Here is a 57,671-nt window from a genome sequence, read left to right as displayed (position 1 = left end):
ATGGTGTTTATTCTAATTTCAGGAAAAGGACGATAGGGAACAGTCCCAAAGAGCTTCCTTCTTCAAAATTTGTGGTCTGTATTCAAAATCATGATCAGGTGGGGAACAGGATGCTTGGTGATCGCCTGTCACAGCTCGTTTCTTTTGAAAAATTGAAGCTTGCAGCAGGGGTAATGCTCACTTCTTCCTTTGTTCCCATGCTTTTTATGGGTGAAGAGTTTGCTGAAGATCAGGTTTTTCAGTATTTCGTGAGTCATGGTGATCCCGATTTGGTAAAAGCTGTTCAGGAAGGAAGAAAACGGGAATTCGAGTACTTTAATCAGCATGGCGGAGAATTTCCAGACCCACAATCTGAAGAAACCTTTAACAATTCAAAGCTTAATTGGGCTTTTAAAGGAGAGGCCTCAAAAATGGCAATTTTCGACTATTATAAGGAGCTGATAAGGTTGCGGAAAGAAGGTGCTTTTCAGGCTTTTTATGATGAGGAAAAGAGTAGTGAAGTTGATGAAGAAAAACGAACTATAAAACTCTCTGCTGGTGGCCTCACGGCGCTTTATAATTTTAGTAGTGAAAACCAAAAATTGGACCTGCCTGGAGGTGAACAACAAGTAGTTTTTGCTTCCGCAGATAAGAAATGGAAGGGACCGGAAGATTTACCTAAGACCGTTTCAGGTGCTGTTAATATTCCGTCGGAATCATTAATTATTTGCAAAAGTTAGTAAAGCACGCTACACCTCAAAAATTATAATTATCTTTTTGAACTTCTCTGAAGCAAATTTTCAATGTCTGAAAATGAGTGGATGTAGAATATAACTGTACACTTATTTAGAAAAATAATATGAAAGAAAAATATATTTGTATTCACGGACATTTTTATCAGCCGCCAAGAGAGAATCCATGGCTAAACAAAGTTGAAATTCAGGATTCCGCTTATCCTTACCACGACTGGAATCACAGAATTAATGCTGAATGTTACATAAGGAATGCTTCTTCCAGGATTCTTAATTCCGAAGGGAAAATTGTGGACATAATGAATAATTATGCCTGGATGAGTTTTAATATAGGGCCCACTTTGCTGGCCTGGATGGAAAATGAAGCTCCCGAAACTTACGAAGGAATTTTACGGGCAGATAAGGAAAGCCAGGAGCGCTTTTCGGGGCACGGTGCAGCACTGGCACAGGCTTATAATCACCTGATAATGCCTTTGGCAAATAAAAAGGATAAAGAAACGCAGGTAATCTGGGGAATTCAGGATTTTAAATCCAGATTCGGCAGGCATCCCGAGGGAATGTGGCTAGGGGAAACCGCAGCGAATACAGAGACGCTGGAAGTCCTGGCAGATCACGATATAAAATTCACCATTCTGTCACCTTACCAGGCTAAGAGAATGAGAAAAATTGGCGGTAAAGAATGGCAGGATGCTACAGATGCAAAAGTAGATCCTCGTAGGGCTTATGTTTGCAATCTGCCTTCCGGAAGAAAAATAAATCTCTTCTTTTATGATGGTCCTGCTTCACAAGGTGTGGCTTTTGAAGGACTTTTAAATGATGGAGAGCGTTTCGCCAGCCGATTGCAGGGACAGTTTACAGAGACAGATGATGTACAACTGGTAAACATTGCAACAGATGGAGAGAGTTATGGTCACCACCACAAACTTGGTGAAATGGCACTTTCTTATTGCCTTGAGTATATAGAAGAAAATGAAGATGCCAACCTTACCATTTATGGTGAGTTTCTTGAAAAATTTCCTCCCCAGCACGAAGTGGAAATTATAGAGGATACTTCCTGGAGCTGTTATCATGGAGTGGAAAGATGGCGAAGTGACTGCGGTTGTAATACCGGGGGAAACGGAGACTGGAACCAGAAATGGCGTGGTCCTTTGCGTGATAGTTTCGACTGGGTTCGTGAAGAGCTTATTACTTTGTATGAAAAGGAAATGGCAGCTTACACTCAAGAGCCGTGGACAGTAAGAAATAAATATATACAAGTTGTTTTAGACAGAAGCAATGGAAATGTAGGTGCATTCTTGCAGGAACAATTTGGTGCGGAATTAAAAGAGGAAGAAAAGATAAAATTGCTGAAGCTACTGGAAATGCAATATCACACCATGTTGATGTACACCAGTTGCGGATGGTTTTTTGATGAAGTCACCGGAATAGAGTCTATGCAGGATATCTTCTATGCCAGCCGTGCAATTCAGCTTGCTGAAGAAATCAGCGGAAAAAATTACGAAGAGAACTTTGAAGGTTATCTTGCTAAAATTCCGAGTAACATGCCGGAATTTGATTCAGCCCTTGGAGCTTACACTAAGTATGTGAAGCCGATGGCCCTTGATATGATTCGTATTGGAGCGCATTACGCGGTTTCTTCCTTATTCGAGGAATTTCCGGAAGAAGTTAGCCTCTATAACTTTAGTGCTACAACAAAAGCCAACTATTTCTATGAGGCCGGTAAACAGAAATTGGTGATTGGCCGTACCGAGTTCCGTTCTGATATTACCTGGGAAAAAGTAGATATTTCCTATGCCGTACTACACATGGGAGATCACCATTTATTTGGCGGTGTTCGTGAGTATATAGGAGCAGAGGCTCTGGAAGATTTACATAAAAATGTTGCGGACTTTTTCCAAAAAGGGAATGTGTATGAAATTTTCAACATGATGGACACCTACTTTGGAAATCACAATTATTCGTTCTGGCACCTTTTCCGGGACGAGCAGCAGAGCATCATGGAGCTTGTGATGGAAAATACGCTTAGAAGTGCTGAAGGTGCAATGCAGCAGGTATACGAAAACAGTTATCCGTTGCTGCAAACCTTTAAGGAAATCCATATGAAGGTTCCAAACAGGCTTAAACTTCCGGCAGAACTGGCGGTAAACACAAAGCTTGTAACCGAACTTAAAAATGATAATTTTAATCTCAAAAACTTTAAAAGCCTGCTCCATTCAGCTAAACAAATTGGTGTTAACCTGGACGTAGTAACGTTGAGTTTCCTCGGCGATATTCAGCTGAATTCTTTAATGAAAAAATTAAAGAAAAATCCGGATGATCTGAAACTTCTTAATTGTATTAACGATTTTGTAGAAACTTTGGATAAGAGTACGTTAGAACCTGAAAAATGGGAAGCGCAGAATGTGATTTTTGCAATGCGTGAAGAAGAAATTGCACGTATAGAAAAAAATGCTGAAGAATCTCACGATGGAGACGGGGATAAATGGCTGGAAGCGCTAAACAGGCTCACCCGTAATCTGAACCTTATAAATTAATGGGAGTACCATCAACTACATACAGGCTGCAAATGTCGCCAGATTTTACTTTTGTAGATCTGGAGAGAATCACAGATTACCTGGAAAAACTTGGAGTTTCTACTGTTTATTCTGCACCTTTTTTTAAAGCGAGAACGGGCAGCACCCATGGATATGATGTTACAGATCCTTTTACGCTCAATCCTGCCATTGGAAATCTTAAACAGTTTAAAAAGCTAAGTGAGGATCTAAAGCAGCGGAAAATGGACTGGCTTCAGGATATCGTTCCAAACCACATGGCTTACGATAGCAGTAATCAGTGGTTGCGGGATATTGTTGAAATTGGTCCGGAATCCCGATATTATAATTTTTTCGACATAGACTGGAATTACAAAGGATGGGGAAAAGTAATGACTCCTTTTTTAGGTTATTCCTTTGAAGAGGTAATAAAGAATGGAGAACTAAAACTGAAATATGATGAAACGGGTTTTTCTGTTAATTACTACGAGCACAGTTATCCTGCTTCAGTTAGATCGTACAAATATATTTTAGCTGAAATAAATTCTGAAAAAGCAGATAGGCTGAAGAATTTTTCTGGGAATGCTGAAGAATGGGCAGACGTAAAAATCTCCTTCTTTAGGGAAGTTCAGGAAGATGCCGTTTTAGAGAAAAATATTGCTGAAGCTGTTGAAAACATCAACAATTCTGAAGAGAAAATGCACCAGGTTATGGAGTTGCAATACTTTAAACCTGTGCACTGGAAAACTACAGAAAGTGAAATAAACTACCGTCGTTTTTTCACCATTAACGACCTGATTTGCCTTAGTATGGAAGATGATGAGGTTTTCAATACCTATCATCATTTTATAAAGGAATTGTGCGATAATGGAATGATCACTGGTTTGAGAATCGACCACATTGACGGACTTTTTGATCCTGAAGGTTACACAGAAAAGCTTCGGAAACTTGTTGGAAAAGATTTCTATATAGTAGTCGAAAAAATCCTCGAAGCTCATGAAGAACTTCCGGCTCACTGGCCGGTACAGGGAACGAGCGGCTATGAATTTCTGGCACAGATAAACCACCTTTTTACAAATTCTGAAAGTAAAACAGTTTTTACAGAAAAGTATAAAGAACTGGTGCCAGATCTTCCGGAATATGAGGAAATGGTTTACCAGAAAAAGCTCTTTATCCTGCAAGAAAGAATGGGAGGGGAGCTTCACAACTTACTGGAGTATCTCAGGACCAAAAATCTTCTGCCGGAAGGAAAACAGCAGGACGATAATTGGCAAAAATCGCTCTGCGCTCTTTTGGCTGCTTTTCCTGTTTACAGAATTTATCCTGAAGGTTTTCCGCTGAAGAATTCTGAGGTAGAAACTATAAATACTGCCTATAAATGGGCTTTAGAGCACGCAAAAGAGGCTAAAAATGAGCTGGATTATCTAAAATCACTGTTTTTAGGCGAAATTGAAGAGAAAAAAGAGGAATCTTTCTATTTCCTTCAGCGGTGTCAGCAATTTAGCGGTCCGCTTGCTGCAAAAGGAGTGGAAGATACCAGCTTTTATATCTATAACAGGCTTATTTTGCACAATGAAGTAGGGGATTCCCCTGAAAACTTCGGAATTTCAATAAAGGATTTCCACAACAAAATGCTTCAGAAGCAAAAGACATTCCCTCACACCCTTAATGCAACTGCCACGCATGATACGAAAAGGGGGGAAGACGCGCGGATGCGACTGAGTGTTTTAAGTGAGTTTCCGGAGGAATGGTTTCAGAAAGTGGAGGAATGGAGAAGAATAAACGGAAATATCAGGAAAAGCGACAAGGCACCAGATAAAAACGAGGAGTATTTTATTTACCAGGCTTTAATCGGGTCGCTTCCTTTTGATGATTTTGATAAAGAGGAATTTTTGCAGCGTACCGAAGATTATTTGCAAAAAGTAATGCGCGAGGCAAAAGTAAATTCTAACTGGTCACAGCCGGATGAGGAACATGAAAACGCTGTTTTTGAATTTATTGAAGCCATTTTCAATAATAAAGAATTCCGGAAGTCATTTGATCCTTTCTGGGAGAAAATTGCGCAACTGGGAGCGGTAAAATCATACTCGCAGGTGCTTATTAAAAATACTGTTCCGGGAATTCCCGATACTTACCAGGGAACAGAACTCTGGGATTTAAGTTATGTAGATCCAGATAACCGAAGACCGGTGGATTATAATCTAAGAAAAGAAATCTTATCTGAATTTACTTCTCTTAAAGAAGAAAACCGCAATGACTTTCTTAAAAGTCTGAAGGACGACTTCAGTAGTGGAAAATTGAAATTCTATTGTCTGCACAAAGTACTTTCAGCAAGAAAGGAATATAGAGAAGTCTTTGAAAAAGGAGAATATCAGCCTCTGGAGATTTCCGGTCCTTTAGAAAATAAAATTATCGCTTTTGCACGGAATTTTGAAGACACTACAATTATTACCATCGCCCCGGTTCAGGTGAAAAATCTTTTGAAAGAGGAACTAATGGACTTTGACGAAACGGCGCTACGTGATTCTTTTCTCAAACTTCCAAAAAATGAAAACTGGAAAAATCTATTTTCAGAAAAAGTGATGGAAAACCAGGAGAAGATCGAGTTAAAAGAACTTTTTCAGGATCTTCCGGTGGCACTTTTAATCAATAAAAAGTAACTATGGAATTAACCAGAAGTAGCGGAATTCTGCTGCATATAACTTCTTTACCTTCAAAATACTGTATTGGGGATTTAGGAACTTCTGCTTATAAATTTGTCGATTTTCTAAAAGTCTCGGGGCATAAATACTGGCAATTACTGCCATTAAATCCTACCCATGCCACATTTCATCATTCTCCGTACAGCAGTTATTCGGCTTTTGCGGGTAATCCCTTGTTGATTAGTCCGGAGTTGCTGGAGAAAGAAAAACTGGTTGATTTAAATAAGTTTTCACTTCCGAAGGAAATTTCAGATGAAAAGGTGGAATTTGAGCCGGTTGAAGCGTATAAAACTAAATTGTTGGATTCGGCATACACTAATTTTAAAAAGCGAAAAGAAGAATTTCCGGACTTTAAGAGCTTCTTTAAAAAACATTCTGCGTGGCTGGATGATTTTGCACTTTATAATTCACTTTCCAATAAATACCAAACAGGCTGGCTGGAATGGCCGGAAGAGTTGCGGGACAGGAAACCTGCAGCATTAAAAAAGGCAGAAAAAGATCTTTCAGAAGAAATCGAAAAGGAAAAATTTATTCAGTACCTATTCTTTAAGCAATGGGAAGATCTCACTGAATATGCACATAAAAATGATGTGCAGCTAATTGGAGATATTCCGTTTTATGTGAACCATGAAAGTGCAGATTGCTGGGCGAACACCGAATATTTTAAACTGGATGCAGACAAAAAGCCAACCCATATTTCGGGTGTCCCACCCGATTATTTCAGTGAAACAGGTCAGCTTTGGGGAACTCCGGTTTTTGAATGGAAAACACTTAAAAAAGATAATTACAGCTGGTGGGTAAACCGGATAACACAGAATTTGGTGTTGTTCGACCTGGTAAGGATTGATCATTTTCGGGCCTTTGCGGCCTACTGGCAAGTGCCTGCAGAAGAAGAAACGGCAATAAACGGAAAATGGATAAAATCCCCGGGAATGGAATTCTTTAAAATTATTGAGAAGGAAATTCCGGAAATGCCTTTTATTGCCGAGGATCTTGGACAGCTGGATCAACCGGTTTACGACTTACTGGAGAAATTTGATTTCCCCGGAATGAACGTTTTACAATTTGCTTTTGGTGAAGAAAAAGCAGAAAATCCATACCTGCCTTTTAATCATAAATCCAACAGCATCGCTTATACCGGTACGCACGATAACAACACTACCAGGGGCTGGTTTAAGGCTTCCGACAAGGTTACCAGACGACATTTACAGAATTATTCAGATAAGCGGGTAACCGAGAAGAATGTACATGAAATTTTGCACAGGATCGTCCTGAGATCTGTGGCGAAAATTGCCATTTTTCCACTTCAGGATATAATCGGGCTTGGGGAAGAGGCACTTATGAATACACCCGGAAGTATTGAAGGAAACTGGACCTGGCGTGTTAAAGAGAATGAGATCCCAGTGGAAGCGGCAAAGGATTTAAGGGAACAAAATATTCTCTTTGGGAGGTTTAAAGAGCCAAAACAGGTGAAGAAGTCTGTGTAGAAAAAGAAATAAGGAACAGCAGCAGAAAAGGTTCTGGTTTTAAATGACAATTCTCTAACTTTACCTGAACCAAAAATTTATTTTATGCTGTTTCCACTTCCATTAAAGTTAAAACAGGGGCTAACGGGCCTCTTGTTTTTTGCTTCTACATTTGCGTTTCATGCACAAACCGCTTCTTCACAGCATTCAGAACCGCTTTCTGAAGATGCTCCCGAAACTGTGGGAATGTCTTCAGAAAGGCTGGACAGGATTAGTAATATGCTGCAGACTGCAGTAGATGAGAATCAAATTCCCGGAGCAGTTGCGCTAATAGTAAAGGATGGGAAAATTGTTTTCCACGAAGCTTTTGGAGAAGCAAATGCTGAAGGGGAAAAGCTGGAAAAAGATGATGTCTTCAGGATTGCTTCCCAAACCAAAGCCATAACTGCAACGGCGGTTATGATGCTGTGGGAAGAAGGAAAGTTTCAACTCGACGATCCTATTTCAAAATATATCCCTGAATTTGAGGACCCGCAGGTGCTGGAAAGTTTTAACGAAGCAGATTCTTCATATACTGCGAAACCTGCAGATAAGGAAATTACCATCAGGCACTTGCTAACACACACTTCCGGACTGGGTTATGGAATGATAGATGCAGATGCAAGGATTAGAAAAATTTATCAGAAAGCCGGAGTGACAGAGTTATTTACTACCGATAATGTGGAAATTGAGGAGGTGATTAAAAAGCTTGGAAAACTTCCGCTGCATCACAATCCAGGTGAAAAATTTACTTATAGTATGAGCCTGGATGTGCTGGGCTATTTTATAGAAGTTGTTTCGGGACAATCTTTTAGTGATTATCTTGTAGAACATATTTTTGATCCGTTGGAAATGGATGACACGCGATTTTATCAACCGGAAAGAAATGAAGAGAGGTTGGTTTCTGTTCAATACAAAGAAGACGGGGAATGGAAGAACCTTCAGCCAGGTTTCTATGATCCTAATTATCCTGTTAAAGGTGCCCGTACTTTTTATTCCGGTGGAGCCGGACTTTCCAGTACAGCAGAAGATTATGCAACTTTTCTTCAGATGTATCTGAACAAAGGAGAACTTAATGGCACCCGACTTTTAAGCCGTACAACTGTAGAGAGTATTTTAGAAAATCATTCGGGTGATCTCTTTGGCGGAAAAGATAAATTCCACGGAATTGCTTTTTCTGTAGTAACTCCTGAAGGAGAGGCAATGGGAGGTATTGGCAGCACCGGAACTTTTGATTGGGGAGGGTACTTCAATACACAGTATTTTGCAGATCCTGAAGAAAATATCATTGGAATTTTAATGAAACAAACTTCTGGTGGTACAGGAGATCAAACCGACTGGAAATTTCGACAGATGGTTATGGCTGGTGTTGATAATTAACGAGCAAAAAAAATCGCCTGTTGCACTAGGCAACAGGCGATTTAAAATTACTGTAATTTAATTATTTTCCATATTCTTCTGGATCTTCTCAATGGCATTCTGAATAGATTTTTCTGGCTCAATTATATTATTATTTCCCCAAAATTCAGCATCATAGAAGCCAGCATCATCATCGCTCATCACCACGTAAGGATCAATATAATTTGTATTTTTTTGATCTCCGTTATCGGTATACTTTTCCCAGTCGGTTACTACCATTTCACTATTCACGGTGTAGCGGGAATTAAAGATTTTTCTCTTCCAGTTCACTACATATTCCATAACTGCGTTTCCATAGGAGTAATGCCATTTTCCGTCGTCATTTTTTACATAATCTACCTGATAAGAGAGATCAACAGGATAGACTTTGGAACCCGATGGTTTCTTTTTCACAAACATTTGTGTAGCGGTGCGACGATCGTCTACATTCAGTTTATATTCTGCGCGCACAAGGGTTAAAGAATTGGCGTCAATAAATAATTGCCCAAAGTACCAAGGTTTTGATTTATCTTTTTCTTCAAAATTCACTACATAAATATAATGTTCATCAATTTTGGTGGGTTCGTCGAAGCTAAATTCATAATTGTCAGTCATTCCCGGCTGCAAAACATATTCTGTATACTTGATTAGATCCAAATAAAGCGCATTAAATGGTCCACCCCTTAGCTTTAGTGCCAGGGTATCAAGTTTATCGTAATCTGTACTCTTTCTGGATTTGTAGATTGAAACGAGATCTTTTTTATTGGAAGTATGCGGATTCTTATGAATTTTCACAACCGCTTCAGATAAAGAAACATTAGTACGTCTTCTTTTGATGGTTTCCCTGTAGAAAGAGGTCATTAAGGTTTCATCTGAAAAGTAATTATCATCCTTTTTCTGAAGCATCTTATTCACTAATCTCCTGGGATCATTGGCATTAAATATGTTCACTTCTGAAAGTTCTTCTACGGAATTTATCAATTCTATCCTGTTATTATCCTGAAAGTAGGATAACGGTACACTCTTACTATTATAACCTAGCATAGAGACTGTAACGGTTACAGGTAAAAGGTTATCTGGAACGCGTAAAGAAAATTCACCATCAGTATTACTTATGGTGGAGATATTACTCCTGTTTACAGCAATTGAAGCAGAAGCTATAGGATCATTAGACTCGCTGTTTACAACGATGCCTTTGTAGACACTGAATTGTTCAGAATTTGTTTGAGGTTCCTGAAAAGCAGCGCCAAGAGCGGGAGAAAGTGCGAAAATGAGCAAAAGAAGCGTGCTATACATTTTGCGCAAACCGAAGTTTGAAATTATTGTTTCCATGGCATTAAATTTTTGCTTCCTAAGTTAATAAATATCACTCCCTTCTTAACAAATTTTTAGTTAAATAAATTTGGAATTTCCAAAAAGGAGCAGAAGCCAAAAGGAATCAGCCGGTTTTAATGGGAGGTGCTGAAAATGGCAGTTTTCGGCATAGTGTTTTGAGAAGAGTTGTGGCAATTAAAGTTTGCATCTACTTTATCTGTCATTTGTTGCGGAGATAAATACGGAATTCCAAGTCCAAGACCTCTAACCACAAACAGAAGTCCCATAATGACCACAAAAACCGGAATTGCACGCCTTATATGCTGCCTGGCCTTCCCCGAAAGGAAATTTCCAAGCCAAATGGCTGTTGTCATTAACGGAATAGTCCCAATTCCGAAGAGAATCATATAAAGACTGCCTTCCAGGACACTTCCGCTGGCAATAGAGCCGAAAATTGCCATATAAACGAGTCCGCAGGGAAGAAATCCGTTTAAAAAACCGACTGTAAGGAAAGTGTCCGGCGTTTTCTTCTTCAATTCTTTGCCCAGGCTGCTTTTTACCTTTCCGATTATCCTGAAAACAGGTTTGGAGAAATTGTATTTGCTGAATTTTTGGGAGGGCATCAAAATGGCAATTATCATCAGGACACCTATTAAAATTGACAATTGTTGTTGCATCCCAAAGAGGGAAAGACTTTTTCCAACCAATCCAAAAGCCAAACCAATCATAGCGTAAGCGAGAATTCTTCCGAAGTGATAGATGAAAATCTGAAAAAGTTTTTTCGACTTACTGTTCCTGTCCACGGGTAATAAAAAGGCAATTGGGCCGCACATCCCAACACAATGGAAGCTGCCTAAAAGACCAAATATTAGCGCGGAGAGTAACATTCTTAATACAGTATTTCGGTTTTGTAGAGGTATTCTTTCCCGAGGTGTTCCCAGGTTACGTGTATATTCCAGCGACCGCCTATCATTTTCTCGTCCGGAATAAGCAAATCGGTACCTGCAAGTACAAACGGAATATTAAAATCCAGTTTTTCATTGGAAGGTCTGTACATATAAACGTTTCCTTTAACCCCAGAGATCACGAGGCTTTCAGGAAACTTCAGCAGATACCCATCTTTTGTTCTTTCGCTTTGAATATTTTCCGGAAGCGCATTGGCATTTTCTTCAGCATCTATATCCTGTTGAAAGTGCAATTCAGCTTTATAGTATTCTTCTGTTACAAGATCGTGCTCAAACTCTTTATTGGTAAGCATAGTTACCACAAAGTACATGATAAAGCTTATAAATGCTACCATTCCTATGGCCAGTCCTGTTCCCCAATTTATTTTCATGATTTTTATTTTTTAGTGGAGAGTGAGTAGTGAAGAGAGTGACATCTCGACTTCGCTCGATGTGACATTTTTTCTGAACTTCCTCTTTCTTCTTTCCTCTTTTTAATTTTTCCCTCTTTAACTCTTTCCCTTTTTAACTCGTTAACTTCCTTCTAATTATAGCTTCGTGGGCCCATAAAGGTTGCAGAAGTAGTTTCTACAAACCTGTCGCCGCTGTAAACATCTATTTTTAATTTGTCTTTTTCATCCTCCAGGGCAGCGCCATTAATTTCTATAAAAAGCGTTCCTTCTGCCAATCCCTGTCCCGGTACAATTAATTCATTTTGCTTTACCACTTTAATGGTTCCGTTATGGGAGCGGAGTTCAAACCGGATATCTGCAATATCTTCATTGGTTTTATTTACCAGTTTAAAAGTATAGACATTGCTGATTATATTATCATCTTTATGCTCATATAACTGCCCGGGCAACCTCAGGATTCTTGCTTCCACATCACTTCTCAAAAACAACATTCCGCTAAAAAGAGCAATAAGAATAGTGAGAATAGCGGTATATCCTTTTAAACGCGGAGAAAAAGTAAATTTCACCTTTTTCTCAATATTCTCTTCACTTGCATAGCGAATTAAACCTTTTGGAAGATCAACAGCCTCCATCATGCTGTCGCAGGCATCGATACACGCCGTACAGTTTATACATTCCAGCTGTGTTCCGTTTCTAATATCAATACCGGTTGGGCATACCTGCACGCATTGGAAACAGTCTATACAATCTCCTTTTCCAGTCGCTGCACGATTCTCTTTTTTACTGAATTTTGCCCGTCCTTTTTTCTTTTCACCACGTTTGTGATCGTAGGCCACTACAATGGATTTATCATTAAGCAGCACACTTTGAAGTCGGCCGTAAGGACATGCTATAACGCAAACCTGTTCCCTGAACCAGGCAAAAATAAAGTAGAATACGGCAGTAAATATTAAAAGCGAAATAAGGGTGCTGGCATGAGCTTCGGGACCGTCGGCTATATTCTGCAACAATCTTTTACTACCAATCAGGTACGCCAAAAAGATGTTGGCTATAATAAATGAAATCAATAGAAAAATACTCCATTTAATTCCCTTTTTCCTGATTTTCTCCGCATCCCACGGCTGTTTGTCCAGTCTTATTTGTTTTCCCCGATCTCCTTCTATCCAGTATTCAATTCTTCGGAAAACCATTTCCATAAAAATCGTTTGAGGACAAATCCATCCGCAGAAGATCCTTCCGAAGACTACGGTAAAGAGCAGGATGAAAATCACCCCTATGATCATTGCAATTACAAAAAGATGAAAATCCTGAGGCCAGAACGGAAATCCGAAGATATTGAACCTTCTCTCCACCACATTAAACATGAGGAGTTGATTTCCATTCACGTGGATAAAAGGAGCAGCAAAGAAAAACGCCAGAAGAACATAACTTACATATTTGCGGTATTCATAAAGCTTTCCGGAAGGTTTCTTGGGGTACACCCAGGATCTTTTTCCTTCGGAATCTAATGTTGCAATTTTGTCTCTGAACTTCTCGTCTTTCTGCTCCTTAGTCATCTTAATATTCCCTTCCTGTGTTATCTAACTCCATTTCCAATTCATTCGGGTCAACTACATCTACATCGGCCTCATCAATTTTAGCATCGGGATCCATCCATAATTCCCCTTCAGGTTCTTTAGGATCTACAGGTTCTGTCCCGTGCAGGCTTAAAACATAACTGGCCACCTGTGCCATTTCATTAGGTTTAAGATCGGTTTTCCAGGAAACCATACCCTTGCCGGCACGTCCACCTTCAGCAATTGTATGGAAGACATTTTTAATTCCGCCACCCAAAATCCAGTAATCATCGACGAGGTTAGGACCAATACCCCCGGCGCCATCCATTTTATGACAGGCCGCACAATTTGCGCTAAAAATAGTTTTACCCGCGTCTATATCCTCCTGCCCGGTAAGAAGTTCTACAGTGTTCTCATCAATAAGATCTGGTGCTGTACGTTTATATTCTTCTACTGCTTCCCGGGCAGCAGCGATTTCCATCTCATATTCTTCCTGCTGGCTTGTACCGCCAAAAATGTGATAATTTGCCATATAAACCACAGCGAAAATTATGCTGATATAGAAGCCATACAGCCACCACGGCGGCAGGTTATTGTCCAACTCCCTAATCCCGTCATAATCATGATCAAGAACAATCTCAGCCTCTTTTTCAAGAGGTTTTTTATCCAGTAGTTTGTTATACGTTTTTTTAAGCCAGGCGAAACGATTCTCTTCACGCTGCTGTGCGGCAAGATCGTAGCGTACTTTTGCATCTGGTTTTAAAGTTTTGTACAAAACATTTTCCAGTGCACCTACAGAAAGTTCTATGGCAATGGCAAATACCAGGATAACGGCCAGAATAAGCCAGATTACCGGGTATTCTACAATTGCATATTTATCTCCTGTATCAAGGGTGGTTTCCAGCAGAAAATACGCCAGAAGCACCAGTCCTGTTACTCTTAAAATCGGAGCTATTTTCATTTTAATTCTCGTTTTCATTAAGGTCCAATGGTAAATTGCTCACCTCGTTTATATAATCTTTTTTAGCTGTAAAGACCCACCAGAACAATCCGGCGAAAAAGAAGAAGAAGATTAGCAGGGAAATCATAGGATAAATGGCTACGCCTTCTATACTTTCCATGGGTCCTTTTATAAATTTTAACATGATTAACGGTTTTTAGTTGCTAGAAATTTCTTTTGCGTTTTTAACTTTTATATCTGTTCCAAGACGTTGCAGATAGGCTATAAGGGCTACAATTTCCCGGTTTCTCATTTCTGTAAATTCCAGGTTATTTTCAGCTGCATATTTTTTATCGGCTTCATAGGTTTTTACAAAATCCGGATCGCTGTAAAGGTTCTCTTCGATTTGCGTTCCCTGTTCTGTCATCCATTGCTGTGCTTTTTCAATTTCTTCTTCAGTATAGGGTACACCAAGCTGAACCATCGCACGCATTTTTGCCTCAGTATCGCTTTTGTCAAGTTCCTGTTTAACCAGCCATTGGTACGCCGGCATAATAGAACCTGAAGAAGTACTTTGCGGATCATACATGTGGTTTAAATGCCAGTTATCTGAATATTTTCCACCAATTCTTAGCAAATCGGGTCCGGTACGTTTACTGCCCCAAAGGAATGGATGATCATAAACAAATTCCCCCGCTTTAGAATATTCTCCGTAACGTTCCACTTCGCTTCTAAATGGACGAACCATTTGGGAGTGGCAGGAAACGCATCCTTCGCGTATATAAAGATCCCGGCCTTCAAGTTCCAGCGGAGTGTATGGTTTTACACTGGTGATCTTCGGTACATATTCATCTACCATAAGCGACGGGATAATTTGTACGATACCTCCTATAAGAATAGCTATAGTGGCAAAAATGGTAAGTTGCACAGGTCTTCTTTCTAACCAGCTGTGGTAAGCCTCACCTGTTGTTCTTTTACTTGTCACAGGTGCTAATGCTGCAGCTTCAGCTAATTCATCACTAACTTCACTACCTTTCTTCGCTGTTTTTACAATGTTGTAAAGCATTATAAATGCTCCAAGGATAAAGAGGCTTCCACCAATAGCACGCATCCAGTACATTGGTATGATTTCGGTTACTGTTTCAAGGAAGTTTCCATAAACAAGGGTTCCGTCAGGATTAAATTGTTTCCACATAGAAGCCTGAACAAAACCTGCAACGTACATTGGTAAAGCATACATGATTATACCAACAGTTCCAATCCAGAAATGGGCGTTTGCCAGTTTTATGGAATATAATTTTGTCTTGAACAACTGTGGTACAAGCCAGTAAATCATTCCGAAGGTCAAAAATCCGTTCCATGCCAAAGCACCAACGTGAACGTGAGCAATAATCCAGTCACTAAAGTGAGCTACGGCGTTAATGTTCTTTAGGGAAAGCATAGGACCTTCAAAAGTGGCCATACCATAGCCGGTGATCGCTACTACCATAAATTTAAGAACAGGATCTACCCGCACTTTATCCCATGCGCCACGTAGGGTAAGTAATCCGTTAATCATACCTCCCCAGGAAGGGAAAAGCAACATCACAGAAAAAGCAACCCCCAGATTTTGTGCCCAGTCTGGTAATGATGAATATAACAAGTGGTGTGGTCCCGCCCAAATGTAGATAAAGATGAGCGACCAGAAATGTATTATGGAAAGTCGGTAGGAGTAAACCGGCCTGTTTGCTGCCTTGGGTACAAAATAATACATAAGCCCCAGGAACGGCGTGGTAAGGAAGAACGCCACGGCGTTGTGGCCGTACCACCACTGTACCAGTGCATCCTGAACTCCGGCATACACAGAGTAACTTTTTAATGCACTTACAGGAAGCTGAATGTTATTGAAAATGTGAAGTACTGCAACCGTTACAAAGGTGGCGAGGTAAAACCAGATTGCAACGTAAAGGTGGCGCTGCCTTCTTCTAAGGATCGTCCCTATAAGGTTAACGCCAAAAGCAACCCAAATTACCGCTATGGCAATATCAAAAGGCCATTCCAGCTCTGCATATTCTTTAGAGGAGGTAAAGCCCAACGGGAGGGTTATGGCCGCACCAACAATAATTGCCTGCCAGCCCCAGAAGTTAATATTACTTAGCACATCGCTAAACATCCTGGCTTTAAGAAGACGCTGAGTGGAATAATAGACCCCGGCAAAAATCGCATTCCCAACAAAGGCAAAAATTACCGCGTTGGTATGAAGCGGACGAAGACGGCCAAAACTAAGCCAGGAAATTCCGTCTGTAAGATTAGGGAACAAAAACATGAATGCAAGAAGGAGACCCACACTCATTCCCACAATGCCCCAAAACATTGTAGCTACGATAAACTTCTTTACGATCTTGTTATCGTAATAAAACTGCTGTACTTCCATATTTATTTAATTACTCGTGTTTGGTAGATTTATTATTCTCGGTTTTAGGTTTTACTAACTCGTCATCAAAGAGCATCCGTACAGAAGGTGTATACATATCATCATACTGTCCTTTTCTTACCGAAAAAATGAAGGCCACAAAAAAGATCAGCGCCACTACAACACTTATAGCCAGTAACATGTATATAATTTCCATAATTAAGTTTTTGATGCTGTAAAACTATCCTTAGCAGCTACTTTAAAAAATGATTATTATCAGGTTTTAAGATTTTATTCAGATTTTAATTTCTTCCCAAGTCTGTAAGTGACAATACTTGTAAATACCACAATACTTATTGAGCTTAAGGGCATTAGAATAGCTGCCACAATAGGTGATAGGTGCCCGGTAACCGCAAATGCAAGCCCTATAATATTATAGCAGAGTGACAGCAAAAAACTCCATTTTATCACCTGGATTCCTTTAGTGGAAAGCTGAAGAAAACGACTAAAACTTTTAAATCTTTCTGCATCCAGAATTCCGTCGCAGGCAGGGGAGAAGACGTTGATGTTTTCTGAAACAACAAAACCAACATTACTTTGAGCAAGTGCTCCGGCATCATTTAATCCGTCACCAACCATCATCACGTTTTTTCCCTGTTGCTGAAGTTTTTTTATAAAATCGAGCTTATCCTGTGGCTTCTGATTAAAAAAAAGCTGTGTTTTTTCCGGAAGAAATCTCTGTAGATTCTCTTTTTCCCCATCGTTATCCCCGGAAAGGATTACCAGCTCCTTATCCTGTCCCAGTTCTTCAAATAATTCTGAAATCCCCTCCCGATAAGCATTCTGAAAAACATAGCAACCCTTATAGTTATTATTAGTACTGACGTGAACAGCGGTTTTATTCGGTTTTTCCAGGGTAGCAACATTAGCTGAAGCATTTTCCCGAACAAAAGATTCCGAACCAATTTTCATTCGGCTGCCTTTGTAGCTGCTTTCAATTCCTTTTCCGGTTAATTCTTTAAATTCGTCTGGAGTGGCGATATTGTGCTTTTTAAGCAGCTCATAAAGTGCGCGGCTTAGCGGATGGTTTGAAGCGCGCAGACTGCTTCCCAGCATTTCCTCTTCAGAAGGATTTAATTCTATGCCTTCATAAGTAATAGTGTTTCTCTTATTGGAAGTAATGGTTCCGGTTTTATCGAAAACTATAGTGTCAACTTCTGCAATTTGCTCTATTACCGAAGCTTCTTTTAAATAAAGTTTGTTGCTGCCAAAAATCCGAAGCAGGTTACCAAGAGTAAAAGGAGCCGCGAGCGCAATAGCACAGGGGCAGGCGATAATAAGCACGGCTGTAAAGACATTCAGTGCTTTGGAAGGGTCGTAAATTAGCCAGAAAAGTGTTGCAATAAAAGCAATAGACAGCACCGCTGTGGTGAATCTTCGGCTAATTTTATTGGTAAGTGTCTGGAAAGTGCCGCGTTTATCTTTACTAAAAACTTCATCGCTCCACAACTGTGTGAGGTAGCTTTGTTTTACAGGTTTTAAAGCTTCAATTTCTATGATTCCTCCCTGCTGGCGTCCGCCTGCAAAAAGCTTATCTCCGCTAATTTTTTCCACCGGCTCAGCTTCTCCGGTAACAAAGCTGTAATCTATGAGCGCATTCCCTTTTATCAGGATGGCGTCCATCGGGATAAGCTCTTCATTTCTTATGATGATACGGTCGCCTTTTTCAATTTCGTAAACCTGTACCTGCTCTTCGGTTATTTTGCCTTCTTCAGTATTAATCCGGGTAACGGCAATAGGGAAATAGGATTTGTAATCTCTTTCAAATGATAAATAGGCGTAAGTTTTTTGCTGAAAAAACCTTCCGAGGAGAAGAAAGAAAACCAAACCTGTAAGACTATCGAAGAATCCAGTGCCCAGGTCCAGGATAATTTCCGCAGAACTGCGCAGGAACAAAACAGCAATTCCCAGGGCAATAGGAATGTCAATATTGAGCATTTTGGAGCGCAGACCTTTATATGCCGTGGTAAAATAATCCCAACCGGAATAAAGCACCACCGGAAGCGAAAATGCGAACATCAACCAGCGGAAAACACCTTTATACTGCTCCAGCCAGAATTCTTCGACTTCAAAATATTCCGGAAAAGAAAGGAACATCACATTTCCAAAGGCAAAACCGGCAACGCCGAGTTTGTATATAAGGCTACGGTCGATATTTGCCTTTTTTTCATCGTAATCTTCCAGCGAAATATATGGGTCGTATCCCAGGCGGGAGAGCAAAAGCACAAGATCACGCAAAGAAAAATCTTTGGAAGAGAAGCTTATGCGCACCGTTTTCTTCGGAAAATCTACCTGCGAAGAATTTACAGCTTTGTTAAGTTTATTCAGGTTTTCAAGGATCCAGATACAGGAACTGCAATGGATAGAAGGAATTACAAAGGAAACAATCTGGTGGTTTCCATCGTTAAAATCCAGTAATTTTTCCTGGATGGATTCATTTTGAAGAAAATCATATTTATCTTCAGAAACTTTAGGAGAAATACCGGGATTCTTCTCCAGATCATAATAATAGGAGAGGTCATTATCCTGCAAAATATCAAATACGGTTTTACAGCCGGTACAGCAGAAGTTTTTCTCCCGGTGAAGAATTAATTCATCCCGGCAATCGTCACCGCAGTGAAAACATTTTTCCATTAATCCCTGAAATATTGAAATTTACAGGCAAATTTTGAAAAATATGAGGGTATAAAATATGATGAAGATCATAAAAGGAGATTTTTAAAATTACTCCGAAAATGAGGGTTTTGTTTTAATGTTTTTGTTTATGGGACCTTTTGATTGAGTGGTTTTTGCAGAACTACCGGTCTTTTTTCCTCTATTTGAACTGGTAAACTTTTTAAGATAAAAGAAGCCAATGATTCCGGCCACTAAGGAGGCTGAAAGTATACCAATTTTGGCCTGTATCAGGTAATCTTCGTCAATAAAGGCAAGTTCAGTAATAAAAAGAGACATGGTAAAGCCTATTGCTGCCAGAAATCCTACTCCATAAATATGTTCCCATTCTACTGCTTTGGGAAGTTTGCAGATTTTCAGAAAAACCATTAATCGCGATAAAATTACTATTCCCAAAAATTTTCCGAAGATAAGCCCGAAAATAATACCAAGCGTCACGGGACTTGTAAAGAAGCCCAGTGCAGTAGCATCAATGGTAACCCCCGCATTGGCAAAAGCGAAAACCGGCAGCACTACAAAGCTAACAAAAGGATGCAGCGCATGCTCAAGGCGTTGCAGGGGAGGAGTAGCATCCTGGGTAAGAGAAGAAAATTTTTCCATGGTATTGGTAATGCTTTCTTTTTCATGTTCCCCTTTAATTTTTGGATCATTTTGGATTCTTCTTATTCTGGAAGACAGCAACCGCACTTTTCTAAGAAATAGCGTAGTATCTATTTTCTTGCTGGTTGGAATGGTGAAAGCGGCCAGTACCGCAGCAATAGTAGCGTGTACGCCAGAAAGAAGGATAGCGAGCCAAAGCCCGCCAATTCCCATAAGGGCATAAAACAGCGTATTTCTTATTCCCAGAAAATTGGCAATTAAAAGGATCACCAGGAAGAAAGCACCTACCCCAAGACTCATCAGGGAAAGGTTGGCGGTATAAAAGAGGGCTATTACGATAACTGCTCCAAAATCATCTACAATGGCAATGGCGGTAAGAAAAACTTTTAGTGACAACGGAATCCTGTCACCAAGGAGATACAGAATACCAAGAGCAAAAGCAATATCTGTAGCCATAGGAATCCCCCAGCCAGAGATCGCCTCTGTACCACCATTAAAGAAAAAATAAATGAGCGCAGGAAAAACCATTCCGCCTATAGCGGCTGCTATGGGTAATAAAGCATCACGTAGGTTGGAGAGTTCGCCGTGAAGGATTTCCCTCTTGAGTTCAAGCCCGACCAGAAAGAAAAACATAGACATTAATCCGTCATTTATCCAGTGAAGCAAGTTCTTACGAAGAACAAAATCATTAAAGCCTATATGGATGTACTGTTTCCAAAAACTATGATAACTTTCTGCAAGAGGGCTATTTGCAAAAATCATCGCAAGAATGGCAGAGAAAATTAGCAGTAAACCAACGGAACTCTGTTTTTCAATAAATTGTTTGATTGGAAGGAGCAGGTAAATGTCTAATACTGACTTTTTCATATATGCCGAAGAATTACTTAGGTTAGTTACTTCCGAATGCATTTCCAGCCGAATATATTTACTTGTAGTATTACAAAATATGATTAATATCAGGTTTAGGTATTAGTGATCTTTTTATTCTGAAAAAGCTATGGAAATTTGAAAAAGAGGAATAAAGATTAAAATTGCGAAATTTATAACCTAGCTTTCAATTGAAATTTGAAGTTTAATACCTCAAAGAGTGGTAAGAGAAGAAAATTGAAGAATCTAGACTTTAATTATTTAAGTTCTTATTGATTTTAAACAAACGACGTACTATGAAAGATAATTTCTCTACAAAATCGGGTGATTATGCGAAATTCCGGCCCACTTATCCTTCAGAAGTATATCATTTTATTGAAAAGCAGCTTCGGAATAAGAAAAATGCCTGGGATTGTGGTACAGGGAATGGTCAGGTAGCCGCAGAACTGGCGAAATTCTTTGATAGGGTTTGTGCAACAGATATTAGTGAGCAACAGTTAAGCCATGCCCCAAAAATGGCAAATATCGACTATTCTATACAGCCTGCAGAGGCTACCAATTTTCCCGATGATCATTTTGACCTGGTAACGGTGGCGCAGGCGATTCATTGGTTTGATTTTGATAAATTTTACAGGGAAGTTGAACGTGTTTTAAAACCCGGGGCGATAATTGCCATTTTTGGCTACGGACTTTTTAAAAGTAACCCCGAAACCAATAAAGTTATTAATCACTTTTACGAAAATATCATCGGCAAATACTGGGATCCGGAAAGAAAATATCTGGATGAGGAATATAGAACGATTCCCTTTCCTTTTAAGGAAATTGAAACCCCAAAAACTACCTTAGAGCTAAAATGGAGCTACGATCAGCTCATCGGCTACTTAAAAACATGGTCTGCAGTAAAGCATTATGAAAAAGCCAACGGTAAAAATCCGGTAGATCTTATTGCAGAAGACCTGAAACAAGCTTTTGGCGAAAATGGGGAAATTACATATCCCATTTTATTTAGAATGGGGAAATTTCAGTAGTCATTCTTCCATTTTACTCAAAAGCAGTATTTTTTATTACAACTGAAAATAAAAAAACCAAAATTCTTGTCCTGAAGTCCAGGAGAAGAATTCTGGTTTTTATTTGGAATGGTATAATTCCTTAAAATCAGAATGCAAGGTTTTGATCAAACGTAAAACTACTGTTTTACGCTGCAGCCAATCGCTTTTGTTTCTTTAGTAGTCACTTCTTTTCCCGCTAAAAGTTCATTTACGGCATTGGCCAGAAAACGTTCATTTACGGCATCAGCATTCCGCACATTATCATCAATGGCGCCGATATACTTTACAATATTTTTTCCGTCTTCTTTCTGAAGCAAATATACATTTGGGGTTTTTGTAGCACCGTATTTCGCATGCACCGTTTGGCTCTCATCAAACAGGTAAGGAAAAGTAAATCCTGCTTCATCTGCTTTTTGCTGCATTTTATCAAAAGTGTCGTCTGGTTGCACCTCAGGATTATTTGGATTAATGGCCATCACAGGATAGCCTTTTTCTTTAAATTCCTGGTCCAGAGCGACAATTCGATCTTCACTGGCCATTGCAAAAGGGCAGGTATTGCAGGTAAAAATTACTATAAAACCTTTGGCATTAGGATAATCTGAAAGGGAGACCATCGAGCCGTCAACATTCTTCAGGTTAAAATCGTTCGCTTCATCGCCAATTGTGTAACCGTAAGCTGTAGTTGTTTCTTCTTCAGAAAGAATGGCCATTTCCTTTTTTTCTGAATTTTCAGGCATGTCTTTTTGAGCTGCATCCTTACAACTAAATAAAGAAAGTGTGGCTATAAGAGCCAGAACGGGTAAAAATGTTTTTGTTTTCATATTTATAAAAATGATTGAAGTTCAGTCTTTAATTCTTCGTAATTAAAGGAACGTTCATAAAATTTCCGTTCCTGTTGGTTTAAAATAATAGTAGCGGGAATAGCGCCGCTCCACTCTTCGGAGACTTTTGGTATCCAGGAATTGGCATCAGGATCGTCCAACAGTACCACTTCACTCTTTAAGTTGTTTTCTTTCATAAAAGGAATTACCTGCTGTTCTATCTTGTCAGGAAAATCGAGACTGGCCAAAACCACCTTTACCTTCTTACTGGCAAGCTGTTCATTCAGCTTTTCAAAGGCCGGTAATTCTTCCACACAAGGTTTGCACCAGGTTGCCCAGAAATTAATGACATAGGTAGTATCATTTTTTTGCTGAAGATATTTCGAATCAAAAGCTTCAAAATCGAAAGAACTCACTAATGCTGAAGATACAACTTCTTTTTCTGAAGAATTTTTCTGTACAATTTCTTCGGAAGTATTAATACTTTCAGTTGTTTTTGCATTGTCTGCGCAGGCAAGGCAAAGACTAACTGCTATAAGACTCACAATTTTTTTCATCCCGTAAAAATATTCAATCAGATTGATATAAATGAAGTAAAAGAGTTAAATAGTGAGAAAGTCGGGAAGTAAAATTGTGAATAGAAAAGGATTGTGATGTATGTGAAGAACAGAAAGTTAGCACTGACAAGGACGAGTGGTATCTTATAGATTTACTTGTGATTGGATGGTGGTGCGGGAGATATTCAGAAAATATAGGGGAAGAGTAAAATTAAAGTAAAAATTCTATATTTAGTGCTGAAAAATATGGCGGAATTTTTGATGCTTTAGCCTCAATTTCCAGAACCCGCAGCTTATATTTTGTTGCGGTTCAAAATTTTAAGTTATAGTTTATGAAAAAAATATATATCATTCTACTACTGATTTTCACTGTGAACCCGGCGATTATTTCAGCACAAATAGGGGATCAATCGGTGACGCAACAGGTGCTTCAGGAGTTGAACCGGGAGAGAACGCTACTTAGCCAGAACCTGGATTTCAGAATAAAGGAGATAGATTCCAAGATCAATAATCTGGATGAGAGTATTAAAAATACAAATTCTGCCGCAGAGAAGGTAGAAAAGCTGGTGGAACGTGTAAAATTTTTGGAGGAACGTCAGGAAGAAATAGATAAAAATACTGTTGGTGTTTATAAGTATAATTACAGTTCAGCCGTCCTGAACCTTGCCTCTATGGAGCGCGAAATAAAGCCGCTCAATCTATTTAATTCTTCGCGGGAGTTTTATTCTACCTTAGACAGAGTCAGCAACCCCATGAATTATGAAGGATATAAAGAATGGTTTGGGAACTTCAAAAAGTATATAGAAGAAGAACAGGAAGACGATGCGAAATTAGCAGCGCTAAACCATATTATTGGTGTTACGGGAGATCTTGCCCAGGGAACGCCTTTTACAGGAATGTTTGCCGGAACACTTTTCGACGGAATTAGTCAGTTTGTGAATTCTCTTGGCCGTCGTGACAGGGAAATGAAGAATAAAAGCCTGGAAATGCTGAAGTTGACGACTACCGTTTCTCAGTTTACTCACGACAAAGATCTTATTGAAACTGAATGGGAGGCGATTAATAAAAGTCTGGATGAACTTAAGGAACTTCAGAACAAAGCGATGAAGGAAAATCTTGTGAACATTCTGGGTATTGACCTGAAGAAATTTGAGGAAAAATTCACCAACGAAACCGATGCTAAAAAAAGAACGCAGTATATCCTGGATATTTCTAAAATTGCTGAAAATAAAATAGCCGAGGAGAAAGCAAAAAATCCGGAAAACTGGAAACAGGCTTATTACGACCAGATGATGACCGTTCAAAATCTGAAAATCCGCTTCGGAACAATTACGTTCAGGATCCTTGAAAATCTAAATAAATATGAAGGACTGATCCAAAAATATCAGAATGATAAATATCTGAAAGAGGAAATGGCGCAGTTAAAACTAAAGCTGGACCTGGTAAGAAACAGTTTTGAATCCACTTTTAATCCGCAGGAATATATCAAGGCATCTAATGAGATGTATGTTGTTGAGTAAAGTTTAAGGTTTAAATGTTTAAATGTTTAAAGTTTTAAAGTAAAAAAGTGAAGCGTGAAGTGAAGTTCATTTGCTTTCAACAGACTACGAGCAACAAGCAATAGACAACAAAAAAAGAGGTTGCTGAATTTTAATACAACAACCTCTTTTTCATTCTATTAAACCAGTTTATCTACCTGTCTGGCGATTTCCAGCTCTTCATTAGTGGGAATGACCATCACTTTTACTTTAGAAGTTTCGGTGCTAATCACGCGACTTTCCTTAGAGCGCAGGTTATTCTGGATTTCATCCAGCTCGATACCTATAAAGTCCATATTATTACAAACCAGCTTTCTCATAGTACCACTGTTTTCACCAATTCCGGCGGTAAAAACAAGAATGTCCAGACCGTTCATTGCTGCAATGTAGGAGCCAATATACTTTTTGATCCTGTAGGCATTCATTTCTAAGGCCAGCTTGCATTCCCTGTTTCCTTTTTGCGCTTCTGTTTCAATATCGCGCAAATCGCTGTAGCCGGTTAAGCCCAGCATTCCGCTTTTTTTGGTAAGCAGTTCATTTACTTCTTTTAAACTATAGCCTAATTTATCTACCAAATGAAATATAATTGAGGGATCTAAATCGCCGCTGCGGGTACCCATAATTAATCCGGAAAGCGGAGTGAATCCCATGGAATGATCTACACTTTTTCCATTTTCCACAGCCGTAATACTACATCCGTTTCCTAAATGAACACTGATTATTTTAGAATCTGTTCTTTTTATACTCTGCGCGGCCTTTTCTGAAACATACTTATGACTCGTCCCATGAAAACCGTAGAGCCGGATGTGGTTTTCTTCAGTTAAATGATTCGGAATCGCATATTTGTATGCCTTTGCCGGAATAGTACTATGGAAGGCAGTATCAAAAACCGCTACCTGCCGGGCATTTGGAAATACTTCTTCTGCAACTTCTATTCCCGTAAGGTTTGGCGGATTGTGGAGCGGAGCTACAGAAAAAAGTGCTTTAATTTCCTTTTTTACCTTCTTGTCTATAATCGTGGTTTTAGAAAAAGTTGTGCCACCATGAACAACCCTGTGTCCTATGGCGGTAATCTCTGTAGCATCTTTTATCACGCCTTTATCCGGACTCATAAGAAGATCTGTAACAGCTCTCAAAGCTATAGAATGATCTGGAACTTGTTGTTCTCTTGTTCCCGAATATCCCTGAGAAGAGTAGTGAATTTCTGAATTTTGTTGCCCGATTCGCTCTACAAGCCCTGAAGCGAGAACCTTTTCTGTAGGCATTTGGATTAATTGAAATTTAAAGGAAGAACTTCCAGTATTTATAACCAGTATATTTTTCATTCTATATTGTTCAAGTTTAAAGAAATTTAAATTTTAAATTTTAAATTTTAAATATTTTTTTCACTACTCACTACTCACTACTCACTACATATTACATTCCCTGTGCCTGGATCGCGGTAAGGATTACAGTATTAAAAACATCATCTACAGTACAGCCACGACTAAGATCGTTTACCGGTTTATTAAGTCCCTGTAACATTGGGCCGATCGCGAGTGCACCTGTTTCCCTTTGTACTGCTTTGTAAGTGTTGTTTCCGGTATTAAGGTCTGGGAAAATAAGCAGGTTTGCCTGCCCTGCAACTTCAGAATCTGGCATTTTGCTTTTTCCGACGGTGATATCCACGGCTGCATCGTACTGAATTGGTCCTTCAATTTTAAGATCGGGACGTTTATTTTTCACAATCTCGGTTGCCTGGCGTACGCGATCTACATCGGCTCCTTTTCCGGAGGTTCCGGAAGAGTAGGAGAGCATGGCGATCTTTGGATCTATTCCAAAAGCAAAGCAACTTTCTGCGGAAGAAATGGTAATTTCTGCAAGCTCTTCCGCAGTAGGATTCGGGTTAATAGCGCAATCTCCAAAAACCGAAACCCTGTCTTCTAAACACATAAAGAACACCGAAGAAACGACTGAAACCCCGGGTTTGGTTTTGATAAACTGCAGCGCAGGACGAATAGTATGTTGGGTGGTATGTGCCGCACCAGAAACCATTCCGTCGGCATGTCCTTTGTAAATCATCATCGTTCCATAATAAGAAACATCAGTCATCCAGTCCCTGGCCATGTCCATGTTTACTCCTTTGTGCTTTCTGAGTTCATATAAAGTCTGCGCATAATCTTCAAATCGTTCGGAATTAACCGGATCTATGATCTGGATCTTTTCAGTATCTATATTAAGGCCCAGCTTCATTATTTTCTGTTTGATCACCTCTTCATCTCCCAATAAAGTGATATCCACAATGTCTATAGCCGCCAGTCTTCCTGCTGCCATTAATATTCGGTCATCGGTACCTTCAGGCAAAACGATGTGTTTTTTACTTTGCTGCGCTCGCTTTACAAGCCCGTATTGGAACATACGTGGCGTAATTCCGTGAGGTTCAAAATTGATAAGCCTTTCAACTAAAGGATCAAAAGAAACGTAGCGTTCAAAAGTGCTGATGGTGGTTTCAATTTTCTGAATACTGTCGGCGTAGATATTAGACTTAATTGCACCAACCTTATTTGTGACATTGAAGGTACCCTCTTCCACAGAAATTATCGGAACAATTTCAGAAAGACCTTCGATCAATTTAATAATTGAAGGCTCAGGGGTAAGTCCGCCGGTAAGGATGATTCCGGAAATACGAGGATAATTACTGGAGATATTAGCCTGCAAAGCTCCCAAAATAATATCTGCCCTGTCACCTGGAGTGATCACTAAACTTTCATTTCTAAGGGTGGTAAGATAATTTCGTAATTGCATTGCACCAACTCCAAAGTTTCCGGTTTGATTATTTAGAAATTCATGTCCGAATAAAATCTTTCCGTCTAAAGCTTTTACAATTTCTTTGAGCGTTGGATTGTTCAGCGTTTCTATTAACGGAATGGCAAAAACGTCTATCTGCTCCGGAAGGAACTCCCTCATATACTTTTTAGCATCTTCCAGATTTTCTTCCAGCATCTTATTACTCACCATGGCAAGTACATCCACATCTTTTTCTATAAAGGCGTTGTAAGCCATTCTTAGACTCCCAAGGTGCTCTTCCCAGCTTTTATCTTTACCGCTGGTAATAATAATAACCGGTATTCCCAGATTTCTGGCGGTAATTACGTTAACATCAAATTCAAATACGCTTCCTTCACCGGAAAAGTCGCTGCCTTCCACGAGTACAAAGTCATATTCATCTTCCAGCTTTTTATATTTACGGATAATCGTATCGATTATTTCTCCCGATTTCCCTTCATTTCTTTTCTGAATTAACTCATTTCTTGTAAAAGCAAAAGCATCTTCATAAGGCATCTGAAGATCGAAATAGGAGAGGATTGTGTCTATGTGATTATCTCTTTTTCCCTCTGGCACATCGTTTATAATTGGCCTGAAGTATCCAACTTTTACAGTTTTACCTAATAGAGTACGCATTAGTCCGAGGGAGATCATAGATTTCCCGCTATGAGATTCTAATGTGGCAATATATATTCCTTTATTCATGTTTGAATTTATTATGGGCGCAAAATTAAGCTGATAAAAATACATGATCCTGTCTTTACAGGTTAAATTCCTGTAAAAACTGATAAGGATCAGCATTTGGTTTTAATATACGCAAAAAGGAACAGCATTAAAAAATTCAGAGAAAAAGGGAGTGCCTGAAAATGGCAATTTTGTAGTTTGATTTCTTTTTTCCTGCTTCTTGTGTCCTGTTTCCTGATTCAGTTTTTTAAGGGGAGTCTCTAAAATGGCATTTATCGCCCTGCTTTAAAGTACGAGGTAAGAAGTGGGAAGTACGAAAAAGTTTTCTTTTTTTCCTCTTTGGTATTTTCTACTTTCCTCCTTTTTCTTTAACGAAGCGTTGAAAACGGCAATTATCGGCAATAAGTTTTACCACGAATCCACGAATAATTTTTAAGTGCTTCCGTAAAAAGTTTCTCAGCGCATCCTGCTTCTTGTCTCCTGTTTCCTGATTCAGTTTTTTAAGGTGAGTCTCTAAAATGCCAATTTTCGACCTTAAGTTTAACTAAGGATCTGGCGGAAATCCCGTTTTTTAACTTCTTACCGCACCAATATTAATTCTCGGTTCTAATTGCTATCTTTGCAGCCGCAAAATTTACTGCATCAAAATATAGCATATGAAAGCCGGAATTGTAGGATTACCTAATGTTGGAAAATCAACGCTCTTTAATTGTTTGTCCAACGCCAAAGCACAGAGTGCAAACTTTCCTTTTTGTACCATAGAACCCAATATTGGGGTTGTAAACGTACCGGATAGCCGTTTACAAAAACTGGAAAGCCTGGTAAATCCGGAGCGTGTGCAACCAGCTACGGTCGAAATTGTGGATATTGCGGGCCTCGTTAAAGGTGCCAGTAAAGGTGAAGGTTTAGGAAACCAGTTTCTTGGAAACATCAGGGAAACCGATGCAATCCTTCATGTATTAAGATGCTTTGAAAATGAAAATATTGTACATGTAGATGGTTCTATAGACCCAATCAGGGACAAGGAAACCATTGATATTGAACTTCAGCTAAAAGATCTTGAAACAGTTGATAAAAAGCTGGAAAAAGTAAAAAGAGCTGCAAAAACGGGCAACAAAGAAGCTCAAAAAGAAGAAGCTGCTTTATTAAAATTGAAAGCAGGCCTGGAAGCAGGAAAATCTGTGCGGGCTATTGAAGTTACAGAAGATGAACATAAGGAATTTGTAAAGCCGCTTCAGTTTATTACCGATAAACCTGTAATGTATGTTTGTAATGTGGATGAAGGATCTGCGGTTGATGGCAACAAGCATGTAGACAGGGTCAAAGAAGCTGTTAAAGACGAAAATGCTGAAGTTTTAGTTCTCGCTGTAGGTACTGAAGCTGATATTACAGAATTAGATGATTTTGAAGAGCGACAAATGTTCCTTCAGGATATAGGACTTGAAGAGCCGGGTTCTGCAAAGCTAATCCGTGGCGCTTACAGTCTGCTGAATTTACAAACTTATTTTACTGCCGGAGTTAAGGAAGTGCGGGCATGGACTATTCCCGTGGGTTCTACAGCACCACAAGCTGCCGGAGTTATCCATACTGATTTCGAAAAAGGCTTTATCCGTGCCGAAGTTATTTCTTATGAAGACTTTGTTGGCTACGGAAGCGAAGCAAAAGTGAAGGAAGCCGGAAAAATGAAAGTAGAAGGAAAGGAATATATCGTAAAAGACGGGGATGTGATGCATTTTAGGTTTAACGTGTAGATACGCCCAATTGGGAATGTGTGGAGACGCTCGATCGAACGTCTCTACACATTGTGAAATGTTTGTTAATTACTTTGTGCTGCTACTATTTCAGCTTTTTAAGGGAAACCTTATATTAGCTGCAAACTCCATTCACTACTTATGAGCGATGAAACAAAGTATACCGAGGATAATATCCGGTCTTTAGACTGGAAAGAGCACATCAGGATGCGCCCCGGGATGTATATCGGGAAGCTGGGGGATGGATCCAGTGCAGATGATGGAATCTATATCCTTCTCAAGGAAGTACTGGACAACTCGATAGATGAGTTTGTGATGGGCTCGGGAAAAACTATCGAAATTTCTGTACAAAATCAACGTGTGATTGTGCGTGACTATGGTCGTGGAATTCCATTAGGGAAAGTAGTGGACGTTGTGTCCAAAATGAATACCGGGGGAAAATACGATACCCGCGCTTTCAAGAAGTCCGTTGGTCTTAACGGAGTTGGTACCAAGGCTGTAAATGCACTTTCTTCTTATTTTAGGGTTGAATCTACACGTGATAACAAATCTGCCTCGGCGGAATTTGAGCAGGGGAACCTGGTAAAGGAGGAAACGCTTGATGAAACTTCACGAAGAAGAGGAACAAAAGTAACTTTTGTTCCTGATGAAATAATTTTCAAGAATTTTAAATTCCGGAATGAGTACATCGAAAAGATGCTCAAGAATTATGTTTATCTAAATCCCGGACTGACTATAGTTTACAACGGAGAGAAATTCTATTCAGAAAACGGATTAAAAGATCTTTTAGGAGACAGCATAAACGAAGACGATCAACTTTATCCTATCGTGCACCTGAGAGGAAACGATATTGAAGTTGCCATAACTCACAGTAAATCACAGTATAGCGAAGAATACCACTCTTTTGTAAACGGACAAAATACCTCGCAGGGAGGAACACACCTTTTGGCCTTTAGAGAAGCAATAGTCAAAACCGTTAGAGAATTCTACGGAAAGAATTATGATGCCAGCGATATCAGAAAATCGGTCGTTGCGGCAATCAGCATAAAGGTAATGGAGCCTGTTTTTGAGAGTCAGACGAAAACCAAATTGGGTTCTACAGATATGGGAGGTGAACTTCCAACGGTGAGAACTTATATCAACGATTTTGTAAAAACAAATCTTGACAATTACTTACATAAAAACACAGAAACTGCAGAGCAGCTTCAGCGTAAAATCCTTCAGGCAGAAAGAGAACGAAAGGATTTATCCGGAATCAGGAAACTGGCTAAGGATCGTGCGAAAAAAGCAAGCCTTCACAACAAGAAATTGCGGGATTGTCGTATTCATTTAGGCGATAGTAAAAAGGAACGATACCTGGAGAGCACGCTTTTTATCACAGAGGGAGATTCGGCAAGTGGATCCATAACAAAGTCCAGGGACGTAAATACACAGGCAGTTTTTAGCTTAAAAGGGAAACCGCTAAACAGTTACGGACTCAGCAAAAAAATTGTGTACGAAAATGAAGAATTTAACCTGCTGCAGGCAGCTCTTAATATAGAGGAATCTATGGAAGACCTGCGGTACAACAATATTGTAATTGCCACAGATGCCGATGTAGATGGGATGCATATCCGGTTATTGCTAATTACGTTCTTTTTGCAGTTCTTTCCGGAGTTAATTAAGGAGAATCACTTGTATATCCTGCAAACTCCGTTATTCAGGGTTCGGAATAAAAAGGAAACCATTTATTGCTATAGCGAACTGGAACGCAAGCAGGCGCTGGAAAAACTTCCGGGGAAAACCGAAATCACGAGGTTTAAAGGACTGGGTGAAATTTCTCCAGATGAATTCGTTCATTTTATTGGGGATAATATTCGGCTGGATCCGGTGATGCTGGATAAAGACAAGTCCATTGAAGAAATGCTGAGTTTCTATATGGGCAAAAACACACCAGACAGGCAGGAATTTATTATCGACAACCTTAAGGTTGAACTTGATCTTATTGAGGAGCTGGGGATATGAGGTTCACCAATAAAAACGAAGTAAAAATTATCCCTTCTATTTATATAGTTTTGGTAGCCGTATTTGTAACCAATATTTTTGTAAATATAGAATTGATGAGCAATGAAGAGCCAATAGGCTTTAGTCATTATTTGCCAAATATCGTCACTATTTTAATCGGCCTCTATGTCCATAGAATAGGGCAGACTTTTGATTTTGACAGTGACGGGGAGACGCTGAATTTCAAAAATAACGGCGTTTTCTTTTCAAAATTTATGGAATACCGCGTGAAGAAGGCTGAATTTCCGAAGAGGAAATTGGGTAAATTCCGTTTTAGTGACTACGGAATTTATTCCTCTTTAACAATATCTATAAAGTCCAGAAGAAGATCAGGATTTAAAAAGTACACATTTAATACTACATTTTTATCCCGAAAAAAGAAGAAAGGTATGATTGCTTCTCTTCAGAAAGTATTGGAGTACAACGCTAATAAAGCAACCGCCTAATGGAAGAAAACCAAGAAGGAGCTCAGGAAGAACATTTTGAACAACCTAAAGAAGAGCTTATTAGGGTAACCGGGATGTACAAAGACTGGTTCCTGGATTATGCTTCGTATGTTATCTTAGAGAGGGCTGTACCTGCAATAGAAGATGGTTTTAAGCCTGTACAGCGCAGGATCATGCACTCGATGAAAGACCTGGACGATGGCCGATACAACAAAGTTGCCAATATTGTGGGTCATACTATGCAATACCATCCACATGGGGATGCCAGTATTGGAGATGCCATGGTGCAGATTGGGCAGAAAGATATCCTTATCGACACCCAGGGAAACTGGGGAAATATTTTAACAGGAGACCGGGCAGCAGCACCGCGTTACATTGAAGCACGACTTTCTAAATTTGCACTGGAAGTTCTTTTTAATCCGAAGCTTACAGAATGGCAGCTATCGTATGACGGACGTAAAAAGGAACCTGTAAATCTTCCGGTGAAATTTCCAATGCTGCTCGCCCAGGGCGCAGAGGGTATTGCTGTTGGTTTAAGCACAAGAGTATTACCGCATAACTTCAATGAAATTATAGATGCTTCTATAAAACATTTACAGGGAAAAAAGTTTAAAATTTTTCCCGATTTTCCTACCGGGGGAGAAGCAGATATTACAGATTATAATGATGGTTTGCGTGGCGGAAGAGTACGGGTGCGGGCGAAAATTTCTCAATATGACAAGAATACCCTTGCCATTACCGAAATTCCTTACGGAACCAATACTACTTCTTTAATAGATTCTATTCTAAAAGCGAATGATAAAGGGAAGATAAAAATAAAACGAATTGAAGATAACACCGCTGCAGAAGTGGAAATTCTTATTCATCTTCCTCCAAATATTTCTCCCGATAAAACAATAGATGCCTTATTTGCCTTTACGCAATGTGAAAATTCTATTTCGCCGTTAGGTTGTGTGATTATAGATAATAAACCTATTTTTCTTGGGGTATCTGAAATTTTGCGTCAGTCTACAGATCATACGCTTCACTTACTTAAGCGTGAACTGGAGATTAACCTGGATGAGCTGGAGGAGCAGTGGCATTTTGCTTCTTTGGAAAGGATTTTTATTGAGAACAGGATTTACCGGGATATTGAAGAGCAGGAAACATGGGAGGGGGTTATAAAAGCAATAGCAGACGGGCTAAAGCCTCATATCAAACATCTTAAGCGCGAAGTAACCGAAGACGACATTGTAAGGCTTACGGAAATCAGAATCAAGAGAATTTCCAAATTCGATATCGACAAAGCACAGCAGAAAATTGATGCTTTGGAAGATCAGATAGCCAATATAAAGCATCATCTGGATAACCTGGTGGATTATGCTGTAGCGTATTTTAGAAAACTTAAAAAAGACTACGGAACAGGAAAAGAGCGCAAAACCGAGCTTAGAATATTTGAAGATATTGAAGCTACAAAGGTTGTAATAAGAAATACAAAACTCTATGTAAACCGGAAAGAAGGTTTTGTTGGAACCGCTTTAAAGAAGGATGAGTACGTAACAGATTGCTCAGATATAGATAATGTTATCTGTTTTACGGCCGATGGAAAAATGATGGTCACTAAGGTAGACACCAAAACTTTTATTGGTAAAGATATTATTCATGTTGCTATTTTTAAGAAGAAGGATAAACGTACAATCTATAATATGGTTTATCGTGATGGTAAAGGCGGTAGCACTTATGTGAAGCGATTTGCTGTAACATCGGTAACCAGAGACCGGGAATACGATTTAACGCAGGGGAAAAAAGATTCAAGAGTTTTATATTTTTCTTCTAACCCCAATGGTGAGGCAGAAGTTATTACGGTGTTCCTGCGACAGGTAGGAAGCATTCGTAAAGTAAAATTTGATGTTGATTTTGCAGATGTCCTTATAAAAGGAAGAAATGTAAAAGGAAATATCGTCACTAAATATTCTGTAAAAAGAATTGAACTTAAAGAGGAAGGTGTTTCTACTTTAAAACCCCGTAGAATCTGGTTTGATGATACCGTAAACAGGCTAAACGTAGATGGTAGGGGGGAACTTCTTGGAGAATTTAAGGGGGAAGATCGTCTTTTAATTGTTACCCAGGATGGTTTTGCCAAAACAGTAATACCAGAGCTCACCAATCGTTTTGATGACGAGATGGTAGTACTTGAAAAATGGTCCCCAAAAAAACCAATTTCAGCTATTTACTGGGAACCCGAAAAGGAGCGGTATTATGTAAAACGTTTTTTGATAGAAAATCCGGAAAAAGAAGAGAAATTTATAAGTGAACATGAGAAGTCCTTTTTGGAAGTAGTTTCTACAGATTATTTTCCTGTAGCAGAAATTATTTACGGAAAACAAAGAGGAAAAGATCAGCGGCCAAGTGAAAAATTAAATATTGAAGAATTTATCTCTGTAAAAGGAATCAAAGCACTCGGGAATCAGTTAACTACAGAAAAAGTGAAACAGATAAACATTCTCGATCCACTGCCTTATGAAGAGGAAGAGGAAACTCCTGCGGACGATATGGATGTTGTAGATGATGAAACTGTTGCGGATAATAGAAAAGGTCCGGAAAAGGTAAAAGATAAAGACAACGATTCTTTGTCTTCAGAAAATCAAACAAAATTATTTGACGAGTAATGGCTGGTTTTATTCAGGAATTTAAAGAATTTGCTGTAAAAGGCAACATGATAGACATGGCGGTAGGTATTATTATTGGTACCGCCTTTAACCGCGTTGTTGATGCTCTTGTAAAGCAGGTGGTTATGCCGCCGCTTAGTATACTTACAGGAAATATTAATTATACAGATAAAAAGCTTGTCCTACAAGAGGGGGTAGCAGCTGCCGATGGTACTGTTGCTGTAGAAGAGGTCGCGATTGGATACGGAATGTTGGTGCAGGCCCTAATAGACTTTCTAATTATAGGCCTTACAATCTTTATTGTAGTAAAATTTATCAATCGGTTTAAAAAGAAAGCAGAAGATCCAAAAAATCCAACTGTTGTTACTCCAAAAGATATTGAATTACTTTCAAATCTAAATGATTTAATGGAGGAGCAGAATAAACTACTTCGCGAAAGAGGTAATTAGGCTATTTACTCTACTTTTCTAACAGAACCGCGTTCTTTCCGATTTTCTCCCACCACGCCATATTCAAAAGTGTATCCGCTTTTGCTGGTGGTGAGTATTTTCATATGAATTGGCTTTCTTTCAGCCATATTTTTGGGATTGAGGTTCTTCAAAATAAATTCGCAATCATTTATCCATCGTACAGAAGAAGTATCTGCCTTTCCCTGGAACTGGTCTATTTCTATTGAATCATTTCTAATAAATCGGGAGGTAACAATTTCTCCGTTAAGATAAGATTCAAATTCAAAGGTGCCTGTTCTGTAATCTTCACAGTTCCTTTCTGGTTGAAAGCAGGCTGTCATTAAAAAACTACACGTTGCAATAAATAGGAATTTCCGCATACTGCAAAGTAAATTCTTTTTGCAGGATTATTCAATTTTCAAAGGCGTCAAATGTTCCATCCTCATAGAAAATCACAATTTTTTTAATTGCTTTTGATGAGCCGGTTCTTCTTTGTTGCTCAGGGTCGATAATTGGCATTTTTGAAGGTTGATTATTTTGCGGTATTTCCTTTTCTGTTATTTGCTTTTTTTCTTCGGAAGGAGGCAAGCGATCATCCATATCTTCTTTAGGAAAAGATCCTTTACCATTCAGCAACCAATAAAGTTCCACTTCAGGAAAAGTCTTTACAACCTTCATCACAAAATCCAGACTTGGTTTGTTTCTGCCAGATAAAATATGAGAAATAGACGAGCGTCCAACTTCAATTTTATCTGCAAAAGATGCGGCAGAAAGATCATAGAATTTAATGATCTTGTTAAGTCTTGAAGCGAATTTATCGGTGTTTACCATTGTAAAATCATCAACCTCTAAAAGGTATTTACAAATGTAAAACTTATGTCCCGACTTTACAAATTACAATTGTAAATAGTTTTATTAAACTACATCTATCACTTTAGATAAGGTGTCTTAAGTATATAAAAATAAGATAATTATATAACATATTTTGAGCTGTAGGATTTTTTCCAATCCAACTATAGTGGGAATCATGCAGATTGTTTACAATTGTAACTGATACAAGTAAATTTACATGTTTACAATTGTAAAATCTATAATATTTACTTTTGTAAACATGAATAACTATCCCTCACATTTACAAAAGTTAATGCAGGATTATCCTGCTTTTAAAAATCAAAATATCGCCGGAAGATATTTGAATCTGGATCACATTGTTCCAGAGTTGAAAAAGCTTACCGGAAATTTCACTATTGAAGAAATTGGAAAATCTGCTTTAGGAGAATCTATTTCTGTAATTAAAACCGGAAGAGGAAAAATTAGAATATTGGCCTGGTCGCAAATGCACGGAAATGAATCGACCACAACCAAAGCAGTCTTTGATCTCCTAAATGCCTTCGGACGGCAGAATGATTTTCCAGTAGTAGAAAATATTCTTGAAAACTGTCAAATTTGGGTTATCCCTATGCTTAATCCAGATGGTGCCCGGGCTTACACCCGTGTAAATGCCAATAATGTGGATTTAAACAGGGATTCTCAAAATCTTCAGGAGGTTGAAAGTCAGATTTTACGCAAGCAATTCGAGAAATTTTCTCCACATTTCTGTCTAAACCTCCATGACCAAAGAACTATTTTTACTGCCGGGCCTAAGGCAAAATCAGCTACTTTATCTTTTCTCACCCCTTCTATGGATGAAGAGCGGAAAATAACAGAGAGTCGCAAGGAAAGCATGAAAGTAATTTCGGCTATAGCGAAGGATCTTAAAGAGGAACTATCAGAACAAATTGGGCGTTATGATGATGCTTTCAACTTAAACTGTACGGGAGATACATTTCAAAATAAGGAAGTGCCGACAATACTTTTTGAAGCAGGTCACTATCCTAATGATTATAATCGTGAAATCACGAGAAAATATGTATTTGCTGCGTTAATTTCAGCTTTACATACAATTACAACCGGAGAATACAAAACTATAGACTTCAGAAATTATGAAAAAATACCTGAAAATGAGAAATTATTCAATGATGTAATCCTGAGAAATTGCCGGGTCAATGGTGAAAACGTAGATGTTTCTATTCAGTTTAAAGAAGAATTGGAACAGGATAAGATAATTTTTAGGTTAAATGTGGAAAAAATACAGCCAAAGATTCAAAGTTTCGGACTTAAAGAAGTGGACTGTAAAGGAGGTAAAATTAGGGCAGAGGGGCAGAAAACATTAAGCGAAAACGTTTTAGTTGAAAATATATTCTTAAATGAAAAGGAATTAAGCCTTAAACCTTAGAAATTCTTCAATTGTTTGTCAATAATTCAATGATTTTGTATTATTTTTGAATTTCAAATAAATTAGAAGTTTAAAGAAATGGCCAAGTTTAAATTAGACGAAACAGATCATCAAATTCTTGATATGCTTATCGAGAATACAAGAACTCCTTTTACCGATGTTGCAAAGAAACTTTTAATATCGGCCGGTACAGTTCATGTAAGAGTAAAAAAAATGGAGGAAGCAGGAATAATTATAGGTTCTTCGCTAACTCTGGATTATAAAAAGTTGGGTTATGCCTTTATAGCCTATGTGGGAGTATTTCTAAAAAATACTTCGCAGACAAAATTTGTTCTGGAGCGTATAAATGAAATTCCTTTTATTACCGTTGCCCACGTGACAACAGGTAAATTTAATGTGTTTTGTAAAATAAGAGCTAGAAATACGCAACACGCTAAGGAAATCATTTTCCAATTAGATGATATTGAAGGTGTTTACAGAACAGAAACTATGATTTCCCTTGAGGAAAGTATTAATGATAAAAAACGTTTAATGCACTCCATTTTTCAAGATATGTAGGGTATCCTAAACTTTTTATAAAAACCCTTTAGGCTACCTTGTTTAAAGGGTTTTTTAATAACTTTAAGTTAAACCAAAAATAATTATGCACAGAGAACCAAAATTAGAAAGATTTAATGAAAGTGTACTTGCGAAATACCAGGTGTACAATAGTATTTTTCTGACCCTTCCATTTAACGATATTAGCAAAACGGGAGCCTTGTTGCCTCTTTTTCAGGATATTTGCGAAAAGGGTTTCAAGAAGAATAAGAACCCTTCAGAAATAGTCGAGAGCTTTTTCAAGAAGTATCATGAAAATCCTTCTGAAGAGGAGAAAAATAATCTGTTGTTCCGTTTTATTCAATTTATAGAAAGACAGGTAGTGTTATTTGATGCTATCGAAGATGCTTCTTTTCCTATTGTTAATAACATGGATGGACGCGGTACCCTTAGAAATGTAAAGGAAGAGGCAGAAGCTAAAAATAAAACAGAGGAGTTGCGTGACTATTTGAAGAGATTTAAAGTTCGCCCTACTTTAACGGCGCACCCAACACAGTTTTACCCCGGAGCAGTATTGGGAATAATTACAGATCTAGATAAGGCTGTTCAGCAAAATGATGTAATTGGTATTAAGAAATTACTTGCTCAATTAGGCAAGACACCATTTTTTAAGAAAGAGAAGCCAACTCCGTACGATGAGGCCGTAAGTCTAATCTGGTATTTTGAAAATGTTTTCTATCAAAGCACAAGTAAAATTTACAACTATATCCAGCAGAATATATTTGAAGGTGAGGATGTAGGCAATCAGGTAATTAATCTTGGCTTCTGGCCGGGAGGTGACCGGGATGGAAATCCTTTTGTCACTACTGAAATCACTTTAAAAGTAGCCAGACGTTTAAAAAGGACCATTCTTCTTAATTACTATAGAGATGTAAGAAAATTAAAGCGAAGGGTGACCTTTGAAGAAGTAGACCAGATCATGTCAGAACTGGAATCTGCACTTTATAAAGGAGCTGTTTCCAGAGAAGACGATCTTAAACTAACTATTCAGGATTTTAAGTCTAAGTTACAGAAGATCAAGGATATTATAATTGAAAGACATAATTCTTTATTCCTGGATGAAGTAGATGATCTATTAAATAAAGTAAGATTATTTGGTTACCATTTTGCGACCCTTGATATCCGTCAGGATGCTAGTATTCATGAAGAGGTTTTAAATGAAGTCATTAAGGTTTCAAATGAGAAAGGTGCCAATATTTTCCCTGAAAATTATAATGAGCTTTCAGACCAGGAACAGATTGATGTCCTGAAAAACGCCAATGGAAAACTCGATCCTGAAGATTTTGAAGAGGGTATCGCAAAATCCACAATATCGTCAGTTTATGCAATGCAGGAAATTCAAAAGAAGAATGGAGAGCATGGAGCCAACCGCTATATTATAAGTAACTGTGGATCTGTACAGGGAGTACTTACTCCTTTTGCTTTCCTTAAAGCATGTGGATGGGAGAAACCAAGTGTGGATGTTATCCCTTTATTCGAAACTGTTCCAGATCTTCAGTCTGCACACAAAACTATGGAGGTCTTATATAAAGATCCTGTTTACAGTGAGCATTTAAAGAGAAGGGATAACAAGCAAACAATAATGTTGGGCTTTAGCGATGGTACCAAAGATGGAGGTTATCTTATGGCCAACTGGAGTATTTATAAAGCAAAAGAAATGCTTACTCAGGTATCCAGGGAATATGGAATAAAAGTTATTTTCTTTGATGGCAGAGGTGGACCACCAGCCAGAGGAGGAGGAAAGACGCACCAGTTCTATGCTTCCCTTGGCTCAGGTATTGAAAATGAAGAGATCCAGTTAACCGTACAGGGACAAACCATTAGTTCAAATTTTGGAACTAAAGATTCCTGCAGATACAACCTGGAGCAGCTATTAAGTTCTGGTGTTTCTAACGAAATATTCAGTAAAGGAAGTAACACCCTTTCTGATGAAGACCGCGAAACCATGAACAGTTTAGCTGAATTGAGTTATAAGACGTACACTGATTTTAAGCAGCACGAAAAGTTTATTCCTTACCTGGAAAAAATGAGTACGCTTAAATATTACGCTAAAACAAATATTGGTAGCCGCCCTTCCAAGAGAAATAAATCTGCACAACTAAATCTTAAAGATCTTCGTGCTATCCCATTTGTAGGTAGCTGGAGCCAATTAAAGCAGAATGTTCCCGGATTCTTTGGTGTAGGTACTGCGATAGAACATTATGAGAAAGAAGGGAATCTTGATAAAGTGATTCAGCTTTACAACAATTCTATCTTTTTCAAAACCTTACTGGAAAACAGTATGATGAGCCTTACGAAGTCTTTCTTTGAATTAACTTCATATATGCAGGACGATAAAGAGTTTGGGGAATTCTGGAAACTTATCCATGCTGAATTCCAACGTAGTAAAGCGATGATCCTGAAAGTAACAGGTTACAAAAGATTAATGGAAAATGAACCTGCAGGGCGTGCTTCTATTGAAGCCAGGGAAAAAATTGTTCTGCCGTTACTAACTATTCAGCAACATGCTCTTAGAAAAGTTCAGGAGTTGCAGGACAGTGAGGATAAAGCTGCATTACTGGAAATATATGAGAAAATGGTAACCCGTTCCTTATATGGTAACATTAATGCAAGTAGAAATTCCGCATAATGCAGGTAGATGATTTAACATCTGAAGAATACTCTGAATTTTATCAGGGTTATATAAACAACATCCCCGAAGGACAATCTTTGGGGATGTTATTTAAGAGCAATATCCAGGACTTAAAGACAATTACCAATTCTATATCTCATGAAAATTTATCATATAGATATGCAGAAGGAAAATGGAGTGTCGCAGAAATACTTCAGCACCTTATTGATGTAGAACGTATTTTCCAATATAGAGCACTTTGTATTGCAAGAGATGATAAAACATCTTTACCGGGATTTGATCATGATGAATATGTCATACAATCTGAAGCAGGTGCTCGCAGTCTGAAGAGCCTTACTGAAGAAGCTGAGATTGTAAGGAACTCAGGTATAGCTTTATTCAGTACTTTTTCTGAAGTTGTTCTTAAGCGTAAGGGGGTAATGAGTAATGCTCCGGCAAGCGTTCGGGCGATTGGCTTTATAATTGTTGGACATACAAGGCACCACATTAACATCTTACAGGAAAAATATTTATAAATGCATTTAATAAAGACATTCTGGAAACTGATAAAGAGGGCTTATTTTAGCTGGGACAGGAATGACCCATGGGCTAGAAGCGCTACAATAGCATATTACGCTCTTTTTTCCCTTCCTTCTTTATTAATTATTGTAGTAACCATTGCCGGATATTTTTTTGGTGAAAAGGCTGTGCAGGGAAGAATCACCCAGCAAATAAGTGACTTTATTGGCCCTGACTCGGCAGAGGCTATTGAGAAAATGATTGCTAATGCAGCACTCACCAGTAGTTCAACAGTGGCTTTAATTTTTGGATTTGCTTTCCTGATTTTTGGTGCCACCGGTGTTTTCTTTCAATTAAAAGCGGCAATGAACAACATCTGGAACGTAACTGCCAAGAATAATAATATTAAGCGGGTAGTTATAAACAGGATAATCTCCCTGGGAATGGTTCTGGTTGTTGGGCTTTTACTTCTGGTTTCTCTCGTGATTTCAACAGTTCTTACTGCAATAAGTGATTCTATTGCTGCCATGGCTCCGGCATTCACCTCATTTATGCTGCGGGTGCTGAATTTTCTTATTTCTCTTGTAATAATTACTTCTCTCTTTGCTGCAATTTTTAAATGGCTTCCAGATGTAAAATTAAGATGGAAAACTACTTATTTGGGTGCTATGCTTACCACGATTCTTTTCTTAATAGCCGAATCTCTTATAGGGCTCTACTTTGGCCAGAGTAATCCCGGATCAATATATGGTGGAGCTTCTTCAGTAGTACTTATCCTTTTATGGGTTTATTATACGTGTCTAATTGTCTTTTTTGGAGCTGAATTTACCGTGCAATATGCCCTTTACAAAAAAGAGAAAGTGGAACCAAATGAATATGCTGAACCTGCGATTTATCGTGAACTGGAACGATTGGAGCAGAAAAGAGGACAGTTAATAGACGAAAAACGTATTCTGGACACTTTACAGGCACATACAGATATAGAAGAAGAGGAGCAAAAAGCCCGGAAAGAAAAAGAATTAGCCAACCAGGAGAAAGAAAGAATTAAGAAAGAGAAGAAAAAGTAAGCTTAATAAAGGTTTAACGATCGCTGCCCGGTTTTTATAAGGATGTTAATACAAATTTGCATGCTCTGTTACTATCTTTGGATTGAATTAAAAAATGACGAAGAATTATGGAAAAGAGAATAGCAATTTTGGCAACAAACGGATACGAAAAGAGTGAACTTGAATCTCCTTTGGAAGCCATGAAAAAAGAAGGCTTTAAAGTTGATATTGTAAGCCTGGAAAAAGGAAAAATTAAAGGCTGGGCAGATGGAAACTGGTCTGGAGAAGTTGAAGTAAACTATACAGTAGATGAAGTATCTGCCAAAGATTATAATGCACTTGTACTTCCGGGAGGAGTTATAAATCCCGATAAATTAAGAAGAAGTGAAGATGCACTTGTCTTTGTTAGAGACTTTTTTAAACAGAGCAAACCGGTAGCAGCTATTTGCCACGCACCATGGACCCTTATTAGTGCCGAAGTGGTAGAAGGCAGAACCATGACTTCTTTCTTTTCTATTAGGAAAGATCTGGAGAATGCAGGAGCACTTTGGGTAGATAAAGAAGTAGTGGTAGACGAAGCTTTTGTTACAAGTAGAAATCCTGATGATTTACCTGCATTTAATGCAAAGGTAATTGAGGAAATCAAAGAAGGTAAGCATGATTTACAACATGCTTAATTAATTTCTTTGGATTAGCATAAAAAAAGGAACGCGTGAGCGTTCCTTTTTTTATGCTTTCTATTAACTAATTATTCGTCTATTTCATCATCTTCTTCATCTTCTATAGCATCGTCATCTCCTTTTTCAGGGATTTCGACGATTGGCTCATTAAAATCTGAATCATCATAATCATCTTCATCAAAACTGGCCATTGTATTTTCCAGTCTTGTACTTACTTTTACCAAATAAATAGTATCCGCTGTTCTCACTTCAACAGCATCTACAGTTTCATTTTTAGCATTTTTAAAAGAAATTACCTGGTCATCATCATATCCGTCAGGGTATTTCTCCACTAATAGACCAAGAATTTCCGGAGTTAATTTTTTGTAGTCTACAATTATCCTCTTCATAGGTAGAACGATTTAAACAATTTTTGTCGTTATTGAGTTAGTTTTTTTAAATGTAATCTTTTAAATATAAAAATCAAGTTTTTTGATAAAATTCGAAAGCTTCATATATAATTTCATTTGCGACAAGGCAATCTATCTCAGGTTCACCTATATCCTTCAGAAGTACAAAATTTACATTTCCCCGTTCATTCTTCTTATCATATTTCATTAAGTCTATGATACGTGCGATATCCATTTGGTCTATTTCAATTTTGCCGTAAATATCAAAAATTTTAGAAGAAATCTGCTTTAATTTTTCTTTAGGAAAATCTTTTAACTTTTGTGAAATAAACGTTGCCAGTACCATCCCTGCGGCAACAGCTTCTCCATGAAGTAATTTTTCTTTGGAGTTGTGTGTTAAAAAGTAAGATTCAATAGCGTGTCCCAGGGTATGCCCGAAATTCAATGTCTTCCGAGTATTTTTCTCAAATGGATCTTTAGTGACAACTTCCGCTTTTATATCTACAGATTCTTTAATTATTTCGTCCAGATCCTGAAGGTCAAGATTTGCCAAATTTGACACCTTATGCCAATAAGACTCACTTTTTATTAGTCCGTGTTTTAGAATTTCCGCCAATCCGCTCCTCATTTCATTCTTTGGCAGAGTATCCAAATAATCACTGTCAATAATAACCATTTCCGGGTAGTTAATGACACCTATCTGATTTTTAAGGTTTCCCAGGTCAACTCCTGTTTTTCCACCAACCGATGCGTCTACCATGGATAAAAGGCTCGTAGGTACATTTATATATTCAATTCCTCTTTTAAAAGTAGAGGCTACAAATCCACCAAGATCGGTCACCACGCCGCCTCCAACATTTATCAGGAGACTCTTTCTATCTGCACCTAATTCTGAAAGCGCATTCCACACTCCGCTACAGGTTTCCAGGTTTTTATTTTCTTCACCTGCCGGTATTTCGATAATTTCGAAGCCTGAAACTTCCTCTAGTTTTGATAAAAATTTTGATAAGCAGAACTCATGGGTGTTTCCATCTACCAGAACAAAAACTTTGGAAGGCTTATTGCTATCTAAGTACTCATTAAGTTTGGTGTAAGCTACTGCGCTGTAATAAACAACTCCTTTATTTGACGGTTTTGCCATAGTTTATGGTGTTTTTAGCGGTTTCGAAAATAAGGAGAATTATTATTTAATGAAATCAAACTTCAATATTTATATTTGCTCAATAACAGGTACCTATGATAAGAAAAAAAATTTTTAACAATACAGCTACAGCCTTTAAACTAAAGTCTGATCTGGAATTAGATCGTGCTATATTTTTGTTCAGCATGATGAACAGACAAAAGCTTGTACAGGCAGGTTCTTTTTTAACGAAATTTTCCTTGAAATTTCACCTTCCGGTGGAGGGAATGATCAAAAAAACTATTTTTGAACAATTTTGCGGAGGTGTCCATAAAGAAGACTGCAACGAGGTGATCCAGGAAATGCATGAGGAGAAACTACACAGTATCCTGGATTATTCTGTTGAAGGTAAAGAAACCGAAGAGCAATTTGATGCCGCTCTGGAGAAAAAGTTGTCATTGATAAAATTTGCAGACAAAAAGGCAGAATTACCCTTTACAGTATTTAAACCAACAGGGATTGGTCGTTTTTCGATATGGGAGAAAGTTTCTGAAAAAGTAAATCTTGACGAAGAAGAGAAAAAAGAGTGGGAGAGGGTGAAAGAGCGAGTGGAAATACTTTGCAAAGCAGCTTATGATCATAATGTAAGGCTTTATGCAGACGGTGAAGAAAGTTGGATGCAGGATGCAGCAGATGAACTTATGGAAGAGATGATGCGTAAGTACAATAAAGAAAAGGCGCTAATTTTCAACACGATTCAATGCTACCGATGGGATAGAATGGATTATCTCAAAAACCTACATGAAAAAGGTAAAAAGGACGGATTTAAAATAGGAGCCAAAATCGTGCGAGGCGCTTATATGGAGAAGGAAAATGCACGGGCAAAAAAACTTGGATATCACACTCCCATTTGTGAAAGTAAGGAGGCTACAGATGTTAACTTTAATAGCGTAATGTCCTATTGTTTAAATAACCTTGATGATATCTCTGTTTTCATTGGAACACATAATGAAGTAAGTAATTACCTGGCGTTGCAAATTATGGAAGATAAAAATATAGCTATAGATGATCCAAGAATCTGGTTTAGCCAACTTTTTGGGATGAGTGATCATATAAGCTATAATCTCTCCAGAAGAGGATACAATGCTGCAAAGTTGGTGCCTTTTGGTCCTGTAAGGGATGTTGTGCCTTATTTATTAAGAAGGGCTCAGGAAAATACATCAGTAAAAGGACAAACCGGGAGGGAACTTTCGCTTTTAATGGAAGAAAGAAAACGTAGGAAGGGAGAGCCTAATAAAGCGCACCGGGAATAATTATTCTGAAGAAACAATTTCAAAAAATTAGCAATTTTCTCTTTGAATAAGATCAAAATTGCTAATTTTTTCGTTTGTAGCCTAAGATTCTGACTCTTCCATAGTATGATATACATTCTGTACATCATCATCTTCTTCAAGTCTTTCCAGTAGTTTTTCCACATCTTCAGCCTGTTCCGGAGATAAATTCTTTGTTACCTGCGGAATCCTTTCAAATCCTGAAGATATTATTTCGATATTTCGGTTTTCCAATTCCTTCTGAATGCTTCCAAAGTATTCGAATGGTGCGTAAATATGAATGCCATCTTCATCTTCAAAAACCTCTTCAGCTCCAAAATCTATAAGCTCAAGTTCCATTTCTTCGGCATCAAGACCTTCAGCATTTATTCTGAAGTTACAGGTATGGTCAAACATAAATTCAACAGAGCCTGAAGTTCCTAAATTTCCGTCGCATTTATTAAAGTGCGACCGTACGTTGGCAACAGTCCGGTTATTATTATCTGTAGCAGTTTCTACGAGAATTGCAATTCCATGCGGTGCATAACCTTCAAAAAGCACAATTTTATAGTCTCCCTGGCTTTTATCTGAAGCTCGTTTTATCGCCCGCTCGATATTATCCTTGGGCATGTTTACGCTTTTCGCGTTCTGGATCACCGCCCTTAGTCTGGAGTTGGCGTCGGGATCTGGCCCGCCTTCCTTAACTGCCATTACAATATCTTTCCCAATACGGGTGAAAGCTTTGGCCATTGCAGACCAGCGCTTCATTTTTCTTGCTTTTCTAAATTCAAATGCTCTTCCCATGGTATAAAAAATAAAATCGGGGCAAAAATATAAAAAAGCTTCTAATAGGTTTTAAAAATCAGAAGCTTCCTTGGTAAAAATTATTAATGTAGTGCTTAACCTGCTTCAACAATTTCTTCAATGGCATGTGCAAGCTTAAAATCTTTTTCAGTCACACCACCTGCATCGTGTGTGGACAGGGAAATTTCCAGTTCATTATAAACATTTCCCCAGTTGGGATGATGTTGTTGTGCTTCAGCTTCAAAAGCAATACGCGTCATTACAGTAAATGCATCTTTAAAGTTCTCAAACTGAAAAGAAGTGTGAATGGCATTTTTTGAATATTTCCAGCCATCAAGTTTTTCCAGTTGTTTATTAATTTGATCTTCGCTTAGTTTTCCCATGATTTTAAATTTAGAATTTGATTAAGGTAAGGAACTAAAGCGAAAAATTAAAGGTTTTGAAAACCAGTTTGCAAAAAGTTAAGCTACTACAAATCTCTACAGCCCTGCAAAACGTCCTGTACCGTAATCTGAAGATTTCCAGGTAGTAAATTATCCTTTGGAAGCACAGCAAGGAAACGGTCGAAATTGGAATCGTACACATTTTTAAAGAGAGGATTTTCAATACCTAATAGTTCACAGACATCTTTTATAAAATCCCGTTGATGGACGAGATCTGTTGTGCCCAGGTGAAAGACACCTTCTCGTTTTCTATTGATAATGTAATGGATCTGCTGGGTGACCTTCTTGATTTCGGTCACATTAATTACCACATTAGGAAAAACTTCTATGGCCTGCCCAAGATCAATAAGTGTCTTAATTTCTTTAATTCTGGGGGAATTATAACCAAAGACCATTGGCAATCTTACAATATTGTACTTTTCGTTAGGAAGGCGTAGAAGAGCGTTTTCAATCTTTATTTTAAACCGTCCATAAATGCTCTGTGATAAAGTTTTATCATATTCATAGGAAGGATAATTTGTAAAAGCATCAAAAACGTTTGCAGAAGAAAGAAAAATAAGCTTGCAATCACTGCGCATTACATATTCTATCATATAAAAATGGGCAGCAATTTGTGCATCAAAATTACCGCGTACGGCCGAAATTATTATCGTAGGACGCAGATTCTCCAGTAAAATAGAAATGTTTTCTGTTTCCAGATCGTATTGAAAGAACTGATTGTTTTTACTAAAGGTATTATTTTCCGAATGATAGGTTCCGTAAGTGTCGAAAAAGGAGCGTAACTCCTTATACAGGGAGTTCCCGATAAAGCCGCTAGCTCCTAAAATTAAAATTTTTTCCAAAAAAATTATCCTTTATAAAAAGGCAGCTTCACCTGAGTGGCCGGAATATCTTTTTTACGGATCCTGATATGAAGTTTATTTCCAATTCCCGCAACTTCAGCAGGTACATATCCTAAACCTATTCCTTTTTCCAAAGATGGTGACATGGTGCCCGAAGATACTTCGCCAATAACAATGCCATTATCATCTACAATATCATAACCTTGTCTCGGTATTCCCCGTTCATCCAGTTCAAATGCAATAAGCTTTCTTTTTGGACCTTCTTCTTTTTGTTTCTTAAGTGCTTCAGAATTCACAAAATCTTTGCTGAATTTTGTAATCCATCCCAGTCCTGCTTCAATAGGAGAAGTGGTTTCATCAATATCATTTCCGTACAGGCAGTATCCCATTTCCAGCCTTAAAGTGTCACGGGCTGCCAGGCCTATTGGTTTAATTCCATAATCTGCTCCGGCTTCCATTATTCTGTCCCAGACTCTTTCTGCATCTTCATTCTTAATGTAAATTTCAAAACCGCCACTTCCGGTATATCCAGTTGCCGAAATTATTACTTTTTCCACACCGGCAAAATCGGCCAGCTGGAAAGTGTAAAATTTCATATTAGCAAGATCAACTTCAGTTAAAGATTGCATAGCTTCCGCAGCTTTTGGGCCCTGGATAGCAAGAAGAGACATTCCATCAGATATATCTTTCATCGTTGCATCCATAGTATTGTATTGGCAAATCCAATTCCAATCCTTTTCAATATTAGAAGCGTTTACTACCAATAAATACTTTTCAGCATTCATCCTGTAAATGATAAGATCGTCCACAATACCGCCGTTTTCATTAGGCATGCAGGTATATTGGGCCTTTCCATCTGTAAGTTTAGAAGCATCGTTAGAGGTTATTTTTTGAATAAGCTCCAGTGCATTTTCTCCTGAAATTAGGAACTCACCCATATGAGAAACATCAAAAACACCAAGTTTTTCCCTTACATTTTGATGTTCAATATTCACACCCTCGTAGGAAACGGGCATATTATAGCCGGCAAAAGGAACAATTTTAGCGTTAAGAGATTTATGCCTCTCTATTAGTGCAATGTCTTTCATTTTATTCTGAAATTTTGCGCAAATTTATCGATTTCACCTCGAATACAATATTAATTAAGTGTTTTTATGAAGAGCGTGAGAAATACATTAGCTTTATCATTATTTAGAACAAAAAGGAGATCGATTGTAAACTGAAAAAGAAGCGATTTTCTTACTATAGGTCGATATTTGCCAAATTTTGACCTTTACTTAAAATATGTTTTTATGAAAATACTCACCGCATCCCAGCTTAAAGAGGCTGATGAAATTACTATAGAAAAGCAGAATATTTCTTCGGAAGAACTTATGGAAAGAGCAGCTACCCAGGTTTTTAATGAAATCCATACCAGGCTTCAGGGAGCAGATATCCTAATTAAGGTATTTTGCGGAATAGGAAACAACGGTGGTGATGGTCTTGTAATTGCCAGGTTGCTCATTGAGCATTCTTACAATGTAAAAGTGTTTATTGTTAATTATTCTGATAACAGATCAAAAGACTTTTTATCGAATTATGACAAAATAAAGAATCTCTCCCGGGACTGGCCTGTACTATTAAAGGGGGAAGACGACTTTCCTGATATTAAGAGAGGGGACTTTGTAATTGATGCCATTTTCGGTATTGGCCTTAACCGCCCGCTGGAAGGCTGGGTGGCGAAAATGGTCAATTTTATTAATGATTCTTCAGCCTTTGTTTTGTCTGTTGATTTGCCATCCGGACTATTTACAGATAAAATTCCTGAAGAAGGTGATGCCGTAATAATGGCAAATTTCACCCTTAGCTTTCAAACTCCAAAGCTGGTTTTCTTTTTACCTGATACAATGGATTTTGTAGGGGATATGCAAGTGCTGGAAATAGGTCTGGACAGAGAGTTTTTATCAGAAGTTACTCCGGCGGCACAGTTAATAGGCAGACAGGAAGCCCGAAGCCTTTACAACCCCAGAAACAAAAATTCCCATAAAGGAAGTTATGGACATGTAATAATAGTGGGTGGAAGCTATGGTAAAATTGGAAGTATAGTTTTGGCTACAACGGCCTCTATGCGCACCGGTGCCGGTCTTGCTACTGTTTTTATACCTAAATGCGGATACGAAATTGTACAGACTGCTTTGCCCGAAGCTATGGTGCTAACAGATGTAAATTATGAAATGCTTACTGATATAAAGACAGATCTGGATGCAGATGTGGTTTGCTTCGGAATGGGAGCGGGGCGAGATAAAAGTACTGTAGGTGCTTTTAAAGAATTACTGAAGAAGACAAACAAGCCAATGGTAATAGATGCCGACGGACTCAATATTCTTTCTGAAAACAATGAGCTGCTTCAGGATTTACCTGAAAATTCTGTTTTAACTCCGCACCCCAAAGAACTGGAAAGATTAATAGGGGAGTGGAAGGATGATTTTGATAAAATTGAAAAAGTCCAGGAATTCATTAAAAAACACAAAATCATTTTAGTTTTAAAAGGAGCACATACCTTCGTTTTTGAACAGGAAAATATTTACGTGAACAATACGGGAAATGCGGGTATGGCAACCGCCGGAAGCGGGGATGTATTATCTGGCGTGATTGCCGGACTTATTTCCCAGAAGTACGAACCACTTATAGCAGCAGTTTTGGGAGTCTATCTGCACGGCAAATCCGGTGACATTTCAGCAGAGAAATTGGGCTATGAAGGAATAATTTCAGGCGATATTGCCAAAAATATGGGGCTGGCTTTTCGTGATTTAATGTCAGAAAATGAAACAGATTCTGGTGCTGGTTAATTAACTTCCTTAAGCTGTAAAACGTAAAAAGCCGCTTGTTAGTTAAAACAAACGGCTTTATTAATTCCAAATGAGTTTATGATTAGGATTTAGTTTCCTTTACGGTTTTATCAACATTTATCGTTAGCTCATTTTTCTCTTCATCAAGATCCATCACAATGGTGTCTCCTTCGTTTACATGTGCAGTAATAATCTCTTCGGCAAGCGCATCTTCAATATACTTTTGGATGGCCCTGTTAAGAGGTCTTGCTCCATATTGCTTATCAAATCCTTTTTCAGCAATAAAATCTTTTGCTTTATCACTTAATTTTAAAGTATATCCAAGACTTCCAATACGCCCATATAGTTTGGCCAATTCGATATCGATAATTTTATGAATATCTTCTCGTTCTAAAGAATTGAATATCACCACATCATCAATACGGTTCAGGAATTCCGGAGCAAAAGCTTTTTTTAAAGCACCTTCAATAACTCCTCTCGTGTTCTGATCTACCTGAGATTTCATTGCAGAAGTTCCAAAACCGACACCCTGGCCAAAATCTTTCAGTTTTCTTGCACCAATATTAGAAGTCATTATGATTATAGTATTCCTAAAATCAATCTTACGTCCTAAGCTATCGGTTAAATATCCGTCATCAAGAACCTGGAGCAACATATTAAATACGTCTGGGTGAGCTTTTTCAACTTCATCAAGCAGGATTACAGCATAAGGCTTACGTCTTACTTTCTCGGTTAATTGGCCACCTTCTTCATATCCTACATATCCCGGAGGTGCTCCAATTAATCTTGAAACAGCAAATTTCTCCATGTATTCGCTCATATCAATCCTGATAAGAGTATCTTCATTGTCAAACAATTCCCGGGCAAGTACTTTTGCCAATTGAGTTTTTCCAACACCTGTTTGACCCAGGAAGATAAAGGAGCCAATTGGCTTGTTTGGATCCTTAAGTCCCGCACGGTTCCTTTGAATAGCTTTTACAACTTTCGTTACCGCATCGTCCTGCCCTATTACTTTACCTTTAATTTTGTTTGGTAATTCAACAAGTTTATTGCTTTCTGTCTGTGCAATTCTATTTACAGGAACTCCCGTCATCATAGAAACAACATCGGCAACGCTATCTTCACTAACAGTCTCTTTATGCTTCTTGGATTCCTCTTCCCATTTCTCCTGAGCCAGGCTCAACTCTTTTTCCAAATTCTTTTCGTCATCCCTAAGCTTGGCAGCTTCTTCATATTTCTGTTTTTTAACAACAGAATTTTTATTCTCCCTAACTTCTTCAAGTTTGCGCTCCAGATCGAGAATCTGCTTAGGTACATCTATATTAATAATATGGACCCGTGATCCTGCTTCATCCAAAGCATCTATAGCTTTGTCTGGAAGGAATCGATCGGTCATATATCTATTGGTAAGTTTTACACAGGCTTCTATCGCTTCATCTGTATAAACCACATTGTGATGTTCTTCGTATTTGTCCTTTATATTGTTCAGGATTTCAATTGTTTCTTCTACAGTGGTAGGTTCAACAATAACTTTCTGAAATCTTCTCTCCAGGGCACCATCCTTTTCAATATACTGCCTGTACTCATCCAGAGTAGTAGCTCCAATACACTGGATTTCCCCTCTTGCAAGAGCCGGCTTAAACATATTACTTGCATCCAGGCTACCTGTAGCCCCGCCAGCTCCAACGATGGTATGAATTTCATCTATAAAAAGAATAATATCCTCATTCTTTTCCAGCTCATTCATTACCGCCTTCATTCGCTCCTCAAATTGTCCACGATACTTTGTACCCGCAACAAGGCTTGCCAGGTCAAGTGTTACTACTCGTTTATCGAAAAGTATACGTGATACTTTTCTCTTTACAATTCTCAAAGCCAAACCTTCAGCTATGGCAGATTTACCAACTCCGGGTTCTCCTATAAGAAGCGGATTATTTTTTTTACGCCTGCTCAAAATCTGTGAGACACGCTCAATTTCTTTCTCTCTTCCTACTACAGGATCAAGCTTATCAGCTTCAGCCATTGCAGTTAGATCCCGACCAAAGTTATCAAGCACCGGAGTTTTTGATTTCTTTGAAGTTTTTCCAGGTCCGCTGCCTCCACCGCCACTAAACGGATTGTCTTTGGTAGCATCATCTGTATCACCTTCATCAGAAAAGGATTCTGCTGAGGGAATATCAGAGAAATCATCCTCATCATTGGCAATCATGTATTTAAACTGATCCTTAACTCCATCATAATCAATCTTCAGCCTGTTTAAAAGCTTAGTAGTAGGATCATTTTCGTTTCTTAAAATACATAATAACAGATGTGCTGTGTTTATAGACGTACTCTGAAAAAGCTTTGCCTCTAAAAAGGTGGTCTTTAAAGCACGTTCTGCCTGTCTCGTTAAATGCAGGTTTTTCTTTTCATTAGAAATTGATCCCGTACCAGGATTGGCAGGGCTTAAAATTTCTACTTTTCTTCTTAAATGACTAAGATCTACATCCAGTGCATTTAATATATCTATTGCTTTACCATCACCGTCACGCAGCAAACCAAGCATTAGATGTTCTGTCCCTATAAAATCGTGGCCGAGTCGTAATGCTTCTTCTTTGCTATAAGAAATAACATCTTTTACTCTTGGTGAAAAATTATCATCCATGTTGTTTTCCTTCTCTTTTAATTACTAATCATTAGAATTCAAAAACTGTACCTAAGATCAGTCGTAAGCTAATTGACGAAATTACTTCCATTAATCAAAATTCAAAATAATGAACTTATTAACTAAAGTACACTAAAAATTTGTTAATAAAAAATGCTGAAAGAAGCTGCTAAAGCGGCATGAAACATAGCAAAAATACGTAAATTGCCCTGTTAGATTTTTGAACTAAAATAAACTATTTTAATATGGCTGAAGGAGAACAATTAATTCCTATCAACATTGAAGATGAAATGAAATCGGCCTACATCGATTATTCGATGTCGGTCATTGTGTCACGTGCTCTTCCGGATGTACGCGACGGGTTAAAGCCAGTACACCGAAGGGTTCTTTTTGGAATGTATGAACTTGGGGTTCTTTCCAACAGGGCATATAAAAAATCAGCAAGAATAGTTGGAGAAGTTTTAGGTAAGTACCATCCACACGGTGATTCTTCTGTTTACGATACCATGGTAAGGATGGCCCAGGAATGGAGCATGCGCTATATGCTTGTAGATGGCCAGGGTAACTTTGGTTCTGTAGATGGCGATAGCCCTGCAGCAATGAGGTATACTGAAGCCAGAATGCGTAAGATAAGTGAGGATATGCTGGCAGATATCGATAAAGAGACTGTAGACACCCAATTAAATTTTGATGATTCCCTTAACGAGCCTGTAGTTTTACCTACCAGGATTCCTAACCTTCTGGTTAATGGAGCCAGTGGTATTGCCGTTGGTATGGCTACTAATATGGCACCTCATAACATTGCAGAGGTAATAGATGGAACCATAGCTTATATCGACAACCACGATATCGAAATAGATGAGCTAATTGAGCATATCAAGGCTCCTGATTTTCCAACCGGAGGTATTATATATGGTTATGACGGTGTAAAAGAGGCTTTTAAAACAGGTCGGGGCCGTGTAGTTGTGCGCGCAAGATCTACCCTGGAAGAGGTAAACGGAAAAGAAAGCATTATTGTGACCGAGATCCCTTACCAGGTCAACAAAGCAGATATGATTAAAAAAACTGCTGATCTTGTAAATGAGAAAAAAATTGAGGGAATAAGCCTGATCAGGGATGAATCTGACAGGAATGGGATGCGTATTGTCTACCAACTTAAGCGCGATGCGATTCCTAATATTGTCCTTAATACTTTATATAAGCATACTGCACTGCAATCTTCTTTTAGTGTAAACAATATTGCTTTGGTAAATGGTCGTCCAGAAATGTTGAACCTAAAGGACATTATTTATCATTTTGTAGAGCACCGTCATGTAGTCGTAGTCCGAAGGACAGAATTTGAATTAAAGAAAGCAGAAGACAGAGCACACATTCTCGAGGGTTTAATTATTGCTTCAGATAATATAGACGAAGTAATTGCCCTTATCAGATCTTCCGGGAATGCTGAAGAAGCCCGAGAAAAATTAATGTCTCGTTTTGAGCTTACTGAAATTCAGGCCAGAGCTATTGTAGAAATGCGTTTGAGACAACTTACGGGTCTGGAACAGGATAAACTACGTGCAGAGTACGACGAAATATTAAAAACTATTGAAGATCTAAAGGATATACTTGCAAGAAAGGAAAGACGTATGCAGGTTATTAAGGACGAACTTCTGGAAGTAAAAGAAAAATATGGTGATGAACGCCGTTCTACAATAGAATATGCAGGAGGTGATTTAAGTATTGAGGATATGATTCCTGACGAACAAGTAGTCATAACTATCTCCCATGCCGGATATATTAAAAGGACATCGCTTACAGAATACAAAACTCAAAATAGAGGAGGAGTAGGACAAAAAGGTTCTACTACCCGTAATGAAGATTTTCTGGAATATCTTTTCTCTGGAACAAATCATCAATATATGCTTTTCTTTACACAAAAAGGAAAGTGCTTCTGGATGAGGGTTTACGAAATTCCTGAAGGAAGTAAAGCTTCAAAGGGAAGAGCTATTCAAAACCTTATTAATATCGAACCCGATGATAGGGTGAAGGCTTTCATATGTACTCAGGATTTAAAAAATGAGGAGTATGTAAACAAGCATTTTGTGATTATGGCTACGAAAAAAGGTCAGGTGAAGAAAACGTCCCTTGAGCAATATTCAAGACCCAGAGTAAACGGAATTAATGCAATTTCTATTAGAGAGGATGACGAACTTCTTGAGGCAAGATTAACCAATGGTGAAAGCCAGGTAATGTTGGCTGTAAAAAGCGGGAAAGCAATTCGGTTTGAAGAAGGGAAGACACGACCAATGGGTAGAAATGCTTCTGGAGTGAGAGGAATTACGCTTGCTGATGACAACGACGAAGTAGTAGGAATGATTTCTGTAAACGACATGGAGTCCAATATTTTGGTAGTTTCTGAAAACGGCTATGGAAAACGCTCAAGCCTTGAAGATTACCGTATTACCAACAGGGGTGGTAAAGGTGTTAAAACCATTTCTGTAACCGAAAAGACGGGAGGCCTCGTCGCAATTAAAAATGTATCAGACGAGGATGATCTGATGATTATCAATAAATCTGGTATCGCTATAAGATTGGGTGTGGCAGATTTACGGGTAATGGGTCGTGCTACCCAGGGAGTCCGGCTTATTAATTTAAAAGGTAAGGATTCTATCGCTGCGGTAGCTAAAGTTCTTCATGATGAGGACGATATAGACGCTATGGCAGACGGGGAAACACCTGAGCCTACTAATCCGGAAAGCAATGGCACAACTATTGCTGAAGATAGTGAAGAATAAATAAAAATTATTAAACCAAAAACAATGAAGACTAATATCTTGACTTTAGCGCTGTCATTTTTATCCCTGACAGCCTTTGCGCAAAAAAGCGAAATTAGAGACGCGGGAAATGCTGTTGAAGACGGCAGTTATTCTGAGGCACAGCAGGCCATAAGCCAGGCAGAACCAATGCTTTCTGAAGCAAATGATCGTTGGACAGAAAGATTTTATCTGTACAAAGGGCAGGCTTATCTTGGTACCGGAGAAAATGTTTCTCTTGAAGATCTTAATACTGCAGCACAGGCTTTTCAGAAAGCAGCAGATATGGGTTCTGAAGAGGCTCAAGAGGGTCTGATTGCTGTGAGGAACAGTCTTGTTCAAGGTGCAATTAGTGATCAAAATGCGCAGAATTTTTCTGAAGCTGCTGAAAAATTACACACTAGTTACCAGTTGAGTGGTAAAAATGATACGATTCATTTGTATTATGCTGCAAATAATGCAGTGCAGGCAGGAGATTACGACACCGGCTTAGAATATTTAAATCTTCTTAAAGATGAAGGTTATGATGGTTCAAGTGTAGAATATCTTGCTGTTAATACAGACACGGGCGAAGAAGAAATAATGGGAAGTAAGGAACAAAGAGACCTTATGATTAAAACCGGTGATTATTCAGACCCGTCAGAAAGGCAGATTCCTTCAAAAAAAGGAGATATTGCAGGGCTTATCGCCAGAATTTATATTAGTGAGGAAAGATTTGATGAAGCTATTGAAGCAATGGATGACGCAAAACGTGAGAATCCAAATGATATAGAACTTATGCAGGCAGAAGCTAATATGTATTATAGTATGGGGGAGAAAGAGAAGTATAATGAAATAATGGAGGAAGTTATTGAAATAGCTCCAGATAATGCATCTCTTTACTATAATCTTGGTGTAAATAGTGCTGATCTTGGAAATAAGGAAAAGGCTATGAGTTATTATGAGAAGGCTATAGAATTAGATCCTGATATGACCGAAGCAAGAATGAATATCGTTGCCCTTGTTTTAAGCAAAGAAAGAGATATTATTGAAGAAATGAATAACCTGGGAACAAGCCAGGAAGATAATAATCGATATGATGAATTACAGGAAGAACGTAATGATGTATATAAAGAAGCCGTTCCATACCTTGAAACTTTAATTGAAAAGGATCCAACTAATCTTGATGCAATTAGGACGGCTAAGAATATCCATGGTCAATTAGGGAATGAAGAGAAAGTTGAAGAGATGAATACTCTTTTGGAAAATGCAACAAATCAATAAGAATCTTCTTTATGTCTAGTCCTAAATAATCGATACAGATTATTAAAAGGATTAAATTTATTAATTAAAGCTGAACAATGGGATCATT

45 protein-coding genes (1 of these 45 running past the window's edge) are annotated in these 57,671 nt (G+C 38.4%); 22 read left to right on the top strand and 23 right to left on the bottom strand.

What is annotated here, in order from left to right; all coding sequences use genetic code 11:
* From treZ to RM549_RS12570, 5 genes are all read left to right on the top strand, one after another.
* Positions 1 to 719, top strand: partial view of a malto-oligosyltrehalose trehalohydrolase gene (gene treZ / locus RM549_RS12590; RefSeq protein ID WP_311685373.1) — the 3' end only. The gene continues 1,078 nt to the left of window position 1, outside the view; 719 of the gene's 1,797 nt are visible here — the last part of the coding sequence; its start codon lies beyond the left edge, outside the window; the stop codon is at positions 717 to 719.
* Between the two features lie 119 nt (positions 720 to 838).
* Positions 839 to 3,265, top strand: a complete 2,427-nt coding sequence (locus RM549_RS12585; protein WP_311685371.1) for a DUF3536 domain-containing protein — start codon at positions 839 to 841, stop codon at positions 3,263 to 3,265.
* Complete coding sequence (gene treY, locus RM549_RS12580; RefSeq protein WP_311685370.1) at positions 3,265 to 5,922, top strand: malto-oligosyltrehalose synthase; 2,658 nt, start codon at positions 3,265 to 3,267, stop codon at positions 5,920 to 5,922. Before RM549_RS12585 ends, treY begins: the two co-directional genes overlap by 1 nt.
* 2 nt (positions 5,923 to 5,924) lie before the next feature.
* On the top strand, positions 5,925 to 7,451 hold the full coding sequence (malQ, locus tag RM549_RS12575) for a 4-alpha-glucanotransferase (protein ID WP_311685369.1): 1,527 nt from the start codon (positions 5,925 to 5,927) through the stop codon (positions 7,449 to 7,451).
* 84 nt (positions 7,452 to 7,535) lie between these two features.
* Entirely contained in the window at positions 7,536 to 8,849 is a 1,314-nt protein-coding gene (locus RM549_RS12570) for a serine hydrolase domain-containing protein (RefSeq protein WP_311685367.1), read from the top strand.
* Positions 8,850 to 8,906: 57 nt separating this feature from the next.
* Here the strand turns inward: RM549_RS12570 and RM549_RS12565 are convergent, their stop codons facing one another.
* The 10 genes from RM549_RS12565 to nhaA all read right to left on the bottom strand — a co-directional run bounded on the left by RM549_RS12565 (position 8,907) and on the right by nhaA (position 20,626).
* Entirely contained in the window at positions 8,907 to 10,199 is a 1,293-nt protein-coding gene (locus RM549_RS12565) for a carboxypeptidase-like regulatory domain-containing protein (RefSeq protein WP_311685365.1), read from the bottom strand.
* Positions 10,200 to 10,315: 116 nt separating this feature from the next.
* Positions 10,316 to 11,068 (bottom strand): sulfite exporter TauE/SafE family protein, encoded by a 753-nt coding sequence (locus RM549_RS12560; RefSeq protein WP_311685363.1) that lies wholly within the window; start codon positions 11,066 to 11,068, stop codon positions 10,316 to 10,318.
* 2 nt (positions 11,069 to 11,070) lie between these two features.
* Positions 11,071 to 11,517: a FixH family protein gene (locus tag RM549_RS12555; protein WP_311685361.1), complete on the bottom strand. Its 447-nt coding sequence runs from the start codon at positions 11,515 to 11,517 to the stop codon at positions 11,071 to 11,073.
* Between the two features lie 152 nt (positions 11,518 to 11,669).
* The gene (gene ccoG / locus RM549_RS12550) at positions 11,670 to 13,094 is read right to left on the bottom strand and encodes a cytochrome c oxidase accessory protein CcoG (RefSeq protein WP_311685359.1); all 1,425 of its coding nucleotides are present in this window, start codon (positions 13,092 to 13,094) and stop codon (positions 11,670 to 11,672) included.
* A 1-nt stretch (position 13,095) separates the two neighbouring features.
* Complete coding sequence (locus RM549_RS12545; RefSeq protein ID WP_311685358.1) at positions 13,096 to 14,055, bottom strand: cbb3-type cytochrome c oxidase N-terminal domain-containing protein; 960 nt, start codon at positions 14,053 to 14,055, stop codon at positions 13,096 to 13,098.
* 1 nt (position 14,056) lies between these two features.
* The gene (locus tag RM549_RS12540) at positions 14,057 to 14,239 is read right to left on the bottom strand and encodes a CcoQ/FixQ family Cbb3-type cytochrome c oxidase assembly chaperone (protein ID WP_311685357.1); all 183 of its coding nucleotides are present in this window, start codon (positions 14,237 to 14,239) and stop codon (positions 14,057 to 14,059) included.
* A gap of 12 nt (positions 14,240 to 14,251) precedes the next feature.
* Positions 14,252 to 16,447 (bottom strand): cytochrome-c oxidase, cbb3-type subunit I, encoded by a 2,196-nt coding sequence (gene ccoN, locus RM549_RS12535; protein WP_311685355.1) that lies wholly within the window; start codon positions 16,445 to 16,447, stop codon positions 14,252 to 14,254.
* 10 nt (positions 16,448 to 16,457) lie between these two features.
* Complete coding sequence (ccoS, locus tag RM549_RS12530; RefSeq protein WP_311685353.1) at positions 16,458 to 16,643, bottom strand: cbb3-type cytochrome oxidase assembly protein CcoS; 186 nt, start codon at positions 16,641 to 16,643, stop codon at positions 16,458 to 16,460.
* A 74-nt stretch (positions 16,644 to 16,717) separates the two neighbouring features.
* Positions 16,718 to 19,120 (bottom strand): heavy metal translocating P-type ATPase, encoded by a 2,403-nt coding sequence (locus tag RM549_RS12525; RefSeq protein ID WP_311685351.1) that lies wholly within the window; start codon positions 19,118 to 19,120, stop codon positions 16,718 to 16,720.
* 90 nt (positions 19,121 to 19,210) lie between these two features.
* Positions 19,211 to 20,626 carry a Na+/H+ antiporter NhaA gene (nhaA, locus tag RM549_RS12520; protein ID WP_311685350.1) on the bottom strand — a complete coding sequence of 472 codons (1,416 nt, stop codon included), beginning with the start codon at positions 20,624 to 20,626 and terminating at the stop codon, positions 19,211 to 19,213.
* Positions 20,627 to 20,922: 296 nt separating this feature from the next.
* Here nhaA and RM549_RS12515 point away from each other — a divergent pair, with 296 nt between their 5' ends.
* Positions 20,923 to 21,654: a class I SAM-dependent methyltransferase gene (locus tag RM549_RS12515; protein WP_311685348.1), complete on the top strand. Its 732-nt coding sequence runs from the start codon at positions 20,923 to 20,925 to the stop codon at positions 21,652 to 21,654.
* A gap of 158 nt (positions 21,655 to 21,812) precedes the next feature.
* On the opposite strand, the gene RM549_RS12510 is transcribed toward RM549_RS12515, so the two are convergent.
* Positions 21,813 to 22,496: a thioredoxin family protein gene (locus RM549_RS12510; protein ID WP_311685346.1), complete on the bottom strand. Its 684-nt coding sequence runs from the start codon at positions 22,494 to 22,496 to the stop codon at positions 21,813 to 21,815.
* A 2-nt stretch (positions 22,497 to 22,498) separates the two neighbouring features.
* Entirely contained in the window at positions 22,499 to 23,053 is a 555-nt protein-coding gene (locus tag RM549_RS12505) for a TlpA disulfide reductase family protein (RefSeq protein WP_311685344.1), read from the bottom strand.
* A gap of 332 nt (positions 23,054 to 23,385) precedes the next feature.
* Here RM549_RS12505 and RM549_RS12500 point away from each other — a divergent pair, with 332 nt between their 5' ends.
* The gene (locus tag RM549_RS12500) at positions 23,386 to 24,573 is read left to right on the top strand and encodes a hypothetical protein (RefSeq protein ID WP_311685343.1); all 1,188 of its coding nucleotides are present in this window, start codon (positions 23,386 to 23,388) and stop codon (positions 24,571 to 24,573) included.
* Between the two features lie 158 nt (positions 24,574 to 24,731).
* Here RM549_RS12500 and RM549_RS12495 read toward each other — a convergent pair whose 3' ends face one another.
* Positions 24,732 to 25,916: an acetate/propionate family kinase gene (locus tag RM549_RS12495; protein ID WP_311685342.1), complete on the bottom strand. Its 1,185-nt coding sequence runs from the start codon at positions 25,914 to 25,916 to the stop codon at positions 24,732 to 24,734.
* A gap of 91 nt (positions 25,917 to 26,007) precedes the next feature.
* Positions 26,008 to 28,101: a phosphate acetyltransferase gene (gene pta, locus RM549_RS12490; RefSeq protein ID WP_311685341.1), complete on the bottom strand. Its 2,094-nt coding sequence runs from the start codon at positions 28,099 to 28,101 to the stop codon at positions 26,008 to 26,010.
* Positions 28,102 to 28,736: 635 nt separating this feature from the next.
* Here pta and ychF point away from each other — a divergent pair.
* From ychF to mscL, 5 genes are all read left to right on the top strand, one after another.
* Entirely contained in the window at positions 28,737 to 29,831 is a 1,095-nt protein-coding gene (gene ychF, locus RM549_RS12485) for a redox-regulated ATPase YchF (RefSeq protein ID WP_311685339.1), read from the top strand.
* A gap of 141 nt (positions 29,832 to 29,972) precedes the next feature.
* Complete coding sequence (locus RM549_RS12480) at positions 29,973 to 31,835, top strand: DNA topoisomerase IV subunit B (protein ID WP_311685331.1); 1,863 nt, start codon at positions 29,973 to 29,975, stop codon at positions 31,833 to 31,835.
* On the top strand, positions 31,832 to 32,320 hold the full coding sequence (locus RM549_RS12475; protein WP_311685330.1) for a hypothetical protein: 489 nt from the start codon (positions 31,832 to 31,834) through the stop codon (positions 32,318 to 32,320). Before RM549_RS12480 ends, RM549_RS12475 begins: the two co-directional genes overlap by 4 nt.
* Positions 32,320 to 34,968 (top strand): DNA gyrase/topoisomerase IV subunit A, encoded by a 2,649-nt coding sequence (locus RM549_RS12470; RefSeq protein WP_311685328.1) that lies wholly within the window; start codon positions 32,320 to 32,322, stop codon positions 34,966 to 34,968. Before RM549_RS12475 ends, RM549_RS12470 begins: the two co-directional genes overlap by 1 nt.
* Positions 34,968 to 35,417 carry a large-conductance mechanosensitive channel protein MscL gene (gene mscL / locus RM549_RS12465; RefSeq protein WP_311685326.1) on the top strand — a complete coding sequence of 150 codons (450 nt, stop codon included), beginning with the start codon at positions 34,968 to 34,970 and terminating at the stop codon, positions 35,415 to 35,417. Before RM549_RS12470 ends, mscL begins: the two co-directional genes overlap by 1 nt.
* A 5-nt stretch (positions 35,418 to 35,422) precedes the next feature.
* On the opposite strand, the gene RM549_RS12460 is transcribed toward mscL, so the two are convergent.
* Positions 35,423 to 35,758 (bottom strand): DNA topoisomerase IV, encoded by a 336-nt coding sequence (locus tag RM549_RS12460; protein ID WP_311685324.1) that lies wholly within the window; start codon positions 35,756 to 35,758, stop codon positions 35,423 to 35,425.
* A gap of 70 nt (positions 35,759 to 35,828) precedes the next feature.
* The gene (locus RM549_RS12455) at positions 35,829 to 36,248 is read right to left on the bottom strand and encodes a helix-turn-helix domain-containing protein (RefSeq protein ID WP_311685322.1); all 420 of its coding nucleotides are present in this window, start codon (positions 36,246 to 36,248) and stop codon (positions 35,829 to 35,831) included.
* Positions 36,249 to 36,528: 280 nt separating this feature from the next.
* On the opposite strand from RM549_RS12455, the gene RM549_RS12450 reads away from it, so the two are divergent.
* The 6 genes from RM549_RS12450 (at position 36,529) to RM549_RS12425 (ending at position 43,142) form a co-directional block, all read left to right on the top strand.
* On the top strand, positions 36,529 to 37,692 hold the full coding sequence (locus RM549_RS12450) for a M14 family zinc carboxypeptidase (RefSeq protein WP_311685321.1): 1,164 nt from the start codon (positions 36,529 to 36,531) through the stop codon (positions 37,690 to 37,692).
* A gap of 78 nt (positions 37,693 to 37,770) precedes the next feature.
* Positions 37,771 to 38,250, top strand: a complete 480-nt coding sequence (locus RM549_RS12445) for an Lrp/AsnC family transcriptional regulator (RefSeq protein WP_311685319.1) — start codon at positions 37,771 to 37,773, stop codon at positions 38,248 to 38,250.
* An 85-nt stretch (positions 38,251 to 38,335) separates the two neighbouring features.
* Positions 38,336 to 40,918, top strand: a complete 2,583-nt coding sequence (locus RM549_RS12440) for a phosphoenolpyruvate carboxylase (protein WP_311685317.1) — start codon at positions 38,336 to 38,338, stop codon at positions 40,916 to 40,918.
* Positions 40,918 to 41,436, top strand: coding sequence for a DinB family protein (locus RM549_RS12435; RefSeq protein ID WP_311685316.1), 519 nt, complete (start codon positions 40,918 to 40,920; stop codon positions 41,434 to 41,436). The genes RM549_RS12440 and RM549_RS12435 overlap by 1 nt, the downstream gene beginning before the upstream one ends.
* On the top strand, positions 41,437 to 42,486 hold the full coding sequence (locus RM549_RS12430; RefSeq protein WP_311685315.1) for a YihY/virulence factor BrkB family protein: 1,050 nt from the start codon (positions 41,437 to 41,439) through the stop codon (positions 42,484 to 42,486).
* Between the two features lie 107 nt (positions 42,487 to 42,593).
* Positions 42,594 to 43,142, top strand: a complete 549-nt coding sequence (locus RM549_RS12425; RefSeq protein WP_311685313.1) for a type 1 glutamine amidotransferase domain-containing protein — start codon at positions 42,594 to 42,596, stop codon at positions 43,140 to 43,142.
* Between the two features lie 71 nt (positions 43,143 to 43,213).
* Here RM549_RS12425 and RM549_RS12420 read toward each other — a convergent pair whose 3' ends face one another.
* Complete coding sequence (locus tag RM549_RS12420) at positions 43,214 to 43,534, bottom strand: hypothetical protein (RefSeq protein ID WP_311685312.1); 321 nt, start codon at positions 43,532 to 43,534, stop codon at positions 43,214 to 43,216.
* 73 nt (positions 43,535 to 43,607) lie between these two features.
* The gene (gene aroB, locus RM549_RS12415; protein ID WP_311685310.1) at positions 43,608 to 44,675 is read right to left on the bottom strand and encodes a 3-dehydroquinate synthase; all 1,068 of its coding nucleotides are present in this window, start codon (positions 44,673 to 44,675) and stop codon (positions 43,608 to 43,610) included.
* 95 nt (positions 44,676 to 44,770) lie between these two features.
* Between aroB and RM549_RS12410 the strand changes: the two genes are divergently transcribed.
* Positions 44,771 to 45,967, top strand: a complete 1,197-nt coding sequence (locus tag RM549_RS12410) for a proline dehydrogenase family protein (protein ID WP_311685308.1) — start codon at positions 44,771 to 44,773, stop codon at positions 45,965 to 45,967.
* Positions 45,968 to 46,048: 81 nt separating this feature from the next.
* Here the strand turns inward: RM549_RS12410 and RM549_RS12405 are convergent, their stop codons facing one another.
* From RM549_RS12405 to gcvT, 4 genes are all read right to left on the bottom strand, one after another.
* The gene (locus tag RM549_RS12405; RefSeq protein ID WP_311685306.1) at positions 46,049 to 46,768 is read right to left on the bottom strand and encodes a YebC/PmpR family DNA-binding transcriptional regulator; all 720 of its coding nucleotides are present in this window, start codon (positions 46,766 to 46,768) and stop codon (positions 46,049 to 46,051) included.
* Between the two features lie 95 nt (positions 46,769 to 46,863).
* Positions 46,864 to 47,151, bottom strand: coding sequence for a 4a-hydroxytetrahydrobiopterin dehydratase (locus RM549_RS12400; RefSeq protein WP_311685304.1), 288 nt, complete (start codon positions 47,149 to 47,151; stop codon positions 46,864 to 46,866).
* A gap of 86 nt (positions 47,152 to 47,237) precedes the next feature.
* Positions 47,238 to 48,053: a sugar nucleotide-binding protein gene (locus RM549_RS12395; RefSeq protein ID WP_311685302.1), complete on the bottom strand. Its 816-nt coding sequence runs from the start codon at positions 48,051 to 48,053 to the stop codon at positions 47,238 to 47,240.
* A gap of 5 nt (positions 48,054 to 48,058) precedes the next feature.
* Positions 48,059 to 49,141: a glycine cleavage system aminomethyltransferase GcvT gene (gcvT, locus tag RM549_RS12390; RefSeq protein ID WP_311685300.1), complete on the bottom strand. Its 1,083-nt coding sequence runs from the start codon at positions 49,139 to 49,141 to the stop codon at positions 48,059 to 48,061.
* A gap of 204 nt (positions 49,142 to 49,345) precedes the next feature.
* On the opposite strand from gcvT, the gene RM549_RS12385 reads away from it, so the two are divergent.
* On the top strand, positions 49,346 to 50,881 hold the full coding sequence (locus RM549_RS12385) for an NAD(P)H-hydrate dehydratase (protein ID WP_311685298.1): 1,536 nt from the start codon (positions 49,346 to 49,348) through the stop codon (positions 50,879 to 50,881).
* An 82-nt stretch (positions 50,882 to 50,963) separates the two neighbouring features.
* Here the strand turns inward: RM549_RS12385 and RM549_RS12380 are convergent, their stop codons facing one another.
* Entirely contained in the window at positions 50,964 to 53,525 is a 2,562-nt protein-coding gene (locus RM549_RS12380; RefSeq protein WP_311685296.1) for an ATP-dependent Clp protease ATP-binding subunit, read from the bottom strand.
* 245 nt (positions 53,526 to 53,770) lie between these two features.
* Between RM549_RS12380 and gyrA the strand changes: the two genes are divergently transcribed.
* Together gyrA and RM549_RS12370 are read left to right on the top strand one after the other, a co-directional pair.
* Entirely contained in the window at positions 53,771 to 56,302 is a 2,532-nt protein-coding gene (gene gyrA / locus RM549_RS12375) for a DNA gyrase subunit A (RefSeq protein WP_311685294.1), read from the top strand.
* A gap of 24 nt (positions 56,303 to 56,326) precedes the next feature.
* A complete protein-coding gene (locus RM549_RS12370; RefSeq protein WP_311685292.1) occupies positions 56,327 to 57,583 on the top strand; it encodes a tetratricopeptide repeat protein in 1,257 nt (418 codons plus the stop codon).
* Positions 57,584 to 57,671 lie beyond the last annotated feature (88 nt).

This window comes from Autumnicola patrickiae (genome assembly GCF_031846525.1).
GTDB lineage: Bacteria > Bacteroidota > Bacteroidia > Flavobacteriales > Flavobacteriaceae > Autumnicola > Autumnicola patrickiae.
The sequence above is the reverse complement of the archived record's forward strand: the minus strand, read 5'-3'. Positions and strand labels throughout refer to the sequence as shown.

What these genes read in the sequence shown, in the direction of transcription:
- RM549_RS12540 (WP_311685357.1), bottom strand. Translation starts at nt 14,239, where the DNA reads ATGTTAAAATTTATAAAAGGACCCATGGAAAGTATAGAAGGCGTAGCC.
- RM549_RS12380 (WP_311685296.1), bottom strand. Translation starts at nt 53,525, where the DNA reads ATGGATGATAATTTTTCACCAAGAGTAAAAGATGTTATTTCTTATAGC.
- aroB (WP_311685310.1), bottom strand. Translation starts at nt 44,675, where the DNA reads ATGGCAAAACCGTCAAATAAAGGAGTTGTTTATTACAGCGCAGTAGCT.
- ccoS (WP_311685353.1), bottom strand. Translation starts at nt 16,643, where the DNA reads ATGGAAATTATATACATGTTACTGGCTATAAGTGTTGTAGTGGCGCTG.
- gyrA (WP_311685294.1), top strand. Translation starts at nt 53,771, where the DNA reads ATGGCTGAAGGAGAACAATTAATTCCTATCAACATTGAAGATGAAATG.
- RM549_RS12460 (WP_311685324.1), bottom strand. Translation starts at nt 35,758, where the DNA reads ATGACAGCCTGCTTTCAACCAGAAAGGAACTGTGAAGATTACAGAACA.
- RM549_RS12455 (WP_311685322.1), bottom strand. Translation starts at nt 36,248, where the DNA reads ATGGTAAACACCGATAAATTCGCTTCAAGACTTAACAAGATCATTAAA.
- RM549_RS12480 (WP_311685331.1), top strand. Translation starts at nt 29,973, where the DNA reads ATGAGCGATGAAACAAAGTATACCGAGGATAATATCCGGTCTTTAGAC.
- RM549_RS12430 (WP_311685315.1), top strand. Translation starts at nt 41,437, where the DNA reads ATGCATTTAATAAAGACATTCTGGAAACTGATAAAGAGGGCTTATTTT.
- nhaA (WP_311685350.1), bottom strand. Translation starts at nt 20,626, where the DNA reads ATGAAAAAGTCAGTATTAGACATTTACCTGCTCCTTCCAATCAAACAA.
- RM549_RS12495 (WP_311685342.1), bottom strand. Translation starts at nt 25,916, where the DNA reads ATGAAAAATATACTGGTTATAAATACTGGAAGTTCTTCCTTTAAATTT.
- RM549_RS12435 (WP_311685316.1), top strand. Translation starts at nt 40,918, where the DNA reads ATGCAGGTAGATGATTTAACATCTGAAGAATACTCTGAATTTTATCAG.
- RM549_RS12560 (WP_311685363.1), bottom strand. Translation starts at nt 11,068, where the DNA reads ATGTTACTCTCCGCGCTAATATTTGGTCTTTTAGGCAGCTTCCATTGT.
- RM549_RS12545 (WP_311685358.1), bottom strand. Translation starts at nt 14,055, where the DNA reads ATGAAAATAGCTCCGATTTTAAGAGTAACAGGACTGGTGCTTCTGGCG.
- RM549_RS12505 (WP_311685344.1), bottom strand. Translation starts at nt 23,053, where the DNA reads ATGAAAAAAATTGTGAGTCTTATAGCAGTTAGTCTTTGCCTTGCCTGC.
- ychF (WP_311685339.1), top strand. Translation starts at nt 28,737, where the DNA reads ATGAAAGCCGGAATTGTAGGATTACCTAATGTTGGAAAATCAACGCTC.
- RM549_RS12450 (WP_311685321.1), top strand. Translation starts at nt 36,529, where the DNA reads ATGAATAACTATCCCTCACATTTACAAAAGTTAATGCAGGATTATCCT.
- RM549_RS12420 (WP_311685312.1), bottom strand. Translation starts at nt 43,534, where the DNA reads ATGAAGAGGATAATTGTAGACTACAAAAAATTAACTCCGGAAATTCTT.
- RM549_RS12585 (WP_311685371.1), top strand. Translation starts at nt 839, where the DNA reads ATGAAAGAAAAATATATTTGTATTCACGGACATTTTTATCAGCCGCCA.
- RM549_RS12405 (WP_311685306.1), bottom strand. Translation starts at nt 46,768, where the DNA reads ATGGGAAGAGCATTTGAATTTAGAAAAGCAAGAAAAATGAAGCGCTGG.
- RM549_RS12500 (WP_311685343.1), top strand. Translation starts at nt 23,386, where the DNA reads ATGAAAAAAATATATATCATTCTACTACTGATTTTCACTGTGAACCCG.
- RM549_RS12370 (WP_311685292.1), top strand. Translation starts at nt 56,327, where the DNA reads ATGAAGACTAATATCTTGACTTTAGCGCTGTCATTTTTATCCCTGACA.
- RM549_RS12440 (WP_311685317.1), top strand. Translation starts at nt 38,336, where the DNA reads ATGCACAGAGAACCAAAATTAGAAAGATTTAATGAAAGTGTACTTGCG.
- RM549_RS12445 (WP_311685319.1), top strand. Translation starts at nt 37,771, where the DNA reads ATGGCCAAGTTTAAATTAGACGAAACAGATCATCAAATTCTTGATATG.
- RM549_RS12570 (WP_311685367.1), top strand. Translation starts at nt 7,536, where the DNA reads ATGCTGTTTCCACTTCCATTAAAGTTAAAACAGGGGCTAACGGGCCTC.
- ccoN (WP_311685355.1), bottom strand. Translation starts at nt 16,447, where the DNA reads ATGGAAGTACAGCAGTTTTATTACGATAACAAGATCGTAAAGAAGTTT.
- RM549_RS12470 (WP_311685328.1), top strand. Translation starts at nt 32,320, where the DNA reads ATGGAAGAAAACCAAGAAGGAGCTCAGGAAGAACATTTTGAACAACCT.
- RM549_RS12555 (WP_311685361.1), bottom strand. Translation starts at nt 11,517, where the DNA reads ATGAAAATAAATTGGGGAACAGGACTGGCCATAGGAATGGTAGCATTT.
- treY (WP_311685370.1), top strand. Translation starts at nt 3,265, where the DNA reads ATGGGAGTACCATCAACTACATACAGGCTGCAAATGTCGCCAGATTTT.
- RM549_RS12475 (WP_311685330.1), top strand. Translation starts at nt 31,832, where the DNA reads ATGAGGTTCACCAATAAAAACGAAGTAAAAATTATCCCTTCTATTTAT.
- RM549_RS12565 (WP_311685365.1), bottom strand. Translation starts at nt 10,199, where the DNA reads ATGGAAACAATAATTTCAAACTTCGGTTTGCGCAAAATGTATAGCACG.
- RM549_RS12425 (WP_311685313.1), top strand. Translation starts at nt 42,594, where the DNA reads ATGGAAAAGAGAATAGCAATTTTGGCAACAAACGGATACGAAAAGAGT.
- malQ (WP_311685369.1), top strand. Translation starts at nt 5,925, where the DNA reads ATGGAATTAACCAGAAGTAGCGGAATTCTGCTGCATATAACTTCTTTA.
- ccoG (WP_311685359.1), bottom strand. Translation starts at nt 13,094, where the DNA reads ATGACTAAGGAGCAGAAAGACGAGAAGTTCAGAGACAAAATTGCAACA.
- RM549_RS12525 (WP_311685351.1), bottom strand. Translation starts at nt 19,120, where the DNA reads ATGGAAAAATGTTTTCACTGCGGTGACGATTGCCGGGATGAATTAATT.
- RM549_RS12410 (WP_311685308.1), top strand. Translation starts at nt 44,771, where the DNA reads ATGATAAGAAAAAAAATTTTTAACAATACAGCTACAGCCTTTAAACTA.
- RM549_RS12385 (WP_311685298.1), top strand. Translation starts at nt 49,346, where the DNA reads ATGAAAATACTCACCGCATCCCAGCTTAAAGAGGCTGATGAAATTACT.
- pta (WP_311685341.1), bottom strand. Translation starts at nt 28,101, where the DNA reads ATGAATAAAGGAATATATATTGCCACATTAGAATCTCATAGCGGGAAA.
- RM549_RS12400 (WP_311685304.1), bottom strand. Translation starts at nt 47,151, where the DNA reads ATGGGAAAACTAAGCGAAGATCAAATTAATAAACAACTGGAAAAACTT.
- gcvT (WP_311685300.1), bottom strand. Translation starts at nt 49,141, where the DNA reads ATGAAAGACATTGCACTAATAGAGAGGCATAAATCTCTTAACGCTAAA.
- RM549_RS12515 (WP_311685348.1), top strand. Translation starts at nt 20,923, where the DNA reads ATGAAAGATAATTTCTCTACAAAATCGGGTGATTATGCGAAATTCCGG.
- RM549_RS12510 (WP_311685346.1), bottom strand. Translation starts at nt 22,496, where the DNA reads ATGAAAACAAAAACATTTTTACCCGTTCTGGCTCTTATAGCCACACTT.
- mscL (WP_311685326.1), top strand. Translation starts at nt 34,968, where the DNA reads ATGGCTGGTTTTATTCAGGAATTTAAAGAATTTGCTGTAAAAGGCAAC.